Origin of the sequence: Flavobacterium sp. UBA6135 (assembly GCF_002428305.1) — a bacterium.
GTDB lineage: Bacteria > Bacteroidota > Bacteroidia > Flavobacteriales > Flavobacteriaceae > Flavobacterium.
Window position 1 is genome coordinate 57,672 of record NZ_DIVJ01000037.1, and the last position, 47,423, is coordinate 105,094.

Below are 47,423 nucleotides of genomic sequence, written 5' to 3' on the forward strand. Positions count from 1 at the left end.
TCAAATCTTTATAATAGGCTTCACTTGTCAACTTAAAAGGTCGGTCCCACATTTTAAAACTGTAATCATTTCCAACTACAAAGTGAAACGATTGTTGGGCCTTTACATTCGATTGCACTTCGCCATTAAAATCACGAAGCTCTCTGTAAAAAGGCGGTTGGTGATACAATCCTGTTGCAAAACGAAAAACCATATCTTTATCCCAATTGGGCTTGATAGCAAACTGTGCTCTTGGACTAAAAACGGTTCCTGAATTGGTTTCAATTTCTTGTCCTGAAATTTGCCAATGATGCATTCGAACTCCGGCATTGTACCAAATTTCATGGGAACCCCAAAGTGATTTTTTACTCCACTGCACAAATCCAGACAAACGGTCAATGGTAGTGAAATTAGTAGCTCGAATGTTTTGAAAAGGAACTAAAGGTCCGGTATACGGATTATAAGGTTGGTCATTTACAGGAATAATATTCTCCGGATTGATATTATAACCTAACGATTCTATCACCTCCCACTCTACTAAACGATCACGAATATCTTCGCGAGTAAACTTAGTTCCCCATTCTAACGTGGCTTCATCAAACTTATGAAATCCTTTTACTTCTGCATTAAAAATCAAAACATCCAAATCATTTCGAGCATGGTTCAATTGCGTACCAATTCCTCTATTAAAGGTAACATCACCAAAAGTTTCTGAACCTATATTGGTGTCAATCTCTCCTAAAAAATAGGCCGCAAAAATATCAAAATACTCTTGTTCAACTGTATGATATAAAGAACTTATGAATTTCAAGGTAAAAGTATCGCTCACATCAAAGGTTGATTTCAAAGCTCCAAAATAAGTGGTGTAGGAATCTTTTTCTTGTCCTTGATAAAAAACCTGCAAAGCAATGGGTTCATCAATGGTTCCAAAATTGGTTTGTCTGGAAAGGGGTTGATAATTGTATTTATTCTGCGATATATTTCCTAAAAAACTCCACTGCCATCTTTTGTTGGGTGTAAAAGTCACATAACTTTGTACATCCGAAAAAGTAGGCCTGAAATTGGTTTCGGTCTCTTGACTGTTCACAAAAAGACTGTTATCACGATAACGAACTCCTGTAATACTGGTCCATTTGTTGTTTTTTGAAACCGCATCAACCGTCAAACTTCCGCCTAACAAACTGGCTTCTAATGTGGCTCCGAATTTTTTAGGCATTCGATAGGTAATATCTAAAACAGAAGACATTCGATCGCCAAATTTAGATTGAAAACCTCCGGCCGAAAAATCAACACTTTGCACCATATCGGTATTGGTAAAACTCAAACCTTCTTGTTGACCGGAACGAATTAAGAACGGTCGATAGACTTCAATTTCGTTGACATAAACTAAGTTTTCGTCATAATTTCCGCCTCTAACACCATATTGCGTACTCAATTCATTATTGGAAACGATTCCGGGTAACGTTTTTAATATATTTTCAACTCCGGCATTGGCTCCGGGAATTTTTCGGATTACTGCGGGTTCTAGTGTGGTGATTCCTTCTACTCGCTTTCTGTTTCCTGCGGTTACAACAACTTCGCCCAACTGCGACTCGTTGTTTTTCATAACAAAATTATATTCATAATCTTCATTATTTTTGAGCTCCACTTTCAACGTAACCGGCTTTAAAGTAATGTGTGAAAAAACGATAGTAATTTTTTTATTTGCAGGAACAACAAAACTATAAAAACCCGAATTATCCGTAATTGTGCCTTTATCTTCAAAGGAAACAGATACGTTTTCTACCGGTTGAAAGGACTCATCCAAAACAACACCTTTGATTCGGGCGGTTTGTGAAAAAACAGTTGAAACAGTTAAAAACAGCAAGGTTATCGAAAATAGAATAGTTGTCTTCAAAAGATGGTTTTAGGGTTTTTGTGTTCTAAAAAAATGTGTTTCAAATATAGTAGAATTTCCAACATGATCAACAACTATTAGCTTCAAATCATTTCTACCTTCTTTAACGACATTATCTGAAAAATCGTGTGTGATTTTTTGGGTTTTATAATCATATTCAAATAAAATCCATCTGTCATTCAAATAACCATTATAACTTTGAATACCTGAACCCTCATCTGAAATCAAAAATTGAAGTACCTTTGACGCACTAATCCATTGTCCTTCTTGAAGTTGAACAGGTGTTACTTTTGGCGGCGTAGTGTCTTTTTCTAAGGCATATTTTCCTAAATTTCTGGTGTAAACTTTAAATGTTTTCTCTTTCAAATAGGATTTAATGTAACTTTTTTTAGTTCCTTCAACAGTTGCAACGAAATACTTTGATAACTCACTTTCCGGAATGCCTTTTGCTTCAATGGACAGAGTTAAATTAGAACGCAACGCAATGTCACTGGTTCCAAACTGCACCATGCCATCAGAAACGTCAAAATCAACAGTGGTGTCTTCATAAAATGTCATCTCAGGGATATAAACAGAAACCGAATCTTTTACATAACTGTGTTCGTTTTTATATTTAATTTTATAAATGGATTTTGATTCTTTTTTCAAAATTTTGGGTTCCATTACGGCATGCTGAATCGGGATAGTTACCGTTGTTTTATTTTTATTGAAATCTTCCAGTATAATTTTATAACTGTAATTCATGTTGGGTTGCACCTCAATAATTCCGGTTGTTGGATTATTTTGAACCAAACTCAAATCATACGGGTTTTTTACAAAAAGTTTTTGATAACGTTGCGTTGTTTTTTTATAACGTTTATAATCTATATAATGATTGATGTGCCTGGTTTCATCGAAAGAAAAAGTATCAAATTGTACCCCAAAGGAAGGTTTGCCGTTTAAAGTGGATTGAATTTTATAAACCCCATTTTTTCCATAACTACCATCAGAAACATCGTGCGTGTGCACCCCAAAACCTATAGCTCCGTTTGCAAGTACTTTAGAGGCTAAATAACTACCGTCTTTTTGTTGCACTAAATTCACTTCAACCGGCTCTTGGGAATAATTAACAACTCCATTTTCATGCAAAGGATAAGCTAGAATTCCAAGTAAAACAGGTGGTCGCGTGTCTTTTAAAAATTGATCATATCCAAAAAGCAACGGATTTATAGTAAACTCCGTTTTAGTATCGCGAAACTCAAAATGCAAATGCGGCCCTCCGGAACCTCCTGTATTTCCTGAAAAAGCCAAAAGTTTCCCTTTTATAACCGGCAATTCATCCCGCTTGGGAAAAACATCAATTTCAAAGGATTGCAATTCATAATGTTTGGCTTTAATATACTTTTCAATTTCGGGAGATGCTTTCAACAAATGAGCATAAACGGTTGTAAAACCATTCGGATGGGTTACATAAATGGCTTTCCCATAACCAAAAGTGGCTATTTTTATTCGCGATACATAACCATCAGCCGCAGCAAAAACGCTTAAACCTTCTTGTCGGTTTGTTCTAAAATCCATGCCGGAATGAAAGTGATTGTTTCGCAATTCTCCATAAGTGCCCGAAAGCTGTAAAGGAATATCTAATGGAGATTGAAAATAATCCTTCGGGTAGCGTTCTTGTGAAAAAAGACTAAAAGATAGCGTTATAAAAAAAAACAGAACTCTCATAGAAAGGCGATTAATAAGCTAATATAGTAATTGGAACGCAAACTTACAACGGAACGTATATTTTTTTTGTAAGTATTTAATTATGTATGATTTAATTAATTTTTTAAAAAAAACTTTTTTTTATTGTATTAATCAATCAGGAATACTAAATTTGTGGATTAAGTAATGAATCAAGGCATCATATGAGTGAAATGGTTGAAATTATTGATTCGCTGGAGCGTAAACTCTTGAAAATGATTTCTAAAATAGAAAATTTAGAAGTGGTTAAACAACAGTTGCAAGACGAATTGAAAAAGGCAAACCAAGTTATTAACCAACAATCTGAAACGATTGAAGGATTAAAAAAACAATATGAAACACTAAAAGTTGCCAATTCATTATTAGGCAGTGACGAAAATAAAAGAGAAACAAAACTCAAAATAAATTCATTAATTCGTGAAATAGATTATTGTATTGCTCAACTGGCAGACTAACCAACATGAACGAAAAACTTAAAATTAAAATATCAATTGCAGATCGTGTCTACCCGCTAACGGTAGATGCTACGCAAGAAGAAGGACTTAGAAGTGCTTCCAAAAAAATTGATGTCATGATTAAACAGTTTGAAGAAAATTATGCCGTTCGTGATAAACAAGATGTGTTAGCCATGTGTGCGTTACAATTCGCTTCAAAGGTGGAACAAGAACAAATAGAAACCAATGAAGACCATGAGGAATCTTTCGAACGACTTAAAAAATTAAATGACTTAGTTTCAAAATATATTTAATATTAGATACGTTCTTATAAATACATCAAGATACTGCCTACATTAGTTTCAATTTGATAAACTCAACACTAACAATTTAGAATGAGCAAATCTTCATTACTATAGCACGCCCAGCATTGCGATTGGGATCCTTGAACAATGAGTTAGCTCAAAACTTGTCTTATCGAGTTTATGCAATCATCTAATGTAGGCTTTTTTTATATATAAACCTTAAACAAAAATGGAAACTACTTTACTATTTATTATTGGAATCGTTGGAATTATTGGTGGTTTTGCTGTGGCAAAAATCATTGAAAAAAGCAACGTTTCAAATCTTATAAAAAACGCTAAAAAAGAAGCCGCATCAATTTTAAAAGATGCAAAAATTGATGCCGAAAACATCAAAAAAGACAAACTTTTACAAGCAAAAGAAAAATTCTTAGAATTAAAATCTGAACATGAAAAGGAGATTTTAAACAAAGACAAAAAAATTGCTGAAGTTGAAAAAAGAGTTCGTGACAAAGAATCGCAAGTATCAAGCGAGTTAGCAAAAGCTAAAAAATCAGCCGACGATTTTGATGCTAAAATTGCAGATTATACCAACCGAATTGAAATTTTAGAAAAGAAACAACTGGAATTGGATAAACTCCACAAAAGCCAAGTAGAACAATTGGAGGTCATTTCAGGATTGTCTGCCGAAGAAGCTAAAGAACAATTGGTGGAAAGCTTGAAAGCAGAAGCCAAAACAAAAGCAATGGCTCACATTCAAGATACGCTGGAAGAAGCCAAACTAACAGCTCAACAGGAAGCTAAAAAAGTAATCATCAATACCATTCAACGTGTTGGGACTGAAGAAGCCGTTGAAAATTGTGTTTCGGTTTTCAATATTGAATCAGATGATGTTAAAGGTAGAATTATTGGTCGTGAAGGAAGAAACATCCGTGCGTTAGAAGCTGCAACCGGAGTTGAAATCATTGTGGATGACACACCGGAAGCTATTATCCTTTCTTGTTTTGATCCGGTTAGAAGAGAAATTGCACGATTGGCATTACATAAATTAGTAACAGACGGACGTATCCACCCGGCTCGTATTGAAGAAGTTGTGGCTAAAACAACCAAACAAATTGATGATGAAATTATCGAAGTGGGTAAACGTACCGTTATTGATTTAGGTATTCATGGTTTACATCCGGAACTGATTAAAGTAGTGGGTAGAATGAAATACCGTTCGTCTTACGGACAAAACTTGTTGCAACACTCCCGTGAAGTGGCCAAACTTTGTGGCATCATGGCCGCTGAATTAGGACTGAATGTTAAGTTAGCAAAACGTGCCGGTTTACTTCATGATATTGGAAAAGTGCCGGATACTGAAAGCGAATTACCACACGCTATTTTAGGGATGCAGTGGGCTGAAAAATATGGTGAAAAAGAAGAAGTGTGCAACGCCATTGGAGCTCACCACGATGAGATTGAAATGAAATATTTAATCTCGCCAATTATACAGGTTTGTGATGCTATTTCCGGGGCTAGACCTGGTGCTAGACGCCAAGTGTTAGATTCTTACATCCAACGTTTGAAAGATTTAGAAGCGATTGCTTTTGGATTTAATGGGGTGAAAAGTGCGTATGCCATCCAAGCCGGTAGAGAATTACGTGTAATCGTGGAAAGTGAAAAAGTCTCAGACGAACAAGCCGCTAAACTTTCTTTTGAAGTATCACAAAAAATTCAAACAGAAATGACCTATCCCGGTCAAGTAAAAATTACAGTGATTCGTGAAACCAGAGCCGTAAACATCGCAAAGTAGACGCGGTTATCGGTTATCGGTTGAAAATAAAGCTAAAAAATAATTATAATAATGACTTGCAGCAATGCAGGTCATTTTTTTTAGCCAAAGATTTGACATGAGAAAACAGAAAACAAATAACCGACAACAGACAACAGCAACTACTTCCTCGGATGAAACTGATTCACAATTTGTGTAAGGTGCTTTCTGTCTAAATGCACATAAACTTCCGTAGTGGTAATAGATTCATGTCCTAACATCAATTGAATGGAACGCAAATCGGCACCGTTTTCTAAAAGATGTGTAGCAAATGAATGACGGAACGTATGCGGACTGATGGATTTTTTTAATTCAATTTTTACAGCTAAATTTTTAATTATCGTAAAAACCATTGCTCGGGTGAGTTGCTTTCCTCTTCGATTAAGAAATAACGTATCTTCATGCCCTTTCTGAATCGTTACATGTGTTCTGACATGATTTTTATAGAGTTCAATAAACTTTTGTGTAGTTGCTCCTATTGGAACAAATCGTTGTTTGTTGCCTTTTCCGGTAATTTTAAGAAAGCCTTCTTCAAAAAACAAATCGGATATTTTGAGTGTAATCAATTCCGAAACTCGCAAACCACAGCCATAAAGTGTTTCCAACATCGCTTTGTTGCGTTCGCCTTCCGGTAAGGATAAATCAATCGCTGCAATTAAACTATCAATTTCCTGCATGGATAAAGTATCGGGTAATTTTCTTCCGGTTTTGGGTGTTTCTATTAATTCCATCGGATTGTCTTGTCGATAATCTTCAAAAATCAAATAGGTAAAAAAACTCTTCAAACCGGATATGATTCTGGCTTGCGATCGTGGGTTGACTTCTTTTGAAATGGCATAAATAAACTCTTGAAGCTGCTCTTCGGAAATGGTAATGGGATTGGTTTTTATTTCATGTATTTCTAAAAATTGAGTCAACCGTAACAAATCAAAAGAATAATTATCAATAGTATTTTTTGATAAACCTCTTTCAATTTTTAAATACGACTGAAAACTTTTAATATACGATTGCCAATTCATGAGCCAAAGTTCGCTATTTTATTGCAATAAAAAAACCACGTAAAAAATACGTGGTTTTGAATGATAGGATAATAGGTATTAAAACTTATAACCTATAGAAACTTGCAAAACATTGTTTTTTATATCTGCTGATTCTCCATCAAAATCTTTAGCTATTGAAGTCAATCCAAGTGTATAACGTGCTCCAACAGATAAATTTTCAGTAAATTTATAAGCAGCTCCGAATCCAAAACCTAAATCAATTGATTTAACTTCGTCTTTAATATCATAGGAACCTGATTCTGATTCTGTCTCTGTAACTCCATCAAAAGTTTCTCTATAGGTATATTCATAATCAACTTTTGCACTTAGTAAAAAACCAATTTGTGGCCCTGCTTCCAAGCTAAATTTATCATTAACATAATATTTTGCCATAACTGGTAAATTTAGATAACCTAATTTAAGTGTTGATTTTTCAGTTTCTGTTATGGAAAAACCATCAAAACTTTCAAAATAAGTATACTCTTGTTTTGCACCTTGCATTGAAAAAAGTAATTCCGGTTGAACAGAAAATTTATCTGTAATTTTAATTTCTGCAAAAGCACCAACATGAGCACCAAATAATGATTTCGCATCTTCAATATCTCCGGCTAAATTTGAAAGGTTCAAACCACCTTTGACACCATAAGAAACTTCTTGTGCATTACTAAAGCCGAATGCCATTAAGGCTAAAGCAGATAAGAGAATTTTTTTCATTTGTTTATTTTTAAAAATTAAAGTGTAATTATACAAAAAAAATAACACACAAATACTTACATTAAGTAAAATAATAATAATTTAACAAAAAAAAACAAATCCGCTACAAACGCAATGGTTCAGTAGCAGATTATTTAAATATGCAATATTATTTCCTAGAAAAAACGATAGCCTAAACCAACTTGAATAGCTGTATTTTGAACAGAAGCAGCACCTTCTCCATCATAAATATTGGCTAATCCCAAATTAAATCGTCCATCAATCAATAGTCCGTTTTTAAATTCATATCCCAAACCAAAACCTAAACCATAATCAAGTGTCTTTAAAGCATCTTTAAAATCGCTTTCTACAGTTGAAGTCAAAACAGACAAATACGGACCTGCTTGTAATGAAAAACCTTCGGCAACATAATATTTTGCCATCACCGGCACTTTAATATAATTTATTCCTAAATCAACATCGCCATCACCACCTTCTATACTGTACAATACTTCCGGCTGAAGATGAAATTTTTCACTAATGGAAAAATCGGCTAAAAACCCAAAATAATAGCCGGTTCTCATGTCTGCATCAGCATCACCACTAAAATTAGAAAAATTGGCTCCGGATTTAAAGCCAAAAACAGGCTCTTGCTCCTGAGCTTGAGTCCATCCAAAAACAAAAAGAGCCATAAAACAAATCATAAATTTTTTCATCGGTTTCAAATTTAAATTTAGTCAAATATAGAAGTAATTCATAAAAAAACCACGCAAATTGCGTGGTTTTTAAATAGTAATACTTATGTATTAAAATTTATAAATCAAAGAAAAATTAATATTTGTCATATCCATTGACAAACTAAAAGTATCCATTGACTCTGCTCCATCAAAATCAAATTTTGAACTTGAGTATCCTAACATCCCTAAAGAAGCTTGAGCAGCAAAGTTAGAGTTAAAGAAATAATTAATACCTGGTGATAATGAAACTGAGAAAGTTTTTAAATCAATAGTTTCTCCATCTCCAATTTTATTAACACCATAACCTACACCTAAACCTGCAAATAAAGAAAATCTATCCGCTGGTGTGAAAAAGTATTTTCCGCCAACTGCAAATGCAAATCCTTTAGCTTCTATATCCATAGTTTCACCATCGAATTCCATACCCATAGTTTGTTTTGTCAAAGATATTGCACCTTCTAAAGCAATGTTTTCAGTTAAAAAATAACCTACTCCTGGAGTAAATGCATATCCATCAGATTTAATGTCTCCCATTTTAGTAGAATTAAAACCAAGTGATCCTGAAACATAAAGATCTCCTTTTGAGAAACCTGAATCTGCTGAAGTTTCTTGAGCATTAGCAAAACCTAGTGCAAGTACTGCTGCTACTGATAAAATAATTTTTTTCATTTTTTATATTTTAAAAATTTTAAGGTGCAATACTACAAAAAAAAAACAAATTCCTACAGTTTTTATTCTCAATTATAATATTATACTTAAAAATACTTTTAAATTGAATTGCATATAAATTTTACAATAAAAAGAGTTTCATAAAAAAAACCACGCCAGAGCGTGGTTTTTAGTATATTCATTTTAAGAATTAGAACCTGTAACCTAGACCAACTTGAAAATTAGTAGTTTTTAATTCAAAACCATTAACATCACTAATGTCAGACAACCCTAAATTATAACGAGCATCAAAAAATACACCAATAGGCAACTCGTAAGCAGCACCAAAACCTAAACCAAAATCCATTGACTTTGTAACTTCATCTAACCCATCATCAGCACTTACTTTAAAACCAATAGATGGACCAGCTTGTAAATTAAATCCCTCAGCTACATAATATTTAGCCATAATTGGAATTCTTACAAATGACATTTCTGCATCTTTAGCTCCTTCCATAGAATACAATAACTCTGGTTGAACATGGAATTTCTCAGAAACTGCAAAATCAACTAAACCTCCAATGTAGAAACTAGTTAAACCGTCAGAATCTACATCTCCTGTAAAGTTTGAAAAGTTAGCTCCTGCTTTCACACCAAATTTGATGTCTTGTGCATTAGCAGTTCCAAAGGCTACAACTGCTAAAATTGATAACATAATTTTTTTCATTTTTTAATTGTTTTAAAATTAGTAAAACAAATATAATTCTTATTAAAAGAGCAGATTTGTTGACAATATTGCAGTTTTCAACAACTTTATTAACAATTATGTTTTAAGCAACAGCGAATAATGTAATTTTATTAAAATTTGGTCGTTATTACACTATGCAACAAAATAAATCTTAAATTATGAAAAACATTTTTTTAATCTGTAGTATAGCACTTTTGATGCATGCTACTTCAAACGCTCAATTTTTAAAATTCGGACTTAAAGCCGGGGCTAACTTTGCAAGCTTAGATGGTGATGGAGTAAGTGGTTTAGATACCTACACCAGTTTTCATTTTGGTGGATTGGTAGAATTTAAAGTATTGGAAAACTTATCCATCCAACCCGAAGTTTTGTACTCCTCACAAGGTGCTAAAGTAAACGAAGAGAATATTAAAGACATTAACTTCAACTACATTACCGTTCCGGTTTTAGCCAAAATCTATTTAATTTCTGAAAAATTAAGCTTAGAAGCCGGTCCGCAGTTCTCGTTTTTAATGAATGACAATCTTAATGACCAATTGGAATCCAAATCATTTGACTTTGCGGCGGTGGGCGGCCTTGGTTTACAAATTACCGATAATGTATTTGTGCAAGGAAGGTACGTTTTAGGTCTTACCGATACAACCAGCAATGCTGAAATTAAAAACAGGGTTATTCAAGTTTCTGTAGGTTACCGATTTTAATAGATTTAATAGGAATAAGAAAGGCTGTGAAATTTCACAGCCTTTACTTTTTTATTTTAATTGGAAACTTTTGAAGTAACCACCCCTCCTTTGGCACTATTAACTTCTACAGTGGCTCCAGTAGGATTTCCTTTTACTATCCAGCGAACCTTAATATTGCCCATTCCCCTGATGGTTGGCACTTGAATGGAAGCAGGTTGAAACTGCTGTTCTGTAAATAAATTTAAATCTTCATTTTCAACCGTCATGCCGGCAATAACATTGGCTCCTTTTAAGGTAATCGCGTTAGGACGTTCTATTTTATTATTCACATCAAAAGTAGAATGTGTCGGTATCACTCGTGTGTTCATGATTGTTGCTGTTACGGCTGTAATGTCTCCCGAAAGCTGCTCCGTTTTGATGTCAACTATTTCCAATTTTGGTGTTTGATACGCATGATAAAGCGTAAAAGCCATATTTCTGTGTGCGTCTTCTTGCAACATAAAACCCGGATGGTTTCTGATGTAATTCTTCTTTGGCCCGCCTATTTCTATATCTCCAAATTGCGGATGCTTGAATGGTTTCCATTCTACATAACCATCCCCAAACAACAAATATTTATCAAATTCATTGAATTCATCATTATCCCATCTTCCCGTGGCTGCTTTTTGATTGAATAATTTATAAGAAGTCATCAACTCATTACTAAAAGTAAAGATACCACGTGTTAAACACAAAAAGTCGATTTCTCCTCCATATACGGTATACAAATCTTTGTATAACACAAAATAATTATAACCCGGAATCATACGCTCGCCTAATTTGCCAATTACATCATAAGCCGCAACATCTTCTCTACTAAACAATCCTTCATCTTCTGCGGCACCGGGACCTCGTAAAAACATACCACCATAGTTGTGATAACTTTGAGCTCCTGCAATATTCGGATGGTTAACCACAAAATCTTTTACAGCTCTCGTTTCAGGTAAAGTTCCCGGATAAAACAATGCTCCTCGTTGCACATAATCCGGTTGCCAATTCCAAGCCCAATCCCGGTTAGGATCATAAGTCCCTTCGCCATCTTCGTTTACTAAACCATCACCATCGTTGTCTATCCCCTCATAACCCAACATTTCATAATCTCCCATTTCATCGCCGCGAAGCATAATCATTCTGCTAGGGTATTTTGGATCTATTTTCCAACGACCGGTTTTCGATTTTCTTCGCATCATAACAATGTTACCATCACCATCTAAATCATCCAACAAATCTTCGTTTACCAATCCGTCGCCATCATTATCAAAAGGACGCATTCCCGAACGCGAAGTATTGGAATTATTGGGTTTGTAAATAAAATGTTCTCTGGAATCCGGACTAATTGTTGGAAGTATATAAAACACTTTGTCTTTTAACAAACGATTGATAAATGGAATGGTTTGAAAACTTTCTGCCAAATACCAAGCCGTATACATGGAAACCTCAACGCCTTGTAATTCATTGGCATGAATTCCTCCATCAATATAAAATGCCGGTTTTTCTTTTTCTTTTCCGGTTTTTGTATCGGTAATAGTCAAAGCCCAAATATCGCGGCCTTCAAAAGATTTTCCTATAGAAGAAACCGAAACCAAATTGGGATAGGCTTTGGCTAAATCGTTGCAAAATTTGGTGATTTGTGCATAATCGTGATAACGGTCCCACGACATTCTCACTTTCGGATTGGCCGGCGAACCGATAGCTCGCATGCCATTCAAATCTTCGGGTGCAATTTCTTTGTTTTGAGCCATTGTAGCACTAAAAACTACTAAACTGACGAAACGTATTATGTATTTTTTCATTTGACTTTCTTTTACTTCAATTCAACAATTAGCTCTTTTATTCCTGCTGTAGCACATCCGGTTAAAATGGTAATTTTACCCGACCCGGAAACCAACCAGGTATAAGTTTCAGATTCATCCGCCTGCAAGGCATCTCGCAAAGCTATTTTTCTACCTGAAATCATGGTTTGCCCTTTGTTTAACTTCAATTCGGTTTTCATGCGAGAAGTAAATCGAACTTTATCCCCAATGGAAGCATAGGTAGGCAATAACCCTTTGTTAGCCACAGTTACCGTTACACGGAACAAATCATTTTGAACTTTTTCAACTAAAGGAGGTGTTGTTTCAATTTTTGGCATAGCTTCTATAAGCGATGCTATGAAAACAACATGTTTAGCAACTACCGGTTCCAAATAAGATACCGGAGGATTCAGCATAGCATAAGGCACTATGCCGCCTACTTCCACTTTTTGATTGGGGAAATCAGGATGCTTGACCGTGGTCCATTCCGCAAATACTGGCTTGACTTGTTCTTTATCAGCCCATTTTAAAAATTGCAATTCTGGGTTTACTTCTTCCTTTTCGCCTTTTTTAGGAAGCTCTGCTTTTGTTTCGGTGGAATCTTTCTTCACCACTTCCTTCGGAATCCACCACCCCGGAGTCGAAAAACTGAACTTTCCGGCATGATAATAGGCCGTTTGAGCAAAATTCCCTTTGGTCATAGGCGTTTTTGGCCCGTCTTTGATTCCTGCTTTGTCGGTGTAGAGTTTGGAGACTTGCTCTGCGGCTTTGACATCGTTTTCCAACCAACCTTTTACAATTCGGGCTGAAGCCAATTTGGAATCAAACTTTGGTGCTTCTGATAAGTTATTAGACAAACCAAAAGTAACCACTCCATAAATGGAAGGAGTGGTATATAAAAAATCAAGCAACGCTCGTACTTCGGGTTCTGAAGCCACATAAACACCGGCACCGGCTTCAAATGCCGGATAATCAAAAGTGAAGTTTTTGTCTATGTTGACACCCGCAGAACTGTCTTCGTTAAATTTTCCGTCTTTATCATTATCAATCCCTTCAGTAAGCAATTTATACTTTCCTACTTGATTTTTTGAAGGATTTGCTTTTACTAACAATCGGGAATCTTCACTACTAACAATATGAGTTCCGTCAATGCTTTCAATTCGCATTTGCGTAATCCAACCGTCACTATTTAAATCTTCAAATGGGTCTTCACCTATTTTTCCGTCGCGATCATCATCCGTTGGAGTTGCATTTCCACTGCGTGCTACTTTTACTTTTGCAAAAAAAGAAGCCATAGCATCCGGACTTACTGAAGGTATGATATAAATGGTTTTGTCTGAATAAAGTGGCTTGTTTTGAAGCAGTTGTTCAATCAACTTCACTGCTATTTGCGTTCCGGCTTGGTGCTTGCCGTCAATTCCGGCTGTAATAAGCAGAGCTGGTTTTGGCGTTTTAGACTCAGAAAGAGTGACCAACCAAATGTCTTTATTGCCACTACTCTTTCCGATTGATTTTAAGTTTACAGAACTGTTTTTCGACGCAAGCTCTTTTAATTTTTTAGTGAGATTATCATACGTGAGATAATCATTTTGTGCATGCAAAAAAAACACAGACAACAAAACAAGTAAGGTTAGTTTTAATTTCATTGATTTTTGTTTAGTTAAAGGCTAAAATTAAGTTTTCAGCCAATAATAAATGTTAATATTAAATTAATATTGTAATTTATCTTTCAGGTTTTTTGATACTTTTACTTAAAATCAAACAAAATGCGGATTATAATTATTAACGGCCCCAATCTAAACCTTCTCGGAAAAAGAGAACCTGATGTTTATGGCACGGCTACTTTTGAATCATTTTTTAAAACGCTTCAAGAAAAATTCAGTGACGTGACACTTGACTATTTTCAGAGTAATATAGAAGGGGAACTGATTACTAAAATACAGGAAGCAGCTGCCACTTTTGATGCAATAATTCTGAATGCTGCAGCTTATACGCATACTTCTGTTGGTATTGGTGATGCCGTCAAAGCCATCGAAATTCCGGTAATTGAAGTGCATATTTCCAACACTTTTGCCAGAGAATCTTTCAGACACCAATCCTATATTGCTCCAAATGCCAAAGGAATTATTGTTGGTTTTGGGCTACAAAGTTATTCACTCGCCATTCAAAGCTTGATTAATAAAAACTAACTTATCGTAATGATACTATACACTTCAAATTCTAATTTTCTGAAATCTATTTTTCTATTCTTTTTAATTTTTACAACAAGTTTTGAATCTTTTGCACAAATAAAAGGCACCGTTAAAGATGTTAACGGACAACCACTTGCTTTTGTAAATATTTATATTGAAAACACATATATCGGAACTACTTCAAACGAAAAAGGTCACTATGAATTGAATACTCAAAGCTTAGAAAAAGTCCCTCTAATTTTTCAATACCTTGGATTCAAAACGCAAAAACACATTTTAGAAGTCAGCAAAATACCCTTAGAATTTGATGTAGTGCTTATTGAAGAAAACTACAACTTGAGTGAAGTAGTCATAAGTTCAAAAGAAAACCCGGCAAATCCTATTATTAGAAGTGCAATAGCCGCAAGAAAATCAAATTCAGATAAAACCGGAAGATTTACAGCCGATTTTTATTCGAAAGGGATATTCAAATTGAAAAATGCTCCTAAAAAAATATTAGGTCAGGAAATTGGCGATTTTGACGGTGCATTAGATTCTACCGGAACCGGTATCATTTACCTCTCTGAAACGGTTTCAAAAATTACATTTGAAAAGCCGGACAACCTAAAGGAAAAAATCATTGCTTCAAAAATCAGCGGAAACAATAACGGATTTAGTTATAATACGGCTCAAGGAACACGTTTTGATTTTTATGAAAATACAGTTGAACTGGGAGCAAAACTCATATCGCCAATCGCGGATAATGCCTTCGGATATTATAAATATACCTTGGAAGGAACCTTTTATGATGAATACAATCATCTGATTAATAAAATAAGAGTAACTCCGCGTCGGGATGTTGAACCTGTTTTTGAAGGCACCATTTTTATTGTGGAAGATTCTTGGGCAATTTATGGTATTGATTTAAAAATCAAAGGCTATCGAATGAAACAGGAATTTGTGGATGTGATGACGCTTAAACAAAACTTCAGCTTCAATCAATCCAATAAAATTTGGGCAAAAAACATTCAAACTTTAGCCTTCGATGCAGGTGCCTTCGGAATTATTTTCAATGGAAAATTTACACACGTTTTCAGTAATTATGATTTTAAAGAAAGTTTTGAAAAGAAAACATTTTCGAGAGAAATTTTAAGTTTTGAAGACCAAGCCAATAAAAAGGAAACTGCATATTGGGACGAAAAAAGACCGGTGCCGTTAACAGAGGAAGAAGTGTCAGATTATACTAAAAAGGATAGTATACAAATGCTTCGCAAATCCAAACCGTACTTAGATTCGATCGATGGAAAAAACAATAAATTCAAAATTCAAAAACTGCTCTCAGGGTATTCTTTTCAAAACTCAGAAAAAAATTGGCGGATAAATTATGAAGGACTCATAAAAATTCCTCATTACAATACCGTTCAAGGTTGGCACTTGTCATCTGGGATTTCCTATACAAAAAGAAACGAAGACGATCGAAAGTTTACCACTTTTGGAACTCGATTCAATTATGGGTTTGCTGAAAATAAACTAAGACCCACTGTCTTTTTCAGAAGCAGACTAAACGCCAAAACAAACAGCTTTATAAACATTACTGCCGGTAAAGAAGCAGTCCAATTTAATCAAAATAACCCCATTACAAAACTGGGAAATTCTTTGGTAAGTCTTTTTCTTAAAGAAAATTACATGAAATTGTTTGAAAAAAACTTTACTGCTGCAAGCTATAGCCAAGAAATCATAAACGGTTTTTATGCTAGTGCTGCAATTGAATACTCTGAACGCAAACCGCTATTCAACTCTACCGATTTTGTGATTCTAAAAAATGACAAAACCTTTACCTCTAACAATCCGTTGGATCCCGAAGATTTTGTTAATCCGGGAATTGAAAAACACAATTTGATAAAAGCGAATCTAAATACTAGAATAAATTTTGGGCAAAAATACCTTTCCAGACCGGATGGAAAATACAATATTTCTAATGACAAATACCCTACGCTGTTTTTTGGCTATGAAAAAGGATTTGCAGGAAATGAATCAAAATACAATTATGATTTTATTGCCTCTAGAGTGTTCTACGAACAATCCTTTTCAAACAAAGGAACTTTTGCTATTAACCTAAAGGGAGGAAAGTTTTTTAATGCCGATGAAATCTCATTTGTGGATTACAAACATTTTAATGGCAATCAAATCATTATCAGTTCAGATAATCGGTATCTAAATGTATTCAATCTATTGCCTTATTATACGAACAGCACCAATGATAGCTATATAGAAACTCACATAGAACACAATTTTGATGGTTTTATCATGAACAAAATTCCGTTGCTCAACAAACTAAAATCTACCTTAATTCTTGGGTACCACCAATTGGCTACTCCTGAAAATAAACCCTATCGCGAGTTTAGTATTGGGTTGGATAAATTAGGTTTTGGAAAATTCAGAATGCTCCGTTTAGATTATGTTCGATCCTATAATGGAAGTTCATTTGGCACCGACGGTATCTTGTTCGGATTGCAACTTCTGAGTGTATTGGAATAAACCCGTGATAAAATAACAAAAAAAGAAAATAGTGGAACTGTTTTTGATACAATTCACGAAATTTTAAAAATAATAACCAATGAAAAAAATGTATCTTTTAGTGTTGTTACCTTTCATCACTTTGGCTCAAGAAAATGAAGAAAAAAAATTCACCGGAGAAATCAAATCCAATCTTTTTGATTTAGTGGTTGGAAAATCATTCAATTTAGGTTACGAACATTTTTTAAAAGGCAATCAAGCAGTGCAATTTGATGTAACCTTGTTTGACACCTATTCCTATCTTGATGCAGGGTATATGGAAAAAAACAATTTAATGGGTTTTCAGGCTTCTTATAACATCTATTTCTCAAAAAATAAAGAGCACCATGGCTTTGTTTTTTATCCCTTTGTAAAGTACAGAACAGGAACACAAGAAATAGAAGATTACTATTTCTATGATGGCAGTACAGGTAACTATGTTTTAGTTACAAGAGAGTATGATTTATCAGGGCTTGAAGCGGGTTTTGGTATGGGTCACAAATGGCTTTTTAACGATAAAATCAGCTTAGGTGTTGGAGCCCAATTGGGTAGAAATTTTTCTAACGACAAAGATTTTAGAGACAACTATTCCGAAATCGATTTTAAAGCAAATGTTACTTTAGGATATCGATTTTAAAATAGAATACAAATCACAATAAAAAAACCCCGATTCAGAAATGAGTCGGGGTTTTGTTGTAATTAAACACGAACAATATGAGCTCCAATTGCTCGTAAACGTTCATCTATTCTTTCGTATCCTCTGTCTATTTGTTCGATATTTTGAATGGTACTGGTTCCCTTTGCAGATAATGCCGCAATCAATAAAGAGATTCCGGCTCTGATGTCCGGAGATGACATCACCGTGGCTTTCAATTGCGATTGAAAATTATGTCCAATAACCGTAGCACGATGCGGATCACATAAAATTATTTTGGCTCCCATATCAATCAATTTATCCACAAAAAACAAACGACTTTCAAACATTTTTTGATGAATCAACACATCGCCTTTGGCTTGTGTGGCAACCACCAATACAATACTCAATAAATCAGGAGTGAATCCGGGCCAAGGTGCATCAGCAATGGTAAGTATGGAACCATCAATATCGGTTTTTACTTCATATCCGTTTTTGTGTTCCGGTATATAAATATCATCGCCACGACGTTCTAACGTAATTCCTAATTTCCTGAAAACATTAGGAATAACTCCTAAATTATCCCAGCTTACATTCTTAATAGTGATCTCACTTCGAGTCATTGCTGCTAGGCCAATCCAACTTCCAATTTCAATCATATCAGGCAAAATACGATGAGTACAACCCCCCAAAGATGCAACTCCTTCAATAACCAATAAATTAGAACCCACTCCGCTAATTTTTGCTCCCATAGAATTTAACATGGAACACAATTGCTGTAAATAAGGCTCACATGCGGCATTGTAAATAGTGGTTTTGCCTTCTGCTAAAACTGCTGCCATCACAATATTTGCTGTTCCGGTTACAGAAGCTTCATCAAGCAACATATAAGCTCCTTTCAAACGACCACTGTTTTCAACTCCATAAAAATGGTCTTCTCGGTTGTAACGAAACTTAGCACCTAAATTGATGAATCCTTCAAAATGGGTGTCCAACCTTCTTCTTCCAATTTTATCTCCACCCGGTTTCGGAATGTATCCTTTTCCAAATCGAGCCAATAAAGGCCCCACAATCATGATGGAACCACGCAATGAACCGCCTTCCTTTTTGAAAGCTTCGGTTTCTAAATAACCTACATTCACTTCATCAGCTTGAAAGGTGATGGAACCCGGACCGTTTTTTTGCATTTTAACACCCAAATTACCTAATAAAGTAATGAGTTTGTTTACATCAATAATATCTGGTATATTGGTTATAGTGACTTTTTCAGGGGTTAATAAAACCGCACACAAAATTTGTAATGCTTCATTTTTTGCTCCTTGTGGCGTGATTTCACCTTTTAACTTGTGACCGCCTTCAATTTTGAAAGTTCCCATAGATTTACTCCCGATTTATGATGTTTTGTTGTTGGTTCCCGGATTGTTATTTTTCTTGAAAGGCTTTGCCTTTATGATTTTCTTTTTAAAAGAAGTATTGCTTTGAATTTTTGGATTGGAAGGCATATTTTTATTTGAGACTTTCTTATTGGTTCGCATCAAATCTGTAGTATGTAACAATTCTTCTGAAGTGTCATGAAGGTTAATCTTCCCACCTGAAAGTTCTACCAGATGATCAAAAATTGCCTTGTCTTCAACGGTGTCTTTATTCCAACTCAAATACGACTTCTTCATGTGATTGGCAATCACTTTTATTAAAGCACTTTTTAAATCACCATCTTCCCAACTGTTGGCTACATCAATCATGTACTTGATGTTGTTACCATAAAAACGGTATTTCGGATTTTTTTGAGGATAATCCAATCGCTCCGGTTTCAGATTAATCACTTCTCTGGTTGGAATCGGATACGGACTGTCAACTTCCAATTTGAAATCAGACATGATAAAAAGTTGATCCCATAACTTGTGCTGAAAATCAGGTACATCTCGCAAATGCGGATTCAAGCCTCCCATTACTTTGATGATATAACGAGCCGCTTTGTTGCGTTGTTCTCTATCCTCAATTTGTGATGCTTGATCTATTAATTTTTGCAAATGCCTTCCATATTCAGGAATCATTAAATGCGTTCGCTCTGCATTGTATTCCAATACATGAACAATATCGTTTGCTTGCTTATTGGTATTCATAGGTCGTAATTATAAGGAAATTATGCCTTCAATGGTAGAAACAGTTTGGTATTTCTCAATCACATGATCAGGACTTTGCATTTCAACATTTATGGAAATACTGGTAAACTTTCCGTTTTTTGATTGTGTTGTTCGAATTACAGCTCCCAAATTATCAAATGCTGCTTCAACTTCTACTATCTTACTTTTATCAGTTGGAACAATAAATTTGAATAAATAAAGGCCAGGCCAATCGGAAGTTGTTTGTAATTCTTGTTTTAAACGCTCATAAAACGCTGCTGTCTTTTCATCCATCATAGTAACAATTATACGCAAATATACAGTAATGATTTAATAAACAAAGGGTCACTTTTTTGAATTGTGATTTTTTATGATTTTTTCATGGTTTTTTTTGTAATGTTTCTCTGAAAAGGGGCAAATGAACAACCTACCAATTACTATCTTGTAATATTTGTAGCTACTATCTAAAAAGGTTTTGAATAACTAATGTTGAAAAAATAGTTGCTATTAAACAAATTGTTTCTCTATTTTTGTTCACTTCTTTTTCTTTTGAAATGCAACCAAAAATAATTGTTATAACCGGTGGGCCGGGAACAGGTAAAACAACTTTAATTAACCAATTGATTAAAGAGGGACATATTTGCTACCCTGAAATTTCAAGAGATATTACCGAAGATGCCAGAAAAAAAGGAATCGACCAACTTTTTTTAAATAACTCCCTTTTATTTAGCGAACTGCTTCTTGAAGGTAGAAAAAAACAATTTGAAACAGCAGTGTCAGAAAAAGCTCCTGTCATTTTTTTAGATAGAGGCTTGCCGGATGTTTTGGCCTACATGCATTATATTGGCGATAGCTATCCAAGTTCATTTAACGACAGTTGCAAAGAATTACGCTATTCAAAAGTGTTTTTATTACCCCCTTGGGAAGAAATTTATACTTCGGACGAATACCGCTATGAAAACTTTGAACAAGCCAATTTAATCTTCAACCACTTGAAAGAAACCTACGAAGAATTTGGCTATAATCTCATTGAAGTCCCAAAAGATTCGATAAATAAGAGAATTCTCTTTATCTTAGATGAAATTTCTAAGGAATAAGATGTCGAAAAGTCTTGAAGTACTAAAAAAATATTGGGGTTTTGATTCGTTTAGAAAACCACAAGATGAAATTATCGCCTCTGTTTTAGCGGGACATGATACATTTGCTTTATTACCAACAGGAGCAGGCAAATCTATTTGTTTTCAAGTGCCAACACTGGTAACCGACGGTTTGTGTTTAGTCATTTCCCCGCTCATCGCTTTGATGCACGATCAGGTAGAGAATCTAATGAAACGCAACATCAAAGCAATGGCTCTCACAGGCGAACTTTCAACCGATGACATCATTACATTATTGGATAATTGTGTTTATGGCAATTACAAATTTTTATACTTATCTCCCGAACGACTTCAGCAAGATTGGGTGTTGGAAAAAATAAAAAACTTGCCTCTCACACTCATTGCTATTGACGAAGCTCACTGCATTTCGCAATGGGGACACGATTTCAGACCGGCCTATTTGAAATGCAATTTACTCAAAGCATTTTTTCCAAAAGTGCCGTTTATTGCTTTAACTGCCACCGCAACGGAACGTGTTAAAAAAGATAGTATTGAAATTTTGGAACTAAACAACCCCAATTTTTTTCAAATTTCTTTTGCAAGAGAAAATATCAACTATGCTGTGATTGAAACAGAAGATAAATTTTTTCAAATCGAACAATTGTTGAAAAACAAATTGGAACCGGCAATAGTTTATGTCAGAAACAGAAAAATGTGCCATGAAATTTCAGACCAATTAAATCAGTTGGGGTTCAAAGCTACTTTCTATCATGGTGGCCTACAAAAATCAGTGAAAGAAAAAAACCGATTAAAATGGATGAAGGAAGAATCACCTATTATGGTAGCAACAAACGCTTTTGGAATGGGGATTGACAAACCGAATGTAAAAACAGTCATCCACATTCAAATTCCTGAAAATTTAGAAAACTATTATCAGGAAGCCGGACGCGTTGGTCGAGATGGTAAGCAATCGGTAGCAGCTTTATTGTATCATCCTTCCGATGTTCTGACTGCTAGAAAACAATTTTTAAACAATTTACCCGACATCGATTTTGTAAAAAAAGTATACGTAAAATTGTGTTCCTATTTTCAAATTGCTTACGGAGAGGGACTTTACGAACAGTTCAATTTAAATTTAAATCAGTTTTGTGTAAAATATGAGTTGCCAATAAACAAAACTTACAACAGCATTCAATTTTTGGATAGGCAAAGCATTTTGACTTTCAAACAAGAATACTCAGAAAAAGTGAGCATTCAATTTTTAATTGAAAGTAAAGAAGTCATTCGGTTCATAAGTTTAAATTCAGCCTATGAGCCTATAATAATGGCAATTTTAAGAACCTATCCCGGAATTTATGATAGGCCTACTGCTATAAATTTAGCTTTAGTCGCAAAAAAAGCCGCATGTGACGAAAATAAAATTGAAGAAGTTTTGACTGTTCTAAATAACAAAGAAATTATTACATACAAAGCCAAATCAAACGATGCTACCATCATTTTTAACGAAGTTAGAGAAGATGATCGTACAATAAATCGCGTTAGTAAACATTTGACTGCTCAAAATAAAGTAAAACAACACCAATTGGAAGCTGTTTTAAATTACATCTCAGACAAATCTACTTGCAAACAAAAGTTGATATTGCAATATTTTGGGGAATCTTATTCAAAAAATTGTGGTAAATGCACTACTTGTTTGTCAAAAAAAACAACGATTGGTCTCGATTCATCTGTATCGCTAATTCTGGAAGAACTTGGAACACATCCTCTAACATCAAGAGAATTACTCTTAAAAACACATTTAAATGAGCAAGAACTTCTAAAAATCCTCCGGGAACTTTTAGATTCAAATAAAATTAAAATCAATACTAACAATAAATTCTCAATTCAATAAAATGGAAAAACTAAAAATTGTTTTCATGGGAACTCCTGAATTTGCAGTAGGAATTTTAGATACTATAATAAAAAATAATTTTGACGTAGTGGGAGTAATCACTGCTCCTGACCGACCTGCCGGAAGAGGTCAAAAAATAAAATTCGCTGCCGTAAAAGATTTTGCTTTGAAAAAAGGACTGCCCATCTTACAACCAACTAACCTGAAAGATGAGGCCTTTTTATCCGCTTTAAAAGCTTTAAATGGCAATTGCCAAATTGTAGTGGCTTTTAGAATGCTACCGGAAGTAGTTTGGAAAATGCCAAAATATGGTACAATAAATCTTCATGCATCACTTCTACCCAACTATAGAGGAGCTGCTCCTATCAACTGGGCTATTATTAATGGCGAAACTGAAACCGGTGTTACTACTTTTTTTATTGATGAAAAAATTGACACTGGGGCAATGATACTTAATGCCAAAACTACAATACTGGAAAATGAAAATGCGGGACAACTTCACGATCGCTTAATGGCTTTGGGAAGTGAAACAATGATTGACACACTTCACTTAATTGAAAAGGGTAAGGTGCAAACTACTATACAAACCGAAAATCCAAATCAAAAAACGGCTTATAAATTGAATCGCGATAATTGTAAAATTGATTGGAAGCAATCAGGCGAGCAAATTGTCAATTTAATTAGAGGGTTGAGCCCCTACCCCACTGCATGGTGTCTCTTTAAAGATAACAACCAAGAATGGAACGTGAAAATTAATAAAGCCTCTTTTGAAAGGGAGATACACGATTTTAAAATTGGACAAATTATAACTTCAAAAAAAGAATTGAAAATTGCCGTAAAAGAAGGGTTTGTTAAAATTATAGAAATTCAATTTCCGGGTAAGAAAAACATGGCTGCGGCTGAATTGTTGAACGGATTGCTGTTTTCCTCAAATGCTATTGCCGTGTGAGAGGCTTGAAACACTGATTTTTTGACACAAAAACCGATAAAGAACACCTCTTTATCAACAAAAAACCAAAGTTATCAACATTACTGACGAAAAATGACGAAAATCCTTGTGCGGTAAGGAATTCCTATTAAATTTGTTACTATTAACATAATGTTTAACCAAATTAAATAACTTTTATTATGAACAAATCAGAATTAATTGATGCTATTGCTGCAGATGCAGGAATTACAAAAGCTGCTGCTAAATTAGCTTTAGAATCTTTTTTAGGTAACGTTGGAAAAACTTTGAAAAAAGGTGGTAGAGTATCATTAGTAGGTTTTGGATCTTGGTCAGTTTCTAAAAGAGCTGCTAGAGACGGAAGAAACCCACAAACTGGTAAAACAATCAAAATCGCTGCTAAAAACGTAGTAAAATTTAAAGCAGGTGCAGAATTAGAAGGATCTGTAAACTAGTTTCTTTAATTCATATACTTTAAAAGCCACGCCAAAAGCGTGGCTTTTTTGTTATAAATTTTGATTTCAAACTTTTTTTTTATTAATTTTACTACTTATTGCCTTAGTATGATTACAGAAAAACTTAAAAAAGGTCAACTGCTCATCGCAGAACCCTCCATATACGGTGATGTTTCATTCAATCGTTCCGTAGTCTTATTGGCCGACCATAATAATGAAGGCTCTGTTGGTTTTATACTAAACAAACCTTTAGAATATACTATCAATGATTTGGTTCCTGAAATTGAAGTGGAATTCAGCGTTTTTAATGGCGGCCCTGTAGAACAAGACAATTTATACTTCATACACAATATCCCGGATTTAATATCTGATAGTATCGAAATTTCAAATGGTATCTTTTGGGGAGGCAATTTCGAAACTACAAGAGAATTATTAAATAAAGGGGTTATCAAAAAAGACAACATTCGTTTTTTTCTAGGCTATTCCGGTTGGGATGCCCTGCAACTTGAAACAGAAATGCAAGCCAATTCATGGATTGTTAGAGATAACAATTATAAAAACGCTATTTTCAGAAAACCAACCGTTGATTTTTGGAAAGATCAAATTTTTGAATTAGGAGGTGATTATGTAATCTGGTCTAATGCCCCAGAAAACCCAATGCTTAACTAACTTGAATCAAAGCATTCAATTGGCCTACCAAAAGGGAACCAACAGTACTTTCATAGGTCTTCTTTCTATATTTTGTGATGGATTGGACGCCGTGTATCACATTCGTCAAAAACAACTCATCCGCCTTTTGCAAATCAAAAGGGGAAATAGGAGCTTCAACCAACTTTAATTCCTCATTCTTCTCAATTAATTGCATAACTTGTTTTCGCATAACTCCGTTTAAACAACCTTCACTCAATGGTGGAGTTGTAATGGTCGAACCAAACCGCATAAACAAATTACCACTAATACCTTCTGTTACATTTTTGGATTCATTGATTAGCAAACAAGAATCAAAACCATTTTCTTGAGCAAATACCGACGCCAAAACCTGAATGGTTTTAGAAGTTGTTTTTAAAGTAGACAACAAATGATTGGAAACATGAAAATCTTTAAAAAGTTCAACTTCAAATGACCTATTTGACGATTGATATAAGGTCGCTCCAATCGGATTCGCTTGAATAACATACGATATTGTGGAAACGTCAGGTGCATAATAACCCCCATCATTGCGGTATACCGTAAAACGAATTCTACAACTTGTTAACCTGTTCTCTTTGGCTAGATTTAATATTTCTTGTTCCAAAAATTCCATCGTAAAGTGCATAGGAATCTTCATTCGTAGTATTCGCATGGAAGACATCAACCTAAAATAATGCGATTCTAAAAATAAAATTTTGGAATCAACAATTTTTAAGGTCTCAAATACACCATCGCCATATAAAAAAGACCGGTTGTTTGCTAAAATAAAATCAGATGTAACTAAAACGCCATTGTGGTTAATCATAAAAAAAGCCCTGAAAAATTCAGGGCAAATATAAGGCTTTCTATAGTTTTATTAAACAGATCCTATAACATGTTTTAAATCTGAAATTTGATTTTCCCACAATAACTTGGATTCTTCCAATTCATCTTCTACAGAAAAATCAGTAACTACTAAGGATACATCTTTCGTAATCTCATCTTCCATAATGCGAAGTTCAAAATAATATTCAGTGTCTTTGTCATTCTCATCCAACCACTTAAACTTAATTCGCTCTCCCGATTTCTTGGAAGCCAAACGGGCTTTCTCCTTAGAATCATTCCATATAAAGGTAAAAAACTCTCCCCTTGAATTAACATTGTCAGCAAACCATTCAGATAACCCCGATGGTGTAGATATATATTGATATAATAATTGTGGCGATGAATTAATAGGGAATTCTATCTCGTAACGTACTTTTGAACTCATGTATTAAATTTTTTGGAAATATATTGAATATTGTGCCAAAAAACAAAAGGTTTTTGCAAATAAAATTTTTTATAAAATTATATTTGCAGCCTTTAATATTAATTATATATTTGCACCCGCATTGAACAAGCACTGCTTGAGCTTATTTTTGCAAGGTAGCTCAGTTGGTTAGAGCGTTGGATTCCTATCCGCCCAGGCAGACCCGAGTTCAAATAAATTAAATAAAATAAGGCGAGGTAGCTCTCCCGACATTTTCGATAGGTTAGAGCATTAAATTAATATATGGCGAGGTAGCTCAGTTGGTTAGAGCGTTGGATTCATAACCCAAAGGCCACGGGTTCAAATCCCGTCCTCGCTACTAAAGTCCCTGAAATTTCAGGGACTTTTTTTTATATTTACTATATGGGATACATAGTTTATATTTTATTCTCAGAAAAACACAACAAAACCTACGTGGGACTCACCTCATCATTAATTCAAAGATTTAAAAGTCATAATGAACTGGCTACAAAAGGATACACTATTAAATTTCGTCCTTGGAAAGTAATCTATTTAGAAGTGTATAACTCAAAAACCGAAGCAATGACTCGTGAAAAATGGTTTAAAACTTCAACTTTTAATTACAAAAATCATATCCTTTTCCCTAATAGCTAATCAAATATTTTCCGAAGAAAAGTGCATTGGATTCCTATCCAAACAGGCGGATCCAAGTTCATTTGCCTCCTAAAGCCCCCAAAAGCGTCTTTACATTTTTTATAATTATACAAGTAAGGAATAGTAAGGACTTTTTAAAATCAAATAAATAATCTTTTTCTTATATTTTTAACAAATAAACTACCATTCATCGATATAATCGTTAATTTTAACGTAACACAAGAAAATAAAAGTAGTTTTGTGAACACAATTAAATTATTTGAATAGTAAATAAGTTTCCACAATATATAACGTAAAAGTCATTTGTATATAGGGTTTAGATAATTGATTTTTGACAACGAAAAATCCCGCCAAAAGCGGGATTTTTCTATAATATAAACTATTCTTTAGGAAAGTGCTTTTACTAAAGCCTCAAAATCTAAAAGTTGTTGCTCTCCTGTAGTCAGATTTTTTAAACTATACTTTTCGCTTTGAATTTCTTGCTCACCCACCAAAACAGCAAAAGGAATCCCTCGCTTATCGGCATGTTGAAATTGCTTGGCCAATTTTGAAGCATCCGGATACAGTTCTACTTTTATTCCTGCTTGTCGTAACTTTAAAAGTGCTGCCGAGGCATACAAAGCTTCTTGTTGTCCATAATTGATAAATAGTGCTTTGGTTGTAGCGGTAACGGTTTCAGGAAACAGACCCAATTCTTCTAATACTAAATAAATGCGATCTAATCCGAAAGAAATACCAACGCCACTCATATTTTTTAAACCAAAAATACCGGTCAAATCATCATATCGTCCTCCTCCTCCAATAGAACCCATGGCAACTTTTGGAGCAACAACTTCAAAAATTGCTCCGGTATAATAATTTAAACCTCTTGCTAAAGTGACATCCAAATCGATAACTGCAGATTGCAATCCTAATTTTTCAACGGTTTCACATATAAACTGTAATTCTGCTACTCCTTTTTGGCCTTCCTCAGACGAAGCTAACAATTGACTTAGCTTTTTTATTTTTTCTGCAACTGTTCCTGTAAATTGAAACAAAGGTTGCACTTTTGCTATAGCGGATTCAGAAATGCCTTTCTCTAACATTTCTTTTTTTACACCGTCCTCACCAATTTTATCCAATTTATCCAAAGCAACCGTAAAATCAATCAATTTATCTGAAGCTCCAATTACTTCTGCAATTCCGGAAAGTATTTTTCTGTTGTTGATTTTTATAGTGGCACCCAACAATCCTAAATCAGTAAAAACGGCATCATATAATTGTACCAATTCCACTTCTTGCCAAAGTGAAGTGGAACCTACCACATCGGCATCACACTGATAAAATTCTCTAAATCGTCCTTTTTGCGGACGATCAGCTCGCCAAACGGGCTGAATTTGATACCGCTTGAACGGAAACTCAATTTCATTTTGATGCTGCACCACATACCTCGCAAAAGGAACCGTTAAGTCATAACGAAGGGCTTTTTCGGAGATTTTAGCGGTAAGTTGTTTATAATTTTGTAGCATTTCCGGACTTACCTTATCCAAAAAATCTCCCGAATTTAAAATCTTAAAAATCAAACGATCACCTTCCTCGCCATATTTTCCCATCAATGTTTCAGAATTTTCAAAAGAAGGCGTTTCTATAGGCTGAAATCCATACACCTCAAAATGATGCTTCATCTTTGAACTGATATAATTTCGTTTTGCCACCTCAGCCGGTGAAAAATCTCTTGTCCCTTTTGGAATACTCGGTTTTTGAGCCATTTTTGATTTGCTATTGAATTTTGATATTGAAATTGATTTTTGACATTGCCATTACACAATGCAAATATCTAACTTTTAAAATAATTTTATACAATCTGTGTAACAAATAGTATACTTTAGTGACAAATACAACGTATGGCAAGTTTAGTAAAAGAAAATATTAGAATTGCACTGGGTTCCATTAAAACCCAATTGCTTCGAACGATATTAACCATTGTAATTATTGCAATCGGAATTACCGCTTTGGTTAGTATCTTAACCGTAGTATCGGCTTTAGAAAATACCATTTCAAGTGACTTCTCCTCCATGGGTTCAAACACCTTCAATGTGAGATTATATGATTTGGAGGTACGTGTTGGCGGCGGCGGAAGAAGACAGGAACGCACCAAAATAAATCCGAACATTACCTATCCGGAAGCCAAACAATTTAAAGAGGAATACAAGTATCCTTTTACAAATACCTCGCTTTCTTTTCAAGCGTCATCCAATGCAGAAGTAAAATTTGAAAACCAAAAAACCGACCCCGAAATTGCAATTTTAGGGGTGGATGAAAATTTTATGCCCAACTCGGGATTGGAATTGGACTCAGGAAGAAATTTTAACGGCTTTGATATTGATAACAACAATTATGTTTGTGTAGTAGGCTCCGATTTCAGCAAAGGTTTGTTTAAAGACATCAACCCCATTGATAAAATCATTGCTATTCGAGGGGCAAAATTTAAAGTAATTGGAATCCTCAAAGAAAAAGGTTCTACGTTTGGAAACAGTCAGGATTTAAGAGTTTTTATTCCACTGCAAATCGCACGTTCTTTATTTTCACAACCAAACACCAATTATAATATTAGTGTTATGGTAGATAAAAAAGAATTACTGGAAAGTGCGGTGGATAATGCGGTGATTTCCATGCGTAAAGTTCGAAATTTAAGCCCTATTCAAGAAAATAATTTCAGCATTCTTAGAAGTGATGAGCTCATTAATAAAATTCTTTCAATAACCGACTATTTAAGCATCTCGGCCTGGGTTATCGGCATCATTACCATTTTTGGCTCTTCCATCGCTCTGATGAATATCATGTTGGTTTCGGTAACAGAACGAACCAGAGAGATTGGGGTTAGAAAAGCGCTTGGAGCTAAACGAAAAACCATTGCGTTTCAATTTTTTACAGAAACTATTGTAATTGGTCAGCTGGGTGGTTTCCTCGGTATTATTCTCGGAATTTTGATTGGTTCGGTGTTTGCTTCTTTCTTGGAATTTGCATTTATAATTCCTTGGAAAGCTATCTTTGCCGCAGTAACAACCAGCTTTGTGGTGGCTTTAATTTCCGGATTATATCCTGCTATAAAAGCAGCAAAACTGGATCCTATTGAAGCTTTGCGTTATGAATAACTAACAAAGCGACGCTTGTATCATTCGGTCATTTCCCATAAAATCTTTTTGAAGTTGTATGTTTTTAAAGCCTAATTCTTGTAATAAAGAAACCGTTGCTGCACCTAAATATTGATTAATTTCAAAATACAATCTTCCTCCGGGAGCCAAAGATTCTAAGGCTAGTTCAGCTATTTTTCTGTAAAACAATAACGGATTCTCATCAGAAACAAAAAGGGCCAAATGCGGCTCGTGTTCCAAAACATTGGGTTTAATTTCCTGTTTTTCCAATTCACGAACATACGGCGGATTGGATACTATGACATCAAATTGATTTCCCAAATTTTCTGTTTTTAAAATATCTTGCTCTAAAAAAGTAACTTCAACTTGATTCAATACGGCATTGGAAGTGGCAATCTCAAGTGCCTTGCTACTGACATCCATTGCATAAACTTTCGTATTGGAAAGATGATGTGCCAAACTAATGGCAATACATCCGCTTCCTGTACCAATGTCCAATAAGGTTGTAGGTGGCTTTGCGGAATGATTTTGAAGGATCCAAGCTACCAATTCCTCCGTTTCAGGTCTGGGTAGTAAAACCGAAGGTGTGACACGAAATGGCAAGCCATAAAAAAAAGTAGTACCCATTAAATATTGAATGGGATGATGGGAAAGCAATTGCTCTAAAAAACCATTCCATAACACAACTTCTTCGCTAGTTAACTGAAAGTTGGGTTGCAAAACCAAATCTATTCGTTGCAATTGATGTAAATGATGCAAAACCAAATAAAAAAAAGAACTCGCTTCTTCCAAGCCGTAGTCCGGGGTTAAAGCAGTAATAAAATGGTCTTTATATTCTTTTAAAAGCAAATTAAAAAGTCTTTAAATTATAATTCTTTCAACATCCAAACCGGACAAGAAATATGTCCTGTATCGCCCATGGGAGCCTCCAAATAAACAAATCCATACTTTTGATACAACTTTTGTGCAGAAGTCATGTAGGGCATCGTTTCTAAATAGCATTGCTTAAATCCAAATGTTCTGGCGTTCTCTAAACATTTTTCCATCATCATTGCCCCAAGTCCTAAACCTCTGGCTTCCGGTAAAAAATACATTTTTTGAAGTTCACAAACTCCTTCAGGTCCATTCTCTAAAGGACTTATACCCGCTCCGCCAATTATTTTTCCGTCTTTTACTACTTTAAAATAACTGCTTTTGGGTTTTGAATAGGTCTCATACATAAAATCCAACGATACATCCGCATAAGCGGTTCCCACTTTTGGAACATTATGCTCTATCAAAACAGCACGAATCAATTGTGCAATTACTTCATTATCAGAAGCTAAAATAGGCTCTATGGCAATCATAAAATGAGGAATAAACAGCAAAGTTAAGATTAATCTTTTTAGTGTTGGTGCTATCAGCCTAAAAAACTATTTTTGTGTGATGAGCACGCACGAATTCTTCATGAAACGTTGTATCCAATTGGCCAAAAACGGACTGGGAACTACCTATCCCAACCCTTTAGTGGGAAGTGTCATTGTACATGATGGGAAAATTATTGGGGAAGGTTGGCACCAAAAAGCGGGCGGACCCCATGCGGAAGTTCATGCAATGGCTAACGTGAAAGATAAATCGCTTTTAAAAAATGCTACAATCTATGTAAGCCTCGAACCTTGTAGCCATTTTGGCAAAACACCACCTTGTTGCGATTTAATCATAGCGAATGAAATTCCAACCGTTGTTATCGGAACTAAAGACCCTTTTGCTAAAGTTGACGGCAACGGAATAAAAAAACTTCAAGAGGCCGGAAAAAAGTGCATTGTGGGTGTCTTAGAAAAGGAATGTGCCGAACTCAACAAACGCTTCTTTACATTTCATCAGAAAAAAAGACCGTATATCATTTTGAAATGGGCTCAAACCGCCGATGGTTATATTGCACCCCTGGAGAAAATGGAAAACCGCCCGGTCTGGATTTCCAGTCACTATTCCAGACAACTGGTGCACAAATGGCGAACAGAAGAACAAGCGGTTTTAGTAGGAACAACAACAGCCTTAGACGATAATCCCAAACTGGATGCAAGAGATTGGAAAGGCAATAACCCCACTCGAATTGTAGTAGATCGCGAAAATAAAGTCCCCAATCACTTTCATTTAAAAAACGATGCTGCCAAAACAATTGTTATTACAGCAAAAGAAATTTCAAATGCTACTACTCAAATGTACTACGAATCTGCTATCTTTGATAAATCACTTGTAAACCAGATAACAACAATTTTGTTTAAACATGAAATACAATCGGTTATAATTGAAGGAGGAACAAAAACGATACAACAATTTATTCATTGGAATCTTTGGGACGAAGCCCGAATTTTTAAAAGTAAATTCAAACTTCAATCGGGAATCAAAGCTCCAATTTTTGAAAACAAAACACCCTTTGACCAAAAAAAATGTGGGGATGACGAACTTTTAATTGTTAAAAATTATGATTAATACCATTATTTTTGATTTTGGAGAGGTATTTATCAACCTCGAAAAAGAAGCAGTTGCCAAAGCTTTTAAAGAATTAGGATTAAAAGAATGGTCACAAGATCTTGACGAACTTAACGCAAAATTTGAAATCGGAAAAATATCCGAAATCGAATTTATTGAAGGTTTTCAAAAACACCTACCCAAAGCGTCAATAGATGAAATTCGCAAAGCCTGGAACGCCGTTTTAGGTGATTTTCCGCTGTATCGCCTCGAATTTTTACAAAATCTGAAAGGCAAATACCGCCTTTTTCTACTCAGTAATACCGATGCCATTCATATTGATAAATTTGAACATAAAGTAGGCATCTCCTTTGCACGCGATTTCTATCAATGCTTTGAAAAAGTATATTTTTCTTTTGAAATAGGTATGCGAAAACCCAACGAAGATATTTTCAATTTTGTAATCCATAAACAAGGGCTACAACCCAATAAAACACTTTTTGTTGATGATAGAAAAGACAATACCGATACCGCAGAAAAACTGGGAATGGTGGTTTGGAACCTCAATCCTAATGAAGAAGATGTGGTGGATTTATTTGATAAAAAATTCTAAACCAAAGTGATTTATATTCTTTGCAGTGTTGGACTGAATTCGTTGTTATTCGTCATCTTAAAATGGTTTAATCATTTTAATATTAACACCCTACAAGCCTTAGTTGTAAACTATTTAACCGCCGCTTGCATCGGGTTTCTTTTTAGCTATGAAACTTTTGAAATTGCTGAATTACCTAATAAAACTTGGTATTGGGGTAGTTTCTTTATGGGATTCTTGTTCATTAGTGTTTTTTATTTAACGGCTTTAGCTTCCCAAAGAAACGGACTCTCAGCAACCTCAGTGGCTTCAAAAATGTCGGTCGTAATTCCTATAACTTTAGGCGTCATTATATACAAAGAAAGTTTAGGTGGCTATAAAATTATTGGTATCATTTTAGCTTTAGCTGCTGTCTATTTTACTTCAAAAAAAGAAGAAGGGAAAATAAACCAAAATAAAGAATGGCTATTACCGGCTTTAGTATTTTTGGGTGCAGGTACAATTGATGCAAGTCTGAAAATTATGCAAAATCATCATGTGACTATTGAAGAAATTGCTGTTTTTTCATCGCATACTTTTTTTATGGCTTTTGTCGCAGGCTCTTGCTTAATTGGCTACCAACTCGTAAAAAATAATAAAGCAATTAAAATTAGAAATTGTATGGCCGGCGTCCTATTGGGAATTCCTAATTACTTTTCTTTGTATTTCATGATTAGAATGTTAAATCACCCAACATGGGAGAGTTCTACTATTTTCACTATTCACAATGTGGCTATAGTAATACTCACAACGCTACTCGGAATCATCCTTTTTAAAGAAAAAATAAACCTTAGAAATAGCATCGGAATCCTAATTGCCATAATCGCAATAGTTTTAGTAACCTTTTAATCATGCAAACCAACTCAGAAGATAGCTATTATACCATCGAAAATCCTGTTTTAGAGCTGTTACTAAAAGAAAAAAACAGTAAATTCATTAGTTATGCTTTTCCTGTGTTTTCTGATGAAGAAATTAAAAACCACTTAGCAACTATAAAAAAGAAACACCCCAATGCCAACCATGCTTGTTATGCGTACCAAATAGGTTATAAAACCGTAAAATACCGAGCAAGTGATGACGGTGAACCCAACAACAGTGCAGGAAAACCTATCTATGGACAGATACAATCATTTCATTTCACAAACATTCTGGTGGTGGTGGTTCGCTACTTTGGAGGCGTAAAATTAGGCGTAGGTGGATTGGTCACTGCCTACAAAATGGCAGCAAAAATGGCCTTAGAAGCCGCTCAAAAAGTGGAATGTATCGAAATGACAACCGTAAACCTTAAATACGAATACGAAGACCATCCCAAAATAATGAATCTTTTAAAAGAATCTAAAGCATCAATAAAGGAACAAAAAATGGAATTGAACTGCGAATGGACTATCACAATTCCCGAAAAAGAATACAATCAGTTCCGGGAAAAATGCGAATCCTTTAAAACATGTAAAATCACAAAAATCGATTTATAAGAATCAACTGATGCAGCTAATTTATATTGGATTTAAATTACTTTGTTTTGAATCAAGAATGAGCCTCCAAAATAGTTAAAATTTGTTCCGGTGGCGTAATCGGTCGTCCGGTTTTTATCGACACAAATACCAAAATAAAATCAGCTGTTGTTAATAACTCTCCTTTTTCATCCTCAATGCGACATTCAAATCCTATCTTCACAGAGGAACTGAATTTTAGCTTAGTAATCACTTTTAGTAGATCGTCATAACGAGCTGGTTTCTTGTAATTTATAATGATGTTTACAATGGGCAATGCCACACCGCTTTCTTCCAACTCTTTATATGAAATACCCTGATTTCTAAGCCATTCCACACGCCCTATCTCAAAATAAGGCAAATAATTCCCGTGATAAACAACCCCCATTTGATCGGTTTCTGAATAGCGAACGCGTACTTCTAATTGATGTTCATTCATCGTAATTGTATTCTTTTTCTTGGTTAATATTTTGAACTTCAAAAGTCCTTTACAACAATAATTTTATAAAATCAATACCCTTTTTATTTTTTTTTAAGGATTTTTGTTCACATATTTGTTAACCCAAAATTAACAACTGAAACAGCCTGTTTCTTTTGTAGCTTAACTAGTAATAAATTTATAAAAAATTTTAAGATTCATGGATAAAACTGCGCAATCGGTATGGGAAAACTGTCTGTCTTTTATAAAAGACAATATTCAGGACCAAGCTTATAAAACTTGGTTCGAACCAATTAAGTCAGTTGAACTTACCGACAATGCTCTTTACATTCAAGTACCTAGCAAATTTTTCTACGAATGGCTCGAGGAACACTATGTTAAATTACTAAAAGTGGCTCTTACCAGAGAACTTGGAAAAAATGCAAAGTTACTCTATAAAATCAAAATGGAAAACACTTTTGGCAACAAACAACCTTTTACGGAACAATTGCCAAGCTCTAATAGAAATCCATTAAAACCACAAGAAGTTGATGCTCCCTTTAAAAACCTAAGCCCGGAGCTGAAAAACCCTTTTGTTATTCCTGGAATTAGAAATTTAAAAATTGAATCCCAGTTAAATCCAAATTATAGCTTTGATAACTTCTTAGAAGGGGACTCCAACCGCTTAGCCAGATCAGCAGGTATGGCTGTGGCAAATAAGCCGGGTGGGACTTCGTTCAATCCATTATTAATATTTGGTGGTGTCGGACTAGGTAAAACACATTTGGCCCACGCAATCGGAGTTGAAATCAAAGACAAATACCCTGAAAAAACGGTATTGTATATCTCCGCTGAAGTATTTACACAACAATATATTGATTCGGTTAAAAAAAATACCCGTAACGATTTTATACACTTCTACCAATTGATCGATGTGTTGATAATTGATGATGTGCAATTCCTTTCCGGTAAATCTGGTACGCAAGATGTGTTTTTTCACATTTTTAATTACCTACACCAAAACGGCAAACAGGTAATTCTTACCTCCGACAAAGCTCCGGTGGACATGCAAGATATCGAACAACGTTTGTTATCGCGATTCAAATGGGGATTGTCTGCCGAATTACACCAGCCGGATTACGAAACACGAATCTCCATCTTGAACAACATCCTCTACAGAGATGGCGTGGAAATGCCCGACGAAATTATTGAATACGTAGCTCGAAACATTAAATCAAATGTCAGAGAATTAGAAGGAGCCATCATTTCACTTATCGCTCAAGCTTCTTTCAACAAAAAAGAAGTGACGCTGGAACTGACAAAAAATATTGTCGAAAAATTTGTTAAAAATGTAAAACGCGAAATCTCTATTGAATACATCCAAAAAGTAGTTTCCGATTACTTCCAACTGGATATCGATACACTACAATCCAAAACAAGAAAACGTCACGTGGTGCAAGCCAGACAATTGGCCATGTTTTTTGCAAAGAAATTTACAAAAGCCTCTTTGGCAAATATCGGTTCTCAAATTGGCGACCGAGACCATGCAACCGTATTACACGCCTGCAAAACAGTAGACAATCTGGTTACAACTGACAAACAGTTCCGGAAATTTGTTGATGATATTCATAAAAAATTATCCTTATAAGTTAAATTTTGTGGTTAGTCAAACCGAAAACGACTAACCACTTTTTTTTATTCAATATGGCCGTAAAAATTATAATGGTTTGCTTAGGAAACATTTGCCGCTCTCCCCTTGCGGAAGGAATTCTAGCCTCCAAATTACCCAAAGACTTGTTTCATGTTGACTCTGCAGGAACCGGACATTGGCACATTGGCGACCCACCCGACAGACGCTCAATTGTAACAGCTCAAAAAAACGGTATCGATATTTCGAAACAAAAAGGAAAACTTTTTAAACCTTCGTTCTTTAAAGAATTTGATTATATCTTCGTAATGGACAACAACAATTATCTTGATGTCATTGAAATGGCTACAAATGAAGATGAAAAACAAAAAGTACAACTAATCTTAGAACAGGTTTTCCCGGGAGAAAAAGTAGATGTTCCTGATCCTTATCATGGCAGTCTCAATAATTTCGATAACGTATTTGAAATGCTGAATGAAGCTTGTGAAGTGCTGGCTCAAAAACTGATTGAAAAACACACATCCTCATGAAACCAATTACAGTCAAAGGAAAATTATACCTAATTCCAACTACATTAGGCGAAATAGCTCCCGAAGAAGTGCTACCGCAAACCGTGAAACGTGCCATTGATTTCATAACCGATTATATCGTTGAAAATGAAAAAACAGCCCGAAAATTCATCAAACAAATTCATCCCGAAAAAGCGCAACCTTCACTGCGTATTAGTTTACTGAACAAACATACGGAAGAAAAAGAATATGCCGCAATGATACAACCTTGTTTAGAAGGTAAAAATGTGGGATTAATGAGTGAAGCCGGATGCCCGGGTGTCGCTGATCCGGGTGCCGTAATCGTGAAATTAGCCCACGAAAAAGGAATTCAAGTAGTACCGTTAGTCGGACCATCATCCATTCTTTTGGCATTGATGGGCTCCGGAATGAACGGACAAAGTTTTGCGTTCAATGGGTACCTACCCATCGACAAATCAGAAAAAAAAGCAACTTTGAAAAACTTAGAACGCTTGTCGTTTGAAAAAAACCAAGCACAATTGTTCATTGAAACGCCCTATCGAAACAATAAATTACTCGAAGACATTTTGCAAGCCCTTCAAAATAGTACGCGACTTTGTATTGCAACCGACATTACGCTCCCAACCGAGTACATCAAAACGTTGACGATAAACGACTGGAAAAAAACAAAAGTCGATTTACACAATAGACCTACCATTTTTATTATTCAGAAATCGTAAGTGCGTCTTGTCATTTAGCTTGATTTTTTTATCTAACATAAAAATCATTCGAGTAGAAAAGATTATTTTACATTTTTACAAAAATATTCGTCCATAAAAGATTATTTTGTATTTTTGTAAAAATATTCGAGTATGGAAGATTATTTCAACAAATTAAGAAAATACAATTTCTGGAATAAAAACATTCCGGCATTAGGTTTTCCAAGAACAAAATATACCGATACAATTCTTGATTATACAGGAAATAAACTAATAAAAGTACTGGTTGGACAACGTCGTGTAGGCAAAAGTTATCTACTACGTCAAATTGCGGAAAAACTGATCAAACAAAAAATTCCTGCTGAAAATATATTTTATCTAAATAAAGAATTTACCGACTTTGATTTTGTAAACAGCTATAAGGATTTAGAACTACTGATTGAAAACTATAAGAAAGAAATAAATCCTAAGGGGAAAATCTATGTATTAATTGATGAAATTCAGAATATTGAGGGTTGGGAACATTTTGCAAATTCCTATTCTCAAGATTATGTAGACCAATATGAATTGTTCATTAGTGGCTCGAACTCTAAAATGCTGTCCGGTGAATTAGCAACACTACTTTCAGGAAGGTATGTTTCGTTTGAAATTTTTCCTTTTAGCTTTGAGGAATATGTTGAAATCTTAGAAAAAGAGGCAAACAAATCTAGCTATATTGAGTATATGGAAAGCGGTGGACTGCCCGAACTCTTTGTATTACCAAACGAACAAACCAAACGCAACTACGTTTCAGCTATAAAAGATTCTGTATTACTTCGAGACATTATCCAACGCTATAACATAAAAGACCCGAGATTATTGGAAGATATATTTGTTTATTTAGTAAACAATGCATCCAATTTAATCGCTATTAACAATATTGTGAATTTTTTTAAAAGTAATAACCGTAAAACAACCTATGATACGGTTTCAAATTATATCGAATACATTACAGACACCTTTTTAATTCATAAAACCGAACGATTTGATATCAAAGGGAAGGATATTATTTTAGGAAATTGCAAATACTACATCAACGATTTGGCGTTCAAAAACTATTTATATCAAGGCTTTAGTTATGGAATAGGGTATAAATTGGAAAACTTAGTTTTTCTTGAACTACGTAGAGCCGGTTTTGAAGTTTTTATTGGTGCAGTAAAAAATAAGGAAGTGGACTTTGTGGCTAAAAAAGGAAACCGAACAATCTACCTGCAAGTAACCTATTCACTGGAAAACGAGCAAACAGCTACTAGAGAATATGCACCGCTACAAGTTATACCTGATAATTATGAAAAGGTAGTGGTTTCATTAGATGAGATTACCCTCCCTCCTAACGAAGGAATTTTCCACCTACAAGCCTGGAAACTGAGAGGTTTTTTAAAATAAAAAAAGGCGATGTTAAATTCGCCTTTTTTCTATATAATTGTAGAGTTTAAACTTGCTTTATTTTCACCCGCACCTTTTTTTGCGGCTGAATAATAGACGTATCATAACCCCCGTAATTTTTAATATAACTCTTTAAGGAAGTTCCAAAACCATCTGTAAAACCACGATTCCCATTACTCTTTAAAAATTTACGAACCGAACCAACACCTCCTAAATGGGCTGCAGCCAATAAGCCGGATTCTGTAATAGTTACTCCATGAATTACTTTGCCTTCATACTGCTGAATCTCATTCCTAAGTTCCCACTTGTTTAAAGACAACAAAGCTTTAAATGCCTGCTCCTGAATTCGAGGGGATTTCATAAAAGTCAAACTGTCAGTTATTCCAATGGTTCTTAATGTTCCCATACCAAATTGGTATTTTCCCATATAACCAAATGGATTGACCTTGTGATACTTTCCTTGAGATTCTTTAAAGGCTAAAGCTTGTTTGAAACCGGCAAATGTTTTTCCGGTAAATGGTACGGTGATGTGCTGATAAGCACTTTCGTCTGAAGTTGGAACCGTGTAAAATAATTCCTCAGTCTCATCTACATGAAACCAATCAAAATGCTGAAATTCATAAGGTTTAAAACCGGAGCTTAAAACCACCACTACAAACACAATCGAAGTGTAAAAATACCATTTTCTAATCATAAAGTTGTTTTCTCAGGCCCTGTCACAACACTGAAATTTCACGCTGCAAATATACAACTTTTTTTATAAATATGATTATCAAACAGTTAAACTTTTTCTAAAAGTAAAACCAATGGAATTTGACCCCGTGGGAATCCCTAATTTCAAACGTTGGAGCCGGAATCTTAATCGTATTGAAAATTGAAAATAAAGTGCGTAAAAAAGAAGAAGGGGTACTAATTTTAGTCAAGTCTACATCCAAACTTATATAAAATTGACGATACCTTTCATAATCCGGAAGTGATAAACCGACAGCTGATGACGTTGTGGCTGAAAGCATTCCCTCAGCACCATAGCCTAAAGCCACATTAAACCACTTGGGAAGTTTAGAATTCGGCATAAAAGAACGCAAATTAGCCGACAACCAATAGGTCTGACCGTTGTAATCTTTTACTACTTGTTCGCCAAAACCACTGCCCAACACTGCTGGTCGCTGTCTGGCATATTGCGTAGTGTGAAAAGAAAACTTCGGAACAATCCGCTGCTCCTGCCACATTAGTTCTTGGGAAACATACATCGCCGTTCCTGCAGCATTAGCCGCTACATCGCCCCAAGAGAAACCCCATTCAGCCGAATGTCCGTCAAAAACCTCAACGGCTGTTAAAAACACAAAACCATAACCCGCTCCGTAAAGCAATTGGTCTTTTTTGGAAACTCCGGACCAAGCCAACAGCTCAGCACTCATACGACCCAATTGATAGGCCGCATAAACATGCCCCGCTTTATCCAGTTGCAACCAATGGCTGTTGTCATTCTTAAAATGAAAGGATGAGCTTTCATAATCGGCATACCAAAGTTGATGCAATCCCACCAAAGCCGCTGAAGTTATAACGGCCTCAGAAACCACAACCAAGTTTCTTCTGGAAGTAAGTAAAGAATCTGAGGGTGTCAAAAAGGCTTCAACTTTGGATTGGGAATATCCTCCCGTGATAATCAATAAAAAAAGGGCCGGTAGGAAAACAGACTTTTTCAACTAGTTTCCGGATGTTTGAGCATTCAACCAAGCCGAATAGTTTCTGGCGTTCACAGAATGTTGTTGCAATGTAGTGGCAAATTCGTGATAACCCAATCGGGTGACACTCGCACAGAAATAAATAAAATCATGAGGCTCCGGATTCAAAACGGCATCAATCGAACTGACATCCGGCATAAAGATAGGCCCTGGTGGTAAACCGCTATTCTTGTAGGTGTTATACGGTGAGGCCACTTCCAAATGTTTATAATAAACGCGTTTGATTACCTGATCAAAATCATTCGAAACCAATTTATACGCATAAATCACCGTGGGATCAGCTTGCAATGGCATTCCTATCCTCAAACGGTTCAAATACACTTGTGCCACTTTAGGTCGCTCGTCAACCTTTGAGGTTTCTTTTTGAACAATTGAGGCCAAAATGGAAACTTCTGTGGGGGTTAAACCCAATCCCTCAGCTTTGGCTTTGCGTTCGTCATTCCAAAAACGATAGTATTCTTTCACCAATTGATCCCTGAATTTTGTGGCTGAGGTATTCCAATAAAACTCAAAAGTATTTGGAAGAAACAACGTAAAAACAGTGGCTTCCGTAACGTCATTTTCTTTCAAAAAAACAGAATCTTTAAATGCCGCCATCAAACCGGTACTGTCCGCTTCCAATTGGGAACCTATCCTGTCGGCAAAATTTTCCAATCGTTCTTGATTGTTAAATGTCACCCTAACCGCCACAGGCCTACGTAAAGCGGATACAATTTCATTGGTATTCATGCCCTTCGTCAATTCAAACTTTCCGGCTTTCACTTCTGAAGGATAACCTCTTCGATTGGCCAACGATTCAAACTTATTCATGTCTTTTAAATAAGGAGCTACTAAAGCTTTAACTTCCTCAAAAGTGGAATTTGTAGGCACATAAATACTTACTTTTTCTTCTGTAAAATCTGTATTGGGAGTGAAAACGATTTGATAGACACGAAAGCCTAAAAAAGCCACAACAACTAATAAAGCCAATACAATATAAAGAACTAATTTTTTTAAAGTCATAAATTATTTTTTAAAATATAAATTGATACATTGCTTCATCAGTATAAATACCTTGATTATAAATCCAGTCTTTTTTTAGGCCAACCAATTGAAAACCTAAAGAAGTAAACAACGCAATACTCGGTGAATTAGACACGGCTATATTGGCAAAAAGCTGGTGCACATGCAAATAATCTTTCGCATAAGTAAGCAGCAACTCCAAAGCCTCCTTCCCGTAACCGGAATTTCTGTTATCCTGATTTTGAATGACGATACCGATGCCTGCTCGCTGGTTTTTAGGATCAAAATCAAATAAATCAATCAATCCAATGGCCTCAAAAGTTTCGTGCTTGCAAATGGCCAATCGCAATTGCTTGGCTTCATAAATATCCTTATGTGCATTTTCCAAATAGTTTTTTATCAAAAATAAACTATAAGGTGTTTGCGTTTGACTAACTTCCCAAAGGGCCGTGTCATTCTCAAGCCGATAAACAAATTCCAAATCTTCTGGCTCTAAGGCTCTTAAATAAATATGTTTTCCTTGAAGTGTACTCATAATATTACGTGGCTAAAACGAATTGACCCTCAAAAACAAATTCAGCTGGCCCAATTAAAAACACTTGGGTGTACTTTTGGTCTTCTTTTTGAAAACGCACTTGCAATTGACCGCCTTCTACCAATAACGAAATAGCATTGGAAGTGGTTTTACCTATGGCATTCATCGCAATAGCAACTGCTGTAACACCCGTTCCACAAGACAAGGTTTCGTCTTCTACCCCTCGCTCATAGGTTCGCACCGCAAAAAGAGTGTCTGAAATGGGTTCCACAAAATTGACATTGCTTCCCGCTGCTCCATACAAATCACTATAACGAATGGCACCACCTATTTCTTTTACGGGTACCGATTTTACGTCATCTACCAAAGTAACATGATGGGGCGAACCGGTATTCATAAAAACGTAATCGGAAGCGAATTGTATAGCATCCACATCTTTCATTTGTAAAGCAACGAAACCATCCTCTGAAATTTTGGCATAATGCAAGCCATCTACCGCAATAAAAGTAGTTTCATTTTGAATAACGCCTAATTGTTTGGCGAAAGCTACTATACATCTGCCTCCGTTGCCACACATCGAACTTTCATGGCCATCCGAATTGTAATAAACCATCTTGAAATCGGAATTTTTGTCATTTTCCAACAAAATCAAACCGTCTGCACCTATACCAAAACGCCTGTTACAGAGTCGTTCTATCAGTTTGGTATCATTTTTGAAAAATGTTGCCAAACGGTTATCAATTAGGATAAAGTCATTTCCCGTACCTTGATATTTGTAAAATTGAATTGTCATTTTGTAATTTCTGTTGTACAAAAGTACAATTATTTTAAAGAAAAGTTAAGGTGCGTTAAAGTACGTTAAACCTATTTTACATAAACAATAAATCAAATAATTTTACATTGTATAATAAATAACATTTAGTATATGAAAAACACAGCAAATCTTTTTTTTGTCGCTTTACTGAGTGGTATTATAACACTTGGATCATACAAACTTTTCATAGAAGATAACAAATCTTCTGCAGACAACATCATTACCACAGCACCGTCGTTACCAACCAAAACCGTTGGACTAGCGGCCGAGGCTATTGATTTTACTGAAGCTGCTGAATCCACATTAAACCAAGTAGTGCACGTGAAAAATGTTTCCTATCGAACCGTTTCCAATCCCATTATGGAATTCATGTACGGTCAACGTGGCGGTCAGCAACAACAACAAATCGGAACAGGTTCCGGTGTCATCATCTCTGAAGATGGATATATCGTGACTAACAACCATGTGATCAACGGAGCTCAAGACCTCGAGGTGACTCTTAATAATAAAAAAACATACAAAGCCAAATTAATTGGCACCGACTCCAAAATGGATATCGCTCTCCTAAAAGTGGAAGCCGATGAAAAATTACCGTATATCGTTTTTGCCGATTCAGACCATGTGCGTGTGGGGGAATGGGTTTTGGCTGTCGGAAATCCATACAACCTCAACTCAACAGTTACGGCGGGAATTGTTTCGGCGAAAGCCAGAAACCTCGACACAAGAGGCATTCAATCCTTCATTCAAACCGATGCCGTTGTAAACCCGGGAAATAGCGGTGGTGCGTTAGTAAACACCCGCGGCGAATTAGTGGGAATTAATACCATGATTTCATCCAATACCGGTAGTTATGTTGGCTATTCTTTTGCAGTACCTTCTAACATCACCCGAAAAATTATCGAAGACATCATGGAATTCGGTAACGTGCAACGGGGTATTTTAGGAATCGAAGGAATTGAACTCAACGGGGTGGCTTCCAAAGAATTTAAAGTAGAAGATACCCAAGGTTTTTATGTAAATAAAGTTACCAAAAATTCGGGTGCCGAAAAAGCCGGCATCAAATCGGGCGATGTCATTAAAAAATTAGACAACCAAAACATCAGCTCGTTTGCTGAATTATCGGGCTATATTAACACCAAAAGACCTAATGATGAAATTAAGGTAACGGTAAGCAGAAATGGTAAATTAGTGGTAATTCCGGTAAAATTATCCAAAAAAGAACTCCTGAATTATGAATTTTACGGGTTAGAATTGGAAGATTTAGAGGCGTCGGACAAACAGCGTTTTAAAATAAATCAAGGGGTAAAAATTAAAGACATTACCAATGAAAAATTAGCTCCTTATAGTGAAGAATTAAAAGGAAGCATCATCCTAAGCATTGACGGGGTTAAAGCTACAGATGTAGAAACCGTCTCAAGAAGCTTGGGAAGTAAGACAGAAAAAGAAGGCGTTCGCGTAGAATTACTACTGAAAAACGGGCAGCTAATGCGAATAATAATTTAGTAGGAAGGCTATTTTTAGCCAGGGGCAGTCCTGCAAGGTTTTCATGTGACCTTGCAGGATTTTTTTTAAACACACTCCAATAACCGTCCCCATTCTACCATCATCGCTATCTTCGTCCCCATTGTCCCCATTGTCCCCATTGTCCCAACTCAAAACCCAAAAAAACCTCATAACCATCCTCTAAATTTATTTTTTGTTCAAATAATAATGTGATAAATTTTCATTATATTTGTGTGTNNGTAACCCTTTATTCATATTAATTATGTCCCCTGAAAAAATTTGGTTATCCTCTCCTCATATGGGAGGCACTGAACAACATTTTGTGAATGAAGCGTTTAATGACAATTGGATTGCTCCCCTTGGTCCTAATGTCACTGAATTTGAAAATACATTACAAGAATTTCTTGGCCAAGATAAATACGTCGCAGCGTTAAGCTCAGGTACCGCTGCCATCCATCTGGGTCTGATTTTACTCGGAGTACAACACGGCGATGAAGTTATCTGCCAATCCATGACTTTTTCGGCTTCCGCAAATCCTATTCTTTATCTGGGTGCTCTTCCAATATTTGTGGATAGTGAAGTGGCAACATGGAACATCTGTCCCATTGCATTAGAGGAAGCAATTAAAGACCGTTTGCGTTTAGGCAAAAAACCTAAAGCAATTATTAGCGTACACCTATATGGAATGCCTTACTTGGTAGAGGAAATACAAGCCGTTGCTCTAAAATACAACATCCCTGTTTTAGAAGATAGTGCTGAAGCACTGGGAAGTAGCTATAAAGGTAGAAACTGTGGAACTTTCGGCAATTTCGGAGTATTGTCTTTCAACGGTAATAAAATTATAACTACATCGGGTGGCGGTGCTTTAATTGCTCCTTCATCTAAAATGAAAGATAAAACTGTTTTTTTAGCAACACAAGCTCGTGACAATGCACCACATTACCAACATTCTGAAATAGGATACAATTACCGCTTAAGCAATGTTTGTGCCGGAATAGGTAGAGGCCAAATGCAGGTACTGCAAAAACACATCAAAGCTCGAAGAGAGATGAATGCGTTTTATAAAACATTGTTTTCTGATAAGAAGGGAGTGCAACTCTTACAAGAACCAAATGAAGATTTCTTTTCCAACTATTGGCTAACTGTTCTCACTATTGATCCTTCGCTTGCAAAAGGTAAAAATTCCGAAGACTTGCGACTAGCCCTGGAAAAAGAAAGGATTGAAAGTAGACCTGTATGGAAACCTATGCACTTACAACCGCTTTTCCAAAATTATCCATATTACGGCAATAAGGTTTGTGAAACTTTATTTCAAAACGGATTGTGCTTACCCTCAGGTTCCAACCTGAATCATGACAATAAAATGCGAATTGCCCTAGCTATAAACAATTATTTTAATTCCTGAAATGCAAAAGAAAAGCTATGGTTACCAAACAAAATAATAAACTCAAACTAAAGGAGTTTTTACATCAGTTGTTTCAAAACGTCGACATTTCAAAACTGGGATTCATCCCTAGATGGATCATTTTTTGTATTGATGTTTTTATATTATTAATAGCAGCACTCGCCACTTACTATTTGGTCAAACAATTGACGCTAAATTTTCATCAATTAATCGCTGTTCATTATCGTGTCGCACTAATCATTGTTGTTAACGCACTCTTTTTTGTTATTTTTAAAACCTATTCCGGCATTATTAGACATTCTACTTTTACTGACGGCATCAAATTGTTAAAAGCTACTTTTTGTAGCTTTGTTTCTTTACTAATCATCAATTATTCTTGCTACTTTTTGCTTGGAAGTAAGGTTTATTTGATTCCTTCTTTAATGATCAATTTTATTCTGAATTTTTCATTTTTATTTTTGTTCAGAATCTTTATCAAATTTGTATTCGAAAATTATTTTACCAAAAACAACAAACACAATTTAATCCCTGCCATGGTTTTAGGGTCTGACGCTAATGCAATAGCCGTAGCGAACGTTTTAAAATTGGAAGTCCCCAGCCGTTTCGATATAAAAGGATTTATCAGTAGAGTCGATCATGGCAATTCCAAAACATTGCTCGATTTGCCTTTAATCCAATTGAGCAAGTCTCCAAAAGTAATTCTGAGAAGCTTCAATGCAAAAGCTTTAATCATTGCAGACAACAATATCCCAATTGATGAAAAAACAGAAATTGTTGACAATTGTTTGGAAGCAGGATACAAAATTTTTACCATGCCGATAATTAGTGATTGGGAAAATAAAAAAGAAATTTCTAGAAAAGTTAAAAGAATAGAAATTGAAGATTTATTGGAACGTAAATCAATTTTATTGGAAAAAAAAATTATAGAAACTGAACTCAAAAATAAATGCATCCTCATTACCGGAGCCGCAGGTTCTATCGGTAGCGAAATTGTCCG

47 protein-coding genes, 1 tRNA gene and 1 pseudogene (1 of these 49 only partly in view) are annotated in these 47,423 nt (G+C 35.3%); 26 read left to right on the forward strand and 23 right to left on the reverse strand.

What is annotated here, in order from left to right; genetic code table 11:
* Both B3L86_RS09495 and B3L86_RS09500 read right to left on the reverse strand, forming a co-directional pair.
* Positions 1-1,876, reverse strand: partial view of a TonB-dependent receptor gene (locus B3L86_RS09495; protein WP_291118183.1) — the 5' portion only. It extends 590 nt beyond the left edge of the window; only the first 1,876 of its 2,466 coding nucleotides appear in the window; its start codon is at positions 1,874-1,876; its stop codon lies off the left edge, out of view.
* Positions 1,877-1,885: 9 nt separating this feature from the next.
* On the reverse strand, positions 1,886-3,583 hold the full coding sequence (locus tag B3L86_RS09500; protein WP_291118186.1) for a M23 family metallopeptidase: 1,698 nt from the start codon (positions 3,581-3,583) through the stop codon (positions 1,886-1,888).
* Positions 3,584-3,765: 182 nt separating this feature from the next.
* On the opposite strand from B3L86_RS09500, the gene B3L86_RS09505 reads away from it, so the two are divergent.
* The 3 genes from B3L86_RS09505 to rny all read left to right on the forward strand — a co-directional run bounded on the left by B3L86_RS09505 (position 3,766) and on the right by rny (position 6,132).
* Positions 3,766-4,056, forward strand: coding sequence for a hypothetical protein (locus B3L86_RS09505; RefSeq protein ID WP_291118189.1), 291 nt, complete (start codon positions 3,766-3,768; stop codon positions 4,054-4,056).
* Between the two features lie 5 nt (positions 4,057-4,061).
* Positions 4,062-4,349, forward strand: a complete 288-nt coding sequence (locus tag B3L86_RS09510) for a cell division protein ZapA (protein ID WP_291118192.1) — start codon at positions 4,062-4,064, stop codon at positions 4,347-4,349.
* 220 nt (positions 4,350-4,569) lie between these two features.
* Positions 4,570-6,132, forward strand: coding sequence for a ribonuclease Y (rny, locus tag B3L86_RS09515; RefSeq protein ID WP_291118195.1), 1,563 nt, complete (start codon positions 4,570-4,572; stop codon positions 6,130-6,132).
* Positions 6,133-6,272: 140 nt separating this feature from the next.
* Here rny and xerD read toward each other — a convergent pair whose 3' ends face one another.
* From xerD to B3L86_RS09540, 5 genes are all read right to left on the reverse strand, one after another.
* On the reverse strand, positions 6,273-7,169 hold the full coding sequence (xerD, locus tag B3L86_RS09520; RefSeq protein ID WP_291118196.1) for a site-specific tyrosine recombinase XerD: 897 nt from the start codon (positions 7,167-7,169) through the stop codon (positions 6,273-6,275).
* A 78-nt stretch (positions 7,170-7,247) separates the two neighbouring features.
* Entirely contained in the window at positions 7,248-7,904 is a 657-nt protein-coding gene (locus tag B3L86_RS09525; RefSeq protein ID WP_291118199.1) for a porin family protein, read from the reverse strand.
* A 155-nt stretch (positions 7,905-8,059) separates the two neighbouring features.
* The gene (locus tag B3L86_RS09530; RefSeq protein ID WP_291118202.1) at positions 8,060-8,599 is read right to left on the reverse strand and encodes a porin family protein; all 540 of its coding nucleotides are present in this window, start codon (positions 8,597-8,599) and stop codon (positions 8,060-8,062) included.
* Positions 8,600-8,689: 90 nt separating this feature from the next.
* Positions 8,690-9,289 carry an outer membrane beta-barrel protein gene (locus tag B3L86_RS09535; RefSeq protein WP_291118205.1) on the reverse strand — a complete coding sequence of 200 codons (600 nt, stop codon included), beginning with the start codon at positions 9,287-9,289 and terminating at the stop codon, positions 8,690-8,692.
* Between the two features lie 190 nt (positions 9,290-9,479).
* Positions 9,480-9,995 carry a porin family protein gene (locus B3L86_RS09540; RefSeq protein WP_291118208.1) on the reverse strand — a complete coding sequence of 172 codons (516 nt, stop codon included), beginning with the start codon at positions 9,993-9,995 and terminating at the stop codon, positions 9,480-9,482.
* A gap of 179 nt (positions 9,996-10,174) precedes the next feature.
* Here B3L86_RS09540 and B3L86_RS09545 point away from each other — a divergent pair, with 179 nt between their 5' ends.
* A complete protein-coding gene (locus B3L86_RS09545; RefSeq protein WP_291118211.1) occupies positions 10,175-10,717 on the forward strand; it encodes a porin family protein in 543 nt (180 codons plus the stop codon).
* Between the two features lie 56 nt (positions 10,718-10,773).
* Here the strand turns inward: B3L86_RS09545 and B3L86_RS09550 are convergent, their stop codons facing one another.
* Both B3L86_RS09550 and B3L86_RS09555 read right to left on the reverse strand, forming a co-directional pair.
* Complete coding sequence (locus B3L86_RS09550; protein WP_291118214.1) at positions 10,774-12,531, reverse strand: M14 family metallopeptidase; 1,758 nt, start codon at positions 12,529-12,531, stop codon at positions 10,774-10,776.
* 11 nt (positions 12,532-12,542) lie between these two features.
* Positions 12,543-14,177, reverse strand: coding sequence for a M14 family metallopeptidase (locus tag B3L86_RS09555; RefSeq protein WP_291118217.1), 1,635 nt, complete (start codon positions 14,175-14,177; stop codon positions 12,543-12,545).
* Positions 14,178-14,297: 120 nt separating this feature from the next.
* Between B3L86_RS09555 and aroQ the strand changes: the two genes are divergently transcribed.
* The 3 genes from aroQ to B3L86_RS09570 all read left to right on the forward strand — a co-directional run bounded on the left by aroQ (position 14,298) and on the right by B3L86_RS09570 (position 17,895).
* Complete coding sequence (aroQ, locus tag B3L86_RS09560) at positions 14,298-14,720, forward strand: type II 3-dehydroquinate dehydratase (RefSeq protein WP_291118220.1); 423 nt, start codon at positions 14,298-14,300, stop codon at positions 14,718-14,720.
* Positions 14,721-14,729: 9 nt separating this feature from the next.
* Complete coding sequence (locus B3L86_RS09565; protein ID WP_291118223.1) at positions 14,730-17,240, forward strand: DUF5686 and carboxypeptidase regulatory-like domain-containing protein; 2,511 nt, start codon at positions 14,730-14,732, stop codon at positions 17,238-17,240.
* A gap of 79 nt (positions 17,241-17,319) precedes the next feature.
* Positions 17,320-17,895: a hypothetical protein gene (locus B3L86_RS09570; protein ID WP_291118226.1), complete on the forward strand. Its 576-nt coding sequence runs from the start codon at positions 17,320-17,322 to the stop codon at positions 17,893-17,895.
* 62 nt (positions 17,896-17,957) lie between these two features.
* Here B3L86_RS09570 and murA read toward each other — a convergent pair whose 3' ends face one another.
* The 3 genes from murA to B3L86_RS09585 are packed head-to-tail and all read right to left on the reverse strand — an operon-like array spanning position 17,958 to position 20,309.
* The gene (gene murA, locus B3L86_RS09575; RefSeq protein ID WP_291118228.1) at positions 17,958-19,268 is read right to left on the reverse strand and encodes a UDP-N-acetylglucosamine 1-carboxyvinyltransferase; all 1,311 of its coding nucleotides are present in this window, start codon (positions 19,266-19,268) and stop codon (positions 17,958-17,960) included.
* 15 nt (positions 19,269-19,283) lie between these two features.
* The gene (locus B3L86_RS09580) at positions 19,284-20,015 is read right to left on the reverse strand and encodes a DUF4290 domain-containing protein (protein WP_291118231.1); all 732 of its coding nucleotides are present in this window, start codon (positions 20,013-20,015) and stop codon (positions 19,284-19,286) included.
* Positions 20,016-20,024: 9 nt separating this feature from the next.
* Positions 20,025-20,309, reverse strand: coding sequence for a DUF493 family protein (locus B3L86_RS09585; RefSeq protein ID WP_291118334.1), 285 nt, complete (start codon positions 20,307-20,309; stop codon positions 20,025-20,027).
* 260 nt (positions 20,310-20,569) lie between these two features.
* Between B3L86_RS09585 and B3L86_RS09590 the strand changes: the two genes are divergently transcribed.
* The 5 genes from B3L86_RS09590 to B3L86_RS09610 all read left to right on the forward strand — a co-directional run bounded on the left by B3L86_RS09590 (position 20,570) and on the right by B3L86_RS09610 (position 25,073).
* Complete coding sequence (locus B3L86_RS09590; RefSeq protein ID WP_291118234.1) at positions 20,570-21,112, forward strand: ATP-binding protein; 543 nt, start codon at positions 20,570-20,572, stop codon at positions 21,110-21,112.
* A gap of 1 nt (position 21,113) precedes the next feature.
* Entirely contained in the window at positions 21,114-23,003 is a 1,890-nt protein-coding gene (locus tag B3L86_RS09595; RefSeq protein ID WP_291118236.1) for a RecQ family ATP-dependent DNA helicase, read from the forward strand.
* Position 23,004: 1 nt separating this feature from the next.
* Positions 23,005-23,952 carry a methionyl-tRNA formyltransferase gene (fmt, locus tag B3L86_RS09600; RefSeq protein ID WP_291118239.1) on the forward strand — a complete coding sequence of 316 codons (948 nt, stop codon included), beginning with the start codon at positions 23,005-23,007 and terminating at the stop codon, positions 23,950-23,952.
* 179 nt (positions 23,953-24,131) lie between these two features.
* Positions 24,132-24,404, forward strand: a complete 273-nt coding sequence (locus B3L86_RS09605; protein ID WP_188362431.1) for an HU family DNA-binding protein — start codon at positions 24,132-24,134, stop codon at positions 24,402-24,404.
* 108 nt (positions 24,405-24,512) lie between these two features.
* Entirely contained in the window at positions 24,513-25,073 is a 561-nt protein-coding gene (locus B3L86_RS09610) for a YqgE/AlgH family protein (protein ID WP_291118243.1), read from the forward strand.
* Here the strand turns inward: B3L86_RS09610 and B3L86_RS09615 are convergent.
* Both B3L86_RS09615 and B3L86_RS09620 read right to left on the reverse strand, forming a co-directional pair.
* Positions 25,066-25,899 carry an aminotransferase class IV gene (locus tag B3L86_RS09615; protein WP_291118245.1) on the reverse strand — a complete coding sequence of 278 codons (834 nt, stop codon included), beginning with the start codon at positions 25,897-25,899 and terminating at the stop codon, positions 25,066-25,068. The two genes, B3L86_RS09610 and B3L86_RS09615, sit on opposite strands and share 8 nt — an antisense overlap.
* A 51-nt stretch (positions 25,900-25,950) precedes the next feature.
* Positions 25,951-26,343 (reverse strand): START-like domain-containing protein, encoded by a 393-nt coding sequence (locus B3L86_RS09620; protein WP_291118248.1) that lies wholly within the window; start codon positions 26,341-26,343, stop codon positions 25,951-25,953.
* A gap of 284 nt (positions 26,344-26,627) precedes the next feature.
* Here B3L86_RS09620 and B3L86_RS09625 point away from each other — a divergent pair.
* Positions 26,628-26,701, forward strand: a tRNA-Met gene (locus tag B3L86_RS09625).
* A 44-nt stretch (positions 26,702-26,745) separates the two neighbouring features.
* On the forward strand, positions 26,746-26,997 hold the full coding sequence (locus tag B3L86_RS09630; protein ID WP_291118250.1) for a GIY-YIG nuclease family protein: 252 nt from the start codon (positions 26,746-26,748) through the stop codon (positions 26,995-26,997).
* Between the two features lie 386 nt (positions 26,998-27,383).
* Here the strand turns inward: B3L86_RS09630 and hisS are convergent, their stop codons facing one another.
* Complete coding sequence (gene hisS, locus B3L86_RS09635; protein WP_291118253.1) at positions 27,384-28,745, reverse strand: histidine--tRNA ligase; 1,362 nt, start codon at positions 28,743-28,745, stop codon at positions 27,384-27,386.
* A 135-nt stretch (positions 28,746-28,880) separates the two neighbouring features.
* Between hisS and B3L86_RS09640 the strand changes: the two genes are divergently transcribed.
* Entirely contained in the window at positions 28,881-30,131 is a 1,251-nt protein-coding gene (locus tag B3L86_RS09640; protein ID WP_291118256.1) for an ABC transporter permease, read from the forward strand.
* On the opposite strand, the gene prmC is transcribed toward B3L86_RS09640, so the two are convergent.
* Together prmC and B3L86_RS09650 are read right to left on the reverse strand one after the other, a co-directional pair.
* On the reverse strand, positions 30,132-30,980 hold the full coding sequence (gene prmC / locus B3L86_RS09645) for a peptide chain release factor N(5)-glutamine methyltransferase (protein WP_291118258.1): 849 nt from the start codon (positions 30,978-30,980) through the stop codon (positions 30,132-30,134).
* 17 nt (positions 30,981-30,997) lie between these two features.
* A complete protein-coding gene (locus B3L86_RS09650) occupies positions 30,998-31,477 on the reverse strand; it encodes a GNAT family N-acetyltransferase (protein WP_291118336.1) in 480 nt (159 codons plus the stop codon).
* 79 nt (positions 31,478-31,556) lie between these two features.
* Here B3L86_RS09650 and ribD point away from each other — a divergent pair, with 79 nt between their 5' ends.
* Genes ribD through B3L86_RS09670 form a run of 4 tightly spaced genes read left to right on the forward strand, consistent with a single transcriptional unit; the run spans position 31,557 to position 34,685 of the window.
* The gene (gene ribD / locus B3L86_RS09655; protein ID WP_291118261.1) at positions 31,557-32,603 is read left to right on the forward strand and encodes a bifunctional diaminohydroxyphosphoribosylaminopyrimidine deaminase/5-amino-6-(5-phosphoribosylamino)uracil reductase RibD; all 1,047 of its coding nucleotides are present in this window, start codon (positions 31,557-31,559) and stop codon (positions 32,601-32,603) included.
* Positions 32,596-33,195 (forward strand): HAD family hydrolase, encoded by a 600-nt coding sequence (locus tag B3L86_RS09660; protein ID WP_291118264.1) that lies wholly within the window; start codon positions 32,596-32,598, stop codon positions 33,193-33,195. The genes ribD and B3L86_RS09660 overlap by 8 nt, the downstream gene beginning before the upstream one ends.
* Before the next feature lie 6 nt (positions 33,196-33,201).
* On the forward strand, positions 33,202-34,062 hold the full coding sequence (locus B3L86_RS09665) for a DMT family transporter (RefSeq protein ID WP_291118267.1): 861 nt from the start codon (positions 33,202-33,204) through the stop codon (positions 34,060-34,062).
* 2 nt (positions 34,063-34,064) lie between these two features.
* The gene (locus B3L86_RS09670) at positions 34,065-34,685 is read left to right on the forward strand and encodes an IMPACT family protein (protein ID WP_291118270.1); all 621 of its coding nucleotides are present in this window, start codon (positions 34,065-34,067) and stop codon (positions 34,683-34,685) included.
* Between the two features lie 52 nt (positions 34,686-34,737).
* Here the strand turns inward: B3L86_RS09670 and B3L86_RS09675 are convergent, their stop codons facing one another.
* Complete coding sequence (locus B3L86_RS09675; protein WP_291118273.1) at positions 34,738-35,142, reverse strand: acyl-CoA thioesterase; 405 nt, start codon at positions 35,140-35,142, stop codon at positions 34,738-34,740.
* 199 nt (positions 35,143-35,341) lie between these two features.
* On the opposite strand from B3L86_RS09675, the gene dnaA reads away from it, so the two are divergent.
* The 4 genes from dnaA (at position 35,342) to B3L86_RS09695 (ending at position 39,422) form a co-directional block, all read left to right on the forward strand.
* The gene (gene dnaA / locus B3L86_RS09680) at positions 35,342-36,769 is read left to right on the forward strand and encodes a chromosomal replication initiator protein DnaA (protein ID WP_291118276.1); all 1,428 of its coding nucleotides are present in this window, start codon (positions 35,342-35,344) and stop codon (positions 36,767-36,769) included.
* A gap of 56 nt (positions 36,770-36,825) precedes the next feature.
* Positions 36,826-37,299, forward strand: coding sequence for a low molecular weight protein-tyrosine-phosphatase (locus tag B3L86_RS09685; protein WP_291118279.1), 474 nt, complete (start codon positions 36,826-36,828; stop codon positions 37,297-37,299).
* A complete protein-coding gene (locus B3L86_RS09690; RefSeq protein ID WP_291118281.1) occupies positions 37,296-38,018 on the forward strand; it encodes an SAM-dependent methyltransferase in 723 nt (240 codons plus the stop codon). The genes B3L86_RS09685 and B3L86_RS09690 overlap by 4 nt, the downstream gene beginning before the upstream one ends.
* A gap of 132 nt (positions 38,019-38,150) precedes the next feature.
* Positions 38,151-39,422 carry an ATP-binding protein gene (locus tag B3L86_RS09695; RefSeq protein WP_291118284.1) on the forward strand — a complete coding sequence of 424 codons (1,272 nt, stop codon included), beginning with the start codon at positions 38,151-38,153 and terminating at the stop codon, positions 39,420-39,422.
* A 46-nt stretch (positions 39,423-39,468) separates the two neighbouring features.
* Here the strand turns inward: B3L86_RS09695 and B3L86_RS09700 are convergent, their stop codons facing one another.
* The 5 genes from B3L86_RS09700 to dapF form a co-directional block, all read right to left on the reverse strand.
* On the reverse strand, positions 39,469-40,116 hold the full coding sequence (locus B3L86_RS09700; protein ID WP_291118287.1) for a peptidoglycan-binding protein LysM: 648 nt from the start codon (positions 40,114-40,116) through the stop codon (positions 39,469-39,471).
* Between the two features lie 97 nt (positions 40,117-40,213).
* Complete coding sequence (locus B3L86_RS09705) at positions 40,214-41,128, reverse strand: DUF2279 domain-containing protein (protein ID WP_291118290.1); 915 nt, start codon at positions 41,126-41,128, stop codon at positions 40,214-40,216.
* A complete protein-coding gene (mltG, locus tag B3L86_RS09710) occupies positions 41,129-42,169 on the reverse strand; it encodes an endolytic transglycosylase MltG (RefSeq protein ID WP_291118293.1) in 1,041 nt (346 codons plus the stop codon). It abuts the gene before it with no gap.
* Between the two features lie 10 nt (positions 42,170-42,179).
* Positions 42,180-42,704: a GNAT family N-acetyltransferase gene (locus B3L86_RS09715; RefSeq protein WP_291118296.1), complete on the reverse strand. Its 525-nt coding sequence runs from the start codon at positions 42,702-42,704 to the stop codon at positions 42,180-42,182.
* A 4-nt stretch (positions 42,705-42,708) separates the two neighbouring features.
* The gene (gene dapF / locus B3L86_RS09720; protein ID WP_291118299.1) at positions 42,709-43,497 is read right to left on the reverse strand and encodes a diaminopimelate epimerase; all 789 of its coding nucleotides are present in this window, start codon (positions 43,495-43,497) and stop codon (positions 42,709-42,711) included.
* A 132-nt stretch (positions 43,498-43,629) separates the two neighbouring features.
* On the opposite strand from dapF, the gene B3L86_RS09725 reads away from it, so the two are divergent.
* The 3 genes and pseudogenes from B3L86_RS09725 to B3L86_RS09735 all read left to right on the forward strand — a co-directional run.
* Complete coding sequence (locus B3L86_RS09725) at positions 43,630-45,021, forward strand: S1C family serine protease (protein ID WP_291118302.1); 1,392 nt, start codon at positions 43,630-43,632, stop codon at positions 45,019-45,021.
* 262 nt (positions 45,022-45,283) lie between these two features.
* Positions 45,284-46,426 (forward strand): DegT/DnrJ/EryC1/StrS family aminotransferase, encoded by a 1,143-nt coding sequence (locus tag B3L86_RS09730; RefSeq protein ID WP_291118304.1) that lies wholly within the window; start codon positions 45,284-45,286, stop codon positions 46,424-46,426.
* A 17-nt stretch (positions 46,427-46,443) separates the two neighbouring features.
* A pseudogene (locus B3L86_RS09735) lies at positions 46,444-47,423 on the forward strand (polysaccharide biosynthesis protein); the annotation flags it as partial.

What these genes read in the sequence shown, in the direction of transcription:
- xerD (WP_291118196.1), bottom strand. Translation starts at nt 7,169, where the DNA reads ATGAATTGGCAATCGTATATTAAAAGTTTTCAGTCGTATTTAAAAATT.
- B3L86_RS09535 (WP_291118205.1), bottom strand. Translation starts at nt 9,289, where the DNA reads ATGAAAAAAATTATTTTATCAGTAGCAGCAGTACTTGCACTAGGTTTT.
- B3L86_RS09615 (WP_291118245.1), bottom strand. Translation starts at nt 25,899, where the DNA reads ATGATTAACCACAATGGCGTTTTAGTTACATCTGATTTTATTTTAGCA.
- B3L86_RS09630 (WP_291118250.1), top strand. Translation starts at nt 26,746, where the DNA reads ATGGGATACATAGTTTATATTTTATTCTCAGAAAAACACAACAAAACC.
- B3L86_RS09590 (WP_291118234.1), top strand. Translation starts at nt 20,570, where the DNA reads ATGCAACCAAAAATAATTGTTATAACCGGTGGGCCGGGAACAGGTAAA.
- B3L86_RS09695 (WP_291118284.1), top strand. Translation starts at nt 38,151, where the DNA reads ATGGAAGATTATTTCAACAAATTAAGAAAATACAATTTCTGGAATAAA.
- B3L86_RS09725 (WP_291118302.1), top strand. Translation starts at nt 43,630, where the DNA reads ATGAAAAACACAGCAAATCTTTTTTTTGTCGCTTTACTGAGTGGTATT.
- B3L86_RS09660 (WP_291118264.1), top strand. Translation starts at nt 32,596, where the DNA reads ATGATTAATACCATTATTTTTGATTTTGGAGAGGTATTTATCAACCTC.
- mltG (WP_291118293.1), bottom strand. Translation starts at nt 42,169, where the DNA reads ATGACTTTAAAAAAATTAGTTCTTTATATTGTATTGGCTTTATTAGTT.
- B3L86_RS09585 (WP_291118334.1), bottom strand. Translation starts at nt 20,309, where the DNA reads ATGGATGAAAAGACAGCAGCGTTTTATGAGCGTTTAAAACAAGAATTA.
- B3L86_RS09565 (WP_291118223.1), top strand. Translation starts at nt 14,730, where the DNA reads ATGATACTATACACTTCAAATTCTAATTTTCTGAAATCTATTTTTCTA.
- murA (WP_291118228.1), bottom strand. Translation starts at nt 19,268, where the DNA reads ATGGGAACTTTCAAAATTGAAGGCGGTCACAAGTTAAAAGGTGAAATC.
- rny (WP_291118195.1), top strand. Translation starts at nt 4,570, where the DNA reads ATGGAAACTACTTTACTATTTATTATTGGAATCGTTGGAATTATTGGT.
- hisS (WP_291118253.1), bottom strand. Translation starts at nt 28,745, where the DNA reads ATGGCTCAAAAACCGAGTATTCCAAAAGGGACAAGAGATTTTTCACCG.
- B3L86_RS09715 (WP_291118296.1), bottom strand. Translation starts at nt 42,704, where the DNA reads ATGAGTACACTTCAAGGAAAACATATTTATTTAAGAGCCTTAGAGCCA.
- dnaA (WP_291118276.1), top strand. Translation starts at nt 35,342, where the DNA reads ATGGATAAAACTGCGCAATCGGTATGGGAAAACTGTCTGTCTTTTATA.
- B3L86_RS09595 (WP_291118236.1), top strand. Translation starts at nt 21,114, where the DNA reads ATGTCGAAAAGTCTTGAAGTACTAAAAAAATATTGGGGTTTTGATTCG.
- B3L86_RS09545 (WP_291118211.1), top strand. Translation starts at nt 10,175, where the DNA reads ATGAAAAACATTTTTTTAATCTGTAGTATAGCACTTTTGATGCATGCT.
- B3L86_RS09640 (WP_291118256.1), top strand. Translation starts at nt 28,881, where the DNA reads ATGGCAAGTTTAGTAAAAGAAAATATTAGAATTGCACTGGGTTCCATT.
- B3L86_RS09580 (WP_291118231.1), bottom strand. Translation starts at nt 20,015, where the DNA reads ATGAATACCAATAAGCAAGCAAACGATATTGTTCATGTATTGGAATAC.
- B3L86_RS09620 (WP_291118248.1), bottom strand. Translation starts at nt 26,343, where the DNA reads ATGAGTTCAAAAGTACGTTACGAGATAGAATTCCCTATTAATTCATCG.
- dapF (WP_291118299.1), bottom strand. Translation starts at nt 43,497, where the DNA reads ATGACAATTCAATTTTACAAATATCAAGGTACGGGAAATGACTTTATC.
- B3L86_RS09525 (WP_291118199.1), bottom strand. Translation starts at nt 7,904, where the DNA reads ATGAAAAAAATTCTCTTATCTGCTTTAGCCTTAATGGCATTCGGCTTT.
- fmt (WP_291118239.1), top strand. Translation starts at nt 23,005, where the DNA reads ATGGAAAAACTAAAAATTGTTTTCATGGGAACTCCTGAATTTGCAGTA.
- B3L86_RS09670 (WP_291118270.1), top strand. Translation starts at nt 34,065, where the DNA reads ATGCAAACCAACTCAGAAGATAGCTATTATACCATCGAAAATCCTGTT.
- B3L86_RS09510 (WP_291118192.1), top strand. Translation starts at nt 4,062, where the DNA reads ATGAACGAAAAACTTAAAATTAAAATATCAATTGCAGATCGTGTCTAC.
- B3L86_RS09690 (WP_291118281.1), top strand. Translation starts at nt 37,296, where the DNA reads ATGAAACCAATTACAGTCAAAGGAAAATTATACCTAATTCCAACTACA.
- B3L86_RS09685 (WP_291118279.1), top strand. Translation starts at nt 36,826, where the DNA reads ATGGCCGTAAAAATTATAATGGTTTGCTTAGGAAACATTTGCCGCTCT.
- B3L86_RS09570 (WP_291118226.1), top strand. Translation starts at nt 17,320, where the DNA reads ATGAAAAAAATGTATCTTTTAGTGTTGTTACCTTTCATCACTTTGGCT.
- B3L86_RS09605 (WP_188362431.1), top strand. Translation starts at nt 24,132, where the DNA reads ATGAACAAATCAGAATTAATTGATGCTATTGCTGCAGATGCAGGAATT.
- B3L86_RS09500 (WP_291118186.1), bottom strand. Translation starts at nt 3,583, where the DNA reads ATGAGAGTTCTGTTTTTTTTTATAACGCTATCTTTTAGTCTTTTTTCA.
- B3L86_RS09610 (WP_291118243.1), top strand. Translation starts at nt 24,513, where the DNA reads ATGATTACAGAAAAACTTAAAAAAGGTCAACTGCTCATCGCAGAACCC.
- B3L86_RS09650 (WP_291118336.1), bottom strand. Translation starts at nt 31,477, where the DNA reads ATGATTGCCATAGAGCCTATTTTAGCTTCTGATAATGAAGTAATTGCA.
- B3L86_RS09530 (WP_291118202.1), bottom strand. Translation starts at nt 8,599, where the DNA reads ATGAAAAAATTTATGATTTGTTTTATGGCTCTTTTTGTTTTTGGATGG.
- B3L86_RS09555 (WP_291118217.1), bottom strand. Translation starts at nt 14,177, where the DNA reads ATGAAATTAAAACTAACCTTACTTGTTTTGTTGTCTGTGTTTTTTTTG.
- B3L86_RS09730 (WP_291118304.1), top strand. Translation starts at nt 45,284, where the DNA reads ATGTCCCCTGAAAAAATTTGGTTATCCTCTCCTCATATGGGAGGCACT.
- aroQ (WP_291118220.1), top strand. Translation starts at nt 14,298, where the DNA reads ATGCGGATTATAATTATTAACGGCCCCAATCTAAACCTTCTCGGAAAA.
- B3L86_RS09550 (WP_291118214.1), bottom strand. Translation starts at nt 12,531, where the DNA reads ATGAAAAAATACATAATACGTTTCGTCAGTTTAGTAGTTTTTAGTGCT.
- ribD (WP_291118261.1), top strand. Translation starts at nt 31,557, where the DNA reads ATGAGCACGCACGAATTCTTCATGAAACGTTGTATCCAATTGGCCAAA.
- B3L86_RS09540 (WP_291118208.1), bottom strand. Translation starts at nt 9,995, where the DNA reads ATGAAAAAAATTATGTTATCAATTTTAGCAGTTGTAGCCTTTGGAACT.
- B3L86_RS09505 (WP_291118189.1), top strand. Translation starts at nt 3,766, where the DNA reads ATGAGTGAAATGGTTGAAATTATTGATTCGCTGGAGCGTAAACTCTTG.
- B3L86_RS09675 (WP_291118273.1), bottom strand. Translation starts at nt 35,142, where the DNA reads ATGAATGAACATCAATTAGAAGTACGCGTTCGCTATTCAGAAACCGAT.
- B3L86_RS09700 (WP_291118287.1), bottom strand. Translation starts at nt 40,116, where the DNA reads ATGATTAGAAAATGGTATTTTTACACTTCGATTGTGTTTGTAGTGGTG.